This window comes from Cryobacterium sp. Sr8, assembly GCF_004403225.1.
Classification (GTDB): Bacteria; Actinomycetota; Actinomycetes; order Actinomycetales; family Microbacteriaceae; genus Cryobacterium; species Cryobacterium psychrotolerans.
Map to the genome: position 1 here is coordinate 167,396 of NZ_SOHO01000043.1, position 55,944 is coordinate 223,339.

General features: G+C 70.1%; 52 protein-coding genes and 1 pseudogene (2 of these 53 only partly in view). 27 read left to right on the plus strand and 26 right to left on the minus strand.

Going from position 1 to position 55,944, the window contains the following annotated elements:
- The 5 genes from E3T54_RS09280 to E3T54_RS09300 all read right to left on the minus strand — a co-directional run.
- Window positions 1–527 carry the 5' portion of a glycosyltransferase family 2 protein gene (locus tag E3T54_RS09280; RefSeq protein ID WP_134475428.1) on the minus strand. Its footprint begins 211 nt before the window's first position, so 527 of the gene's 738 nt are visible here — the first part of the coding sequence; its start codon is at window positions 525–527; the stop codon falls past the left edge of the window.
- Window positions 524–1,930, minus strand: a complete 1,407-nt coding sequence (locus E3T54_RS09285; RefSeq protein WP_134475429.1) for a PIG-L family deacetylase — start codon at window positions 1,928–1,930, stop codon at window positions 524–526. The genes E3T54_RS09280 and E3T54_RS09285 overlap by 4 nt, the downstream gene beginning before the upstream one ends.
- Complete coding sequence (locus E3T54_RS09290; protein WP_134475430.1) at window positions 1,924–3,036, minus strand: acyl-CoA dehydrogenase family protein; 1,113 nt, start codon at window positions 3,034–3,036, stop codon at window positions 1,924–1,926. The genes E3T54_RS09285 and E3T54_RS09290 overlap by 7 nt, the downstream gene beginning before the upstream one ends.
- Before the next feature lie 47 nt (window positions 3,037–3,083).
- On the minus strand, window positions 3,084–3,578 hold the full coding sequence (locus E3T54_RS09295) for a Dps family protein (RefSeq protein WP_134475431.1): 495 nt from the start codon (window positions 3,576–3,578) through the stop codon (window positions 3,084–3,086).
- 105 nt (window positions 3,579–3,683) lie between these two features.
- Entirely contained in the window at window positions 3,684–6,890 is a 3,207-nt protein-coding gene (locus E3T54_RS09300; RefSeq protein ID WP_134475432.1) for an efflux RND transporter permease subunit, read from the minus strand.
- Window positions 6,891–7,020: 130 nt separating this feature from the next.
- On the opposite strand from E3T54_RS09300, the gene E3T54_RS09305 reads away from it, so the two are divergent.
- Window positions 7,021–7,224 (plus strand): dodecin family protein, encoded by a 204-nt coding sequence (locus E3T54_RS09305; RefSeq protein WP_092323549.1) that lies wholly within the window; start codon window positions 7,021–7,023, stop codon window positions 7,222–7,224.
- 90 nt (window positions 7,225–7,314) lie between these two features.
- On the opposite strand, the gene E3T54_RS09310 is transcribed toward E3T54_RS09305, so the two are convergent.
- On the minus strand, window positions 7,315–8,775 hold the full coding sequence (locus E3T54_RS09310; RefSeq protein ID WP_134475433.1) for a PLP-dependent aminotransferase family protein: 1,461 nt from the start codon (window positions 8,773–8,775) through the stop codon (window positions 7,315–7,317).
- Between the two features lie 63 nt (window positions 8,776–8,838).
- Between E3T54_RS09310 and E3T54_RS09315 the strand changes: the two genes are divergently transcribed.
- From E3T54_RS09315 to E3T54_RS09340, 6 genes are all read left to right on the plus strand, one after another.
- Window positions 8,839–9,468 carry a YitT family protein gene (locus E3T54_RS09315; protein ID WP_134475434.1) on the plus strand — a complete coding sequence of 210 codons (630 nt, stop codon included), beginning with the start codon at window positions 8,839–8,841 and terminating at the stop codon, window positions 9,466–9,468.
- 90 nt (window positions 9,469–9,558) lie between these two features.
- The gene (locus E3T54_RS09320) at window positions 9,559–10,317 is read left to right on the plus strand and encodes a LamB/YcsF family protein (RefSeq protein ID WP_092323578.1); all 759 of its coding nucleotides are present in this window, start codon (window positions 9,559–9,561) and stop codon (window positions 10,315–10,317) included.
- A gap of 1 nt (window position 10,318) precedes the next feature.
- The gene (locus E3T54_RS09325) at window positions 10,319–11,944 is read left to right on the plus strand and encodes a 5-oxoprolinase/urea amidolyase family protein (RefSeq protein WP_134475435.1); all 1,626 of its coding nucleotides are present in this window, start codon (window positions 10,319–10,321) and stop codon (window positions 11,942–11,944) included.
- Complete coding sequence (locus E3T54_RS09330) at window positions 11,929–13,686, plus strand: biotin carboxylase N-terminal domain-containing protein (protein WP_134475436.1); 1,758 nt, start codon at window positions 11,929–11,931, stop codon at window positions 13,684–13,686. The genes E3T54_RS09325 and E3T54_RS09330 overlap by 16 nt, the downstream gene beginning before the upstream one ends.
- 35 nt (window positions 13,687–13,721) lie before the next feature.
- Window positions 13,722–14,420, plus strand: coding sequence for a GntR family transcriptional regulator (locus E3T54_RS09335; RefSeq protein ID WP_092323556.1), 699 nt, complete (start codon window positions 13,722–13,724; stop codon window positions 14,418–14,420).
- A 70-nt stretch (window positions 14,421–14,490) separates the two neighbouring features.
- Window positions 14,491–14,643 (plus strand): LPXTG cell wall anchor domain-containing protein, encoded by a 153-nt coding sequence (locus E3T54_RS09340; RefSeq protein ID WP_134475482.1) that lies wholly within the window; start codon window positions 14,491–14,493, stop codon window positions 14,641–14,643.
- 24 nt (window positions 14,644–14,667) lie between these two features.
- Here E3T54_RS09340 and E3T54_RS09345 read toward each other — a convergent pair.
- From E3T54_RS09345 to E3T54_RS09355, 3 genes and pseudogenes are all read right to left on the minus strand, one after another.
- A pseudogene (locus E3T54_RS09345) lies at window positions 14,668–15,405 on the minus strand (putative hydro-lyase); the annotation flags it as partial.
- A 72-nt stretch (window positions 15,406–15,477) separates the two neighbouring features.
- Window positions 15,478–16,629 (minus strand): NRAMP family divalent metal transporter, encoded by a 1,152-nt coding sequence (locus E3T54_RS09350; RefSeq protein WP_092323580.1) that lies wholly within the window; start codon window positions 16,627–16,629, stop codon window positions 15,478–15,480.
- A 275-nt stretch (window positions 16,630–16,904) separates the two neighbouring features.
- Window positions 16,905–18,065, minus strand: a complete 1,161-nt coding sequence (locus tag E3T54_RS09355) for a M20/M25/M40 family metallo-hydrolase (protein WP_134475437.1) — start codon at window positions 18,063–18,065, stop codon at window positions 16,905–16,907.
- Window positions 18,066–18,122: 57 nt separating this feature from the next.
- Between E3T54_RS09355 and E3T54_RS09360 the strand changes: the two genes are divergently transcribed.
- Window positions 18,123–18,962 (plus strand): CPBP family intramembrane glutamic endopeptidase, encoded by an 840-nt coding sequence (locus E3T54_RS09360; RefSeq protein ID WP_241977147.1) that lies wholly within the window; start codon window positions 18,123–18,125, stop codon window positions 18,960–18,962.
- 49 nt (window positions 18,963–19,011) lie between these two features.
- On the opposite strand, the gene E3T54_RS09365 is transcribed toward E3T54_RS09360, so the two are convergent.
- The gene (locus tag E3T54_RS09365) at window positions 19,012–20,382 is read right to left on the minus strand and encodes an HNH endonuclease signature motif containing protein (protein WP_166804874.1); all 1,371 of its coding nucleotides are present in this window, start codon (window positions 20,380–20,382) and stop codon (window positions 19,012–19,014) included.
- Between the two features lie 230 nt (window positions 20,383–20,612).
- On the opposite strand from E3T54_RS09365, the gene E3T54_RS09370 reads away from it, so the two are divergent.
- On the plus strand, window positions 20,613–21,470 hold the full coding sequence (locus E3T54_RS09370) for a DUF4097 family beta strand repeat-containing protein (RefSeq protein WP_241977148.1): 858 nt from the start codon (window positions 20,613–20,615) through the stop codon (window positions 21,468–21,470).
- Entirely contained in the window at window positions 21,467–22,081 is a 615-nt protein-coding gene (locus tag E3T54_RS09375) for a PadR family transcriptional regulator (RefSeq protein ID WP_134475439.1), read from the plus strand. Before E3T54_RS09370 ends, E3T54_RS09375 begins: the two co-directional genes overlap by 4 nt.
- A 98-nt stretch (window positions 22,082–22,179) precedes the next feature.
- Here the strand turns inward: E3T54_RS09375 and E3T54_RS09380 are convergent, their stop codons facing one another.
- Window positions 22,180–22,434 carry a hypothetical protein gene (locus tag E3T54_RS09380; protein ID WP_134475440.1) on the minus strand — a complete coding sequence of 85 codons (255 nt, stop codon included), beginning with the start codon at window positions 22,432–22,434 and terminating at the stop codon, window positions 22,180–22,182.
- 57 nt (window positions 22,435–22,491) lie between these two features.
- On the opposite strand from E3T54_RS09380, the gene E3T54_RS09385 reads away from it, so the two are divergent.
- The 4 genes from E3T54_RS09385 (at window position 22,492) to crcB (ending at window position 25,946) form a co-directional block, all read left to right on the plus strand.
- Entirely contained in the window at window positions 22,492–22,935 is a 444-nt protein-coding gene (locus tag E3T54_RS09385) for a MarR family winged helix-turn-helix transcriptional regulator (protein ID WP_092321525.1), read from the plus strand.
- Window positions 22,936–23,017: 82 nt separating this feature from the next.
- Complete coding sequence (locus tag E3T54_RS09390; protein WP_134475441.1) at window positions 23,018–25,156, plus strand: APC family permease; 2,139 nt, start codon at window positions 23,018–23,020, stop codon at window positions 25,154–25,156.
- A 5-nt stretch (window positions 25,157–25,161) separates the two neighbouring features.
- On the plus strand, window positions 25,162–25,581 hold the full coding sequence (locus E3T54_RS09395; RefSeq protein ID WP_134475442.1) for a CrcB family protein: 420 nt from the start codon (window positions 25,162–25,164) through the stop codon (window positions 25,579–25,581).
- On the plus strand, window positions 25,578–25,946 hold the full coding sequence (gene crcB / locus E3T54_RS09400) for a fluoride efflux transporter CrcB (RefSeq protein WP_166804876.1): 369 nt from the start codon (window positions 25,578–25,580) through the stop codon (window positions 25,944–25,946). Before E3T54_RS09395 ends, crcB begins: the two co-directional genes overlap by 4 nt.
- A gap of 90 nt (window positions 25,947–26,036) precedes the next feature.
- Here crcB and E3T54_RS09405 read toward each other — a convergent pair whose 3' ends face one another.
- Window positions 26,037–27,122, minus strand: a complete 1,086-nt coding sequence (locus E3T54_RS09405) for an NAD(P)-binding domain-containing protein (protein ID WP_134475444.1) — start codon at window positions 27,120–27,122, stop codon at window positions 26,037–26,039.
- A gap of 150 nt (window positions 27,123–27,272) precedes the next feature.
- On the opposite strand from E3T54_RS09405, the gene E3T54_RS09410 reads away from it, so the two are divergent.
- Window positions 27,273–27,506 (plus strand): DUF3073 domain-containing protein, encoded by a 234-nt coding sequence (locus E3T54_RS09410; protein ID WP_092321521.1) that lies wholly within the window; start codon window positions 27,273–27,275, stop codon window positions 27,504–27,506.
- 199 nt (window positions 27,507–27,705) lie between these two features.
- Here the strand turns inward: E3T54_RS09410 and purM are convergent, their stop codons facing one another.
- Genes purM through E3T54_RS09425 form a run of 3 tightly spaced genes read right to left on the minus strand, consistent with a single transcriptional unit; the run spans window position 27,706 to window position 30,737 of the window.
- Window positions 27,706–28,809 carry a phosphoribosylformylglycinamidine cyclo-ligase gene (gene purM / locus E3T54_RS09415; protein WP_134475445.1) on the minus strand — a complete coding sequence of 368 codons (1,104 nt, stop codon included), beginning with the start codon at window positions 28,807–28,809 and terminating at the stop codon, window positions 27,706–27,708.
- On the minus strand, window positions 28,806–30,395 hold the full coding sequence (purF, locus tag E3T54_RS09420) for an amidophosphoribosyltransferase (protein ID WP_241977149.1): 1,590 nt from the start codon (window positions 30,393–30,395) through the stop codon (window positions 28,806–28,808). The genes purM and purF overlap by 4 nt, the downstream gene beginning before the upstream one ends.
- Window positions 30,396–30,419: 24 nt before the next feature.
- Window positions 30,420–30,737 (minus strand): hypothetical protein, encoded by a 318-nt coding sequence (locus E3T54_RS09425; protein WP_174775359.1) that lies wholly within the window; start codon window positions 30,735–30,737, stop codon window positions 30,420–30,422.
- Between the two features lie 117 nt (window positions 30,738–30,854).
- Between E3T54_RS09425 and E3T54_RS09430 the strand changes: the two genes are divergently transcribed.
- Window positions 30,855–31,847, plus strand: coding sequence for a ribokinase (locus tag E3T54_RS09430; RefSeq protein ID WP_198414456.1), 993 nt, complete (start codon window positions 30,855–30,857; stop codon window positions 31,845–31,847).
- Between the two features lie 316 nt (window positions 31,848–32,163).
- Here the strand turns inward: E3T54_RS09430 and E3T54_RS09435 are convergent, their stop codons facing one another.
- Window positions 32,164–32,523: a sterol carrier family protein gene (locus E3T54_RS09435; RefSeq protein WP_134475446.1), complete on the minus strand. Its 360-nt coding sequence runs from the start codon at window positions 32,521–32,523 to the stop codon at window positions 32,164–32,166.
- A 141-nt stretch (window positions 32,524–32,664) separates the two neighbouring features.
- On the opposite strand from E3T54_RS09435, the gene purD reads away from it, so the two are divergent.
- Window positions 32,665–33,933, plus strand: coding sequence for a phosphoribosylamine--glycine ligase (purD, locus tag E3T54_RS09440; protein WP_134475447.1), 1,269 nt, complete (start codon window positions 32,665–32,667; stop codon window positions 33,931–33,933).
- An 88-nt stretch (window positions 33,934–34,021) separates the two neighbouring features.
- On the opposite strand, the gene E3T54_RS09445 is transcribed toward purD, so the two are convergent.
- Window positions 34,022–35,524: a DHA2 family efflux MFS transporter permease subunit gene (locus tag E3T54_RS09445; protein ID WP_134475448.1), complete on the minus strand. Its 1,503-nt coding sequence runs from the start codon at window positions 35,522–35,524 to the stop codon at window positions 34,022–34,024.
- Window positions 35,525–35,612: 88 nt separating this feature from the next.
- Here E3T54_RS09445 and E3T54_RS09450 point away from each other — a divergent pair, with 88 nt between their 5' ends.
- From E3T54_RS09450 to E3T54_RS09460, 3 genes are all read left to right on the plus strand, one after another.
- Window positions 35,613–36,536: a phosphoribosylaminoimidazolesuccinocarboxamide synthase gene (locus E3T54_RS09450; RefSeq protein WP_134475449.1), complete on the plus strand. Its 924-nt coding sequence runs from the start codon at window positions 35,613–35,615 to the stop codon at window positions 36,534–36,536.
- Between the two features lie 92 nt (window positions 36,537–36,628).
- On the plus strand, window positions 36,629–37,006 hold the full coding sequence (locus E3T54_RS09455; RefSeq protein ID WP_134475450.1) for a VOC family protein: 378 nt from the start codon (window positions 36,629–36,631) through the stop codon (window positions 37,004–37,006).
- A 128-nt stretch (window positions 37,007–37,134) separates the two neighbouring features.
- Entirely contained in the window at window positions 37,135–37,962 is an 828-nt protein-coding gene (locus E3T54_RS09460) for a VOC family protein (protein WP_134475484.1), read from the plus strand.
- A 235-nt stretch (window positions 37,963–38,197) separates the two neighbouring features.
- Here the strand turns inward: E3T54_RS09460 and E3T54_RS09465 are convergent, their stop codons facing one another.
- The 8 genes from E3T54_RS09465 to E3T54_RS09500 all read right to left on the minus strand — a co-directional run bounded on the left by E3T54_RS09465 (window position 38,198) and on the right by E3T54_RS09500 (window position 47,842).
- Window positions 38,198–39,412 (minus strand): glycoside hydrolase family 1 protein, encoded by a 1,215-nt coding sequence (locus E3T54_RS09465; protein ID WP_134475451.1) that lies wholly within the window; start codon window positions 39,410–39,412, stop codon window positions 38,198–38,200.
- Between the two features lie 11 nt (window positions 39,413–39,423).
- Complete coding sequence (locus E3T54_RS09470) at window positions 39,424–40,344, minus strand: alpha/beta fold hydrolase (protein ID WP_134475452.1); 921 nt, start codon at window positions 40,342–40,344, stop codon at window positions 39,424–39,426.
- Window positions 40,341–42,104 (minus strand): ABC transporter ATP-binding protein, encoded by a 1,764-nt coding sequence (locus tag E3T54_RS09475; RefSeq protein WP_134475453.1) that lies wholly within the window; start codon window positions 42,102–42,104, stop codon window positions 40,341–40,343. Before E3T54_RS09475 ends, E3T54_RS09470 begins: the two co-directional genes overlap by 4 nt.
- Window positions 42,101–43,033, minus strand: a complete 933-nt coding sequence (locus E3T54_RS09480) for an ABC transporter permease (RefSeq protein ID WP_134475454.1) — start codon at window positions 43,031–43,033, stop codon at window positions 42,101–42,103. The genes E3T54_RS09475 and E3T54_RS09480 overlap by 4 nt, the downstream gene beginning before the upstream one ends.
- Window positions 43,030–44,010, minus strand: coding sequence for an ABC transporter permease (locus tag E3T54_RS09485; protein ID WP_092321508.1), 981 nt, complete (start codon window positions 44,008–44,010; stop codon window positions 43,030–43,032). Before E3T54_RS09485 ends, E3T54_RS09480 begins: the two co-directional genes overlap by 4 nt.
- A 116-nt stretch (window positions 44,011–44,126) precedes the next feature.
- A complete protein-coding gene (locus tag E3T54_RS09490) occupies window positions 44,127–45,788 on the minus strand; it encodes an ABC transporter substrate-binding protein (RefSeq protein ID WP_134475455.1) in 1,662 nt (553 codons plus the stop codon).
- Window positions 45,789–46,034: 246 nt separating this feature from the next.
- Window positions 46,035–47,126, minus strand: a complete 1,092-nt coding sequence (locus E3T54_RS09495) for a LacI family DNA-binding transcriptional regulator (RefSeq protein ID WP_134475456.1) — start codon at window positions 47,124–47,126, stop codon at window positions 46,035–46,037.
- The gene (locus E3T54_RS09500; protein ID WP_092321505.1) at window positions 47,123–47,842 is read right to left on the minus strand and encodes a TetR/AcrR family transcriptional regulator; all 720 of its coding nucleotides are present in this window, start codon (window positions 47,840–47,842) and stop codon (window positions 47,123–47,125) included. The genes E3T54_RS09495 and E3T54_RS09500 overlap by 4 nt, the downstream gene beginning before the upstream one ends.
- 164 nt (window positions 47,843–48,006) lie before the next feature.
- Between E3T54_RS09500 and kynA the strand changes: the two genes are divergently transcribed.
- The 5 genes from kynA (at window position 48,007) to purQ (ending at window position 52,123) form a co-directional block, all read left to right on the plus strand.
- Window positions 48,007–48,861 carry a tryptophan 2,3-dioxygenase gene (kynA, locus tag E3T54_RS09505; protein WP_092321707.1) on the plus strand — a complete coding sequence of 285 codons (855 nt, stop codon included), beginning with the start codon at window positions 48,007–48,009 and terminating at the stop codon, window positions 48,859–48,861.
- On the plus strand, window positions 48,858–49,766 hold the full coding sequence (locus E3T54_RS09510) for an amidohydrolase (protein ID WP_134475457.1): 909 nt from the start codon (window positions 48,858–48,860) through the stop codon (window positions 49,764–49,766). The genes kynA and E3T54_RS09510 overlap by 4 nt, the downstream gene beginning before the upstream one ends.
- Window positions 49,763–51,079, plus strand: coding sequence for a kynureninase (locus tag E3T54_RS09515; protein ID WP_134475458.1), 1,317 nt, complete (start codon window positions 49,763–49,765; stop codon window positions 51,077–51,079). The genes E3T54_RS09510 and E3T54_RS09515 overlap by 4 nt, the downstream gene beginning before the upstream one ends.
- 76 nt (window positions 51,080–51,155) lie before the next feature.
- Window positions 51,156–51,425, plus strand: a complete 270-nt coding sequence (gene purS, locus E3T54_RS09520; RefSeq protein ID WP_092321502.1) for a phosphoribosylformylglycinamidine synthase subunit PurS — start codon at window positions 51,156–51,158, stop codon at window positions 51,423–51,425.
- Complete coding sequence (gene purQ / locus E3T54_RS09525; RefSeq protein WP_092321501.1) at window positions 51,425–52,123, plus strand: phosphoribosylformylglycinamidine synthase subunit PurQ; 699 nt, start codon at window positions 51,425–51,427, stop codon at window positions 52,121–52,123. Before purS ends, purQ begins: the two co-directional genes overlap by 1 nt.
- Window positions 52,124–52,307: 184 nt before the next feature.
- Here the strand turns inward: purQ and mgrA are convergent, their stop codons facing one another.
- Entirely contained in the window at window positions 52,308–53,333 is a 1,026-nt protein-coding gene (gene mgrA, locus E3T54_RS09530; protein ID WP_134475459.1) for an L-glyceraldehyde 3-phosphate reductase, read from the minus strand.
- Between the two features lie 152 nt (window positions 53,334–53,485).
- Here mgrA and E3T54_RS09535 point away from each other — a divergent pair, with 152 nt between their 5' ends.
- Window positions 53,486–53,956 carry a DUF3817 domain-containing protein gene (locus tag E3T54_RS09535; RefSeq protein WP_134475460.1) on the plus strand — a complete coding sequence of 157 codons (471 nt, stop codon included), beginning with the start codon at window positions 53,486–53,488 and terminating at the stop codon, window positions 53,954–53,956.
- 73 nt (window positions 53,957–54,029) lie between these two features.
- Window positions 54,030–55,944, plus strand: the 5' portion of a protein-coding gene (purL, locus tag E3T54_RS09540; protein ID WP_134475461.1) for a phosphoribosylformylglycinamidine synthase subunit PurL. The gene runs 392 nt beyond the window's last position; only the first 1,915 of its 2,307 coding nucleotides appear in the window; its start codon is at window positions 54,030–54,032; the stop codon falls past the right edge of the window.

The window sequence follows — 55,944 nt, forward strand, 5'->3', positions numbered from 1 at the left end:
TATCGATCGGCGCGCACGCCGAGGTTGGCACCGTGAATGTGCGGATGCCCCTCCGAAAGCCGGTGCTGCGCGGCCCACCGGTCCCGGGCCGCCTCCGGCAGGCAGTCGTCGGGCTCCACCGTTCCGAGCACGAGGTCCACGTCGTTGCGGGCGAACGCCAGCTGGGCCGTCAGCCAGTTGGGCGGCACCGCTGAGTCGGCATCCGTCGTCGCTATCCAGGTGCTGCCGGTGAAGTGAGCGGGCGTCGGCAGAAGATGCCGCACCCCGGCCCGGCGGGCGGCGCCGACGATCCCGCGGTCGGTGTGGAGGCGGGCGAAGTCGGGCCAGCCCGCGGCGACCCTGGCGGTCTGGTCAGTGCAGCGATCCAGCACGATGACGACGGACACCATCGGTGGGGTCAGATCACGCACGGCGTGCACCTCGGCGATCGCCGCGGTCATCGCGTCGAGGCAGCGCGGCAGGAGCTCCTCCTCGTTCCGGGCGGGAATCACGACGACCAGCTCGTCGATCGGTCCCCGGCCGGTCATGGGGCGAGTCCTTCCCGCTGGGCGACGGAGCGCGCCGGCGCAGGTTCGAACACCTCGAGCAGGAAGTCCCGTTCCCGGTGCGCCACGGTGCGTTCCAGCCCCTCCAGTCGCCCCAGCTCCTCGTGCACCCGGTCGCCGGTCAGCGGATATTCCCCCACCGGATGCCGCCAGTGGCAGGCGAGGAGCACGCCGTCGGGCGCGAGTCCGGCGCGGCACCGCTCGAGCAGGTCCCGCAGCTCGGCCGGTGAGAAGTAGTAACCGACCTCGGACAGCACGATCAGGTCGAAGCTCCCCTCCGGCCACTCGCCCGGGAGCGTGCGCCTCGTGAACGTGACGCCGGGGCGACCGGCAAGCCGGGCGCGGGCGGTCCGGAGCGGTTGTTCGGCGATGTCCACGGCGTCCACGGTGGTGCAGCGGTCGGCGAGCTCGGCGGTGAGAACTCCGATCGAGCAGCCCAGTTCGAGCGCCGCGGTGAAGCGTTCGCGGGGCAGCGCCGCCAGGGTGAGTGCCCGCTTGCGCTTCTCGTACCACCGCGTTTCGAAGCCCCACGGATCGGTTTCGCCGGCATAGAACTCGTCGAAGAACGGTTCGGCCAGGCTCTCGGCCGGCCGCGCCTCGGGCTCCGCGGTCTCGGGCTCCGTGGCCTCGAGGAACGTCTCGTAGCCCCTGCTGAAGTGCTGGCCGAAGGCCGGCTGGATGATCGCCTCGTCGCCGGCCCGCTCCGACAGGGGTTCCACCTGGCTGCGGTGCAGCTGCATGGCCCGGGACTTCCGCTCCCGATCTTGCGGCTCCAGCTCGAGGGTGCGGAGCGCCGTCACCGGCCACACCGGGTCGCCGGGCGTGGACCAGTGCCACGCCCAGATCGGGTACTCGAACACTCGTGCGGGAGCACCCAGGGCGGCAGCGAGGCGGTTTGCGGCATGGGCGGCCGCGCCGGCGGCGGCGTGATCCGGATGCCCGTCCGCCTGCCACGGGGCCACGATCCAGGCGCCGGGTCCTCCCGGTCCGAGTTCCGCCGCCACCGCGCGCGCCGCCTCTTCGCCGTGCTCGGCGAGAGCGCCGTCGGGCAGGTCGAGCAGGCACAGGCGGGCCCTGGGGGCGAGCGCCGCCACCGCGGACGCGACCTCGCGTCGGCGCAGGGCGGAGAGGCGTTTCCTGGAGTGGGTCGTCGAGCCGGGATGGGAGGCCTCCCCGTTGCTGAGCACGACCACGGTGATCGGCACTCCGGCCCGTGCGGCCCGCGCGATCAGGCCGCCCGCACCGAGGGTCTCGTCATCGGGGTGCGCGGCCACGACCACGAGCCTCTGGAGGTCGTCTATCGGGAGGTCCTCGGCCGAAGCACCGCGGCCCGCAGCCCAGACGGCCTCGGCGGTGCCGACATCCTGATGGCCAAAGGTCACCATGGCGCAGGGGCGTTCGTCAGGAGCATCCGTCCGAGCGCAGCGTCGTCGCGTTCGGCGTGGTGCTGGCGAACGTACAGCTGCAGGTCGGCGACGCGCTGCGCGTGCCGGGCGTCGAGGGCGAGGGGCGCCGGCCCGAGCGCGTGGCCCGTGCGGGCGATCACCTCGTCGACCGTGCGGGCCACGAGGCCGCGCACCCGGGCGGCGAGGATGGCGCCGTCCACGCCGGCGGCCGTTCCGGCGTCGATCGCTGTCGCCGCGGCGGCCAGCGAGCCGCCGGCGGCGCTCAGGAGCACATCGAGCGCGCCCAGGTGCGCGAGCGCGATCTGGTCGGGTTCGCGTTCGCGGGCCGCCGCGAAGACACGGCGCGCGACCCCGACCGCGCCGCCCCACCAGCAGGCCGCGACCCCGATTCCGCCCCAGGCGAATCCGGGCCGGCGCAGGTACCACTCGTCGTCCCCGACCGGGACGGCCGGCAGATCCCGGAAATCGACCGGACCGCTCGGCACGGCCGGGAGCCCGCGGGCCACCCAGGTGCCCTCGTGCACGACGACCCCAGGGTGGGCGAGGTCGACCGCGAACAGCCGCCGGCTCGTCTCGGAGGTGTGGGCCGTCACCAGCGCGTGGCTGAGCGACCCGGCGAGGGAGCACCACGGTTTCGTGCCGTCGATCAGCCAGCGGCCGCCGTCGGCCTGGCGAGCCGTGAGCCGGGCTCCGCGGGCCTCGGCGGCGAAGACTCCCCAGGTGCCCCCTCCCGCCGGCGCCCCCGGGAGGCCGGCGGGGTCGACGCCCGCCTGGCCCAGGATGGACAGCGCGTCCAGGTGCGCCTCGGCCACCCGAGCCGCCGTGAGGTCCGCGGCCGCGAGGGTGGCGAGGGCTTCGAAGAGCTGCCGCGTGTTGCCGTCACCCGGGCCGGCAACGGATGCGCCCAGGCGCCGAGCGAGGGCCAGCGCCCGCCCGGCGTCACCGTCCACGGAGGAGGCGGCCGCGGCCAGCTCTCCCAGGCGTGCGTGCTCCGTGCTGTCTCGGCGCTTCGTGCGGTCTCCCGACCCGGATCGGTCTCCCGTCCCGGTCAGCCACACCGGCGCGCGATCCTGCTCGTCAGTCATCCCTGCCCTCTGTCAGTTTCGGCCTCGGGCTTCCGGTGTGCGCCCGCTCAGGCCTTGCCGGCCGGCCGGGTTGGGGCCTTCGCGGTGGACTTCCGCGGCGAACGGTTCTCGGCGCTGACCATCCAGGCGTACTGCTCGAGCTTCTCGATGATGCCGTGCAGGATGTCGGCGCTGGTGGGGTCTTCCTCGTCGATCGCGTCGTGCACGGCACGGATGTTGTCGACCGTCGCGTCCAGGCGCTCGGTGATCAGGCCGACGGCGTCGGCCGTGTCGACTTCGCCGGCGGGGAACTTCGGCAGGTGTGTGTCTTTTGTGACCGTCTCGCTGCGTCCGTCGGGCAGGGCGTCGAGGGCGCGCATCCGCTCGGCCAGCTCGTCGGAGAAGATCCGCGCGTCGGCGATGATCTCATCGAGCTGCAGGTGCAGGTCACGGAAGTTCTTTCCCACGATGCTCCAGTGGGCCTGCTTGCCCTGGACGTGCAGTTCGATCAGATCGACCAGGACAGATTGCATGTTGGAACCGAGTTCTGCGGATGCCTTCATTGGTGGTGCCCCTCTCGCTCGTTGGAACGGGGTAGACCGTACGCCGGCCATTGCCCCCGCCTGCTGTTCTGAGAAAAACCATAGCAGGGGGCAATGCTCGCTCGCCTAGACGGTTGGCACGGCCTCAACGCCGGCAACGCGGCGGGCCAGGCGCTCGGCCCGGCGCTCGCGTCGACCCTCGACGACGTAGTACAACACCGGCAGAACCACGAGGGTGAGCAGCGTCGACGAGACGAGTCCGCCGATCACGACGACCGCGAGAGGCTGCGAAATGAAGCCGCCCTGCCCGGTGAGTCCGGCCGCCATCGGCAGCAGCGCGAAGATCGTGGCGAGCGCCGTCATCAGGATCGGGCGAAGACGCCGTGAGGCGCCGTAGATGAGCGCCTCGCGCACCGAGAGCCCCCTCCGGCGGTACTGGTTCACGAGGTCGATCAGCACGATCGCGTTCGTGACCACGATTCCGATCAACATCAGCACGCCGATCAGCGACGGAACGCCGAGCGGGATGCCGGTGATGACCTGCAGGGCGATCGCTCCGGTCGCCGCGAACGGCACCGAGACGAGCAGCAGCAGCGGCTGCAACAGCGACCGGAAGGTGGCCACCATGACGACGTAGACGATCAGGATGGCCGCGAGCATGGCCAGGCCCAGCTGCTGGAAGGCCTCGGTCTGGTCGGCGGTCACGCCGCCGAGCGTCGCGGTGGCGCCGGTCGGCAGCTCGGTGTCCTCGAGCACGGTGGCCATCCGGGCGTTGGCCGTGCCGAGGTCGTCGCTGTCCGGCGTGGCCGAAACCGTCGCCGTGCGGAGGCCCTTCGTGGTTGTGATCGTCGACGGCCCGTCGACCTGTTCGACTGTCGCGAGCGTGTCGAGCGCCACCGGGCCGAACGCCGTGGGGATCGGCAGGGCGGCGAGCTCGGCCGTTGTTGCGGGCGAGGCCGCCGCCTGGAGGTAGACCGACAGGTTCGATTCGTCGATCACGATCGACCCGATCGCGCTCGGCTGCATCGCCTGTCCGACGAGGGTGCCCAGGGCGAGCTCGCTCAGCCCGGCGCGGGCGGCGGCATCCCGGTCCACGGTGACGGCGATGTACGGGCGCGAGGCGGCGAGGTTGCTGGTGCTCTGCTTGATCGCGTCGAGGTCCTGCACTCCGGCCAGGATCGCATCCGTCGCCGTCTTCAGGTCAGCGCCGGTGGCGGCCGTGACCTGCACGTCGATGTCGGATGATCCGCCGAAGCCGCCCGCGGACGCCACCGAGATCTCGCCGATGTCGTCCAGCTTCGCCAGCTCCTGCCGGACCTCGTCCTGCACCTCGTCGGGGTCGGCCGTGTCATCGGTCGTGATCGAGTAGGTCACCGCATTCGAGGTGGAGCCGCCGCGGAAGGCCGCCTCGGCACTGCTGCCGCCGATCGAGAGCTGCACGATTTCAATGCCCTCGACCTCCTGGAGCGTGCCTTCGACGACGGCGGCGGCCTCGTCCTGAGCGGCAAGGCTCGTGCCGACGGGCAGGGTCTGGATGACCCGGAAGGTGGTCTGCCCGGTCGAGCCGAGGAAGTTCACCTTCATCAGCGGGAGCAGGGCGACCGTGCCGCCGAGCACGAGCACCGCGAGGAGGAGGGTGGCGACGGCATGCTTGAGGGTCCAGCGGATGACCGGCAGGTAGCTCTTCTGCAGTCGGCTCGGGTGCTCGAGCGACTCGATGGCCGTGGCTGCGGCCTCGGCCCTGGTCGCCGTCGCTGTCGCTGTCGCTGTCGCGGTGATCGAGCTTGGCGCGATCCCGGTCTCGACGGGCTCTACCACCGTCTGCTCGACCTCCGGCGCCGCCGCGGCCGCCGGCTTGGGCGGCTTGAGGAACCAGAACGCAAGCACCGGCACGATCGTCAGTGACACGAGCAGCGAGGCGAGCAGGGCGAGGGACACCGTGAGGGCGAACGGCCGGAACAGCTCCCCGGTCGAGCCGCCGACGAACGCGATCGGCAGGAAAACCGTGACCGTAGTTACGGTCGACGCGGTGATGGCGCCCGCGACCTCCTTCACCGCCCGCACGATTGTCGCCGCGCGATCCGGGCCTGCGACGAGGTTGCGCATGATGTTCTCGATCACGACGATCGAGTCGTCGACCACGCGACCGATGGCAATCGTGAGCGCGCCGAGCGTGAGGATGTTGAGCGAGTAGCCCACCGCCTGCAGCCCGATGAAGGTGATGAGCACCGAGGTCGGGATGGAGATCGCCGTGACCAGGGTGGCCCGCACCGAGAGCAGGAAGACCAGGATCACGAGCACGGCGAAGAGGAGGCCGAGCATTCCCTCCTGGGTCAGCGAGTCGATCGACTCCTGGATGAACGGGGCCTGGTCGAACACGACCGTGAAGGTTGTGCCGGCGACGGCCGCCTCCAGGGTGGGGAGCAGGGCGCGCACGGCCTCCGAAACATCGACGGTGTTCGCGGCCGGCACCTTGGTCACCGAGATCGTCAGCGCCGGTTCGCCGTTCACCCGGGAGATGCTCGTCTCCGGGTTCGCGGCCAGCTCGACCGTGGCCACGTCGCCGATCGTCCTGCGTAAGGCGTCGCCCTTCAGGCCGGACAGGATCGGCAGCGCCGCAATGTCTTCGGCGGAGCCGAGTTTCGTGCCGGTCTGCACGGAGAGGGTCTTGTCGCCCTCGGTGATCGCTCCGGCAGGCAGGAGCGATCCGTTCTGGGCAAGTGCCTGCGTGATCGCCTGGCTGGTGAGTCCCCGGGCGGCGAGGGCCGCGTCATCCGGCGTGATGTTCACGCGCTGGCCGACGTCGCCCACCAGCGCCGCGTCGCGCACGCCCTCCACGTCGCGGATGTCGCCCAGCACGCTGCGCCGGAGATCGTCGGCCAGCGTCTCGGCATCGCCGCCCGAAACGGCCACGGACAGGACCGGGAAGTCGTCGATGCTGCCGCTGAGCACCTGCGGGTCGATGTTCTCCGGGAGGGTGGACTTGATCCGGTTGATGGCCTGGCTGATCTTCGATTCGGCCTTGACCAGGTCGGTGCCGTAGGTGAAGGTCGCGCTGATCAGGGACGAGTTCGTGCTGCTCGTCGTCGAGGTGGATTCGAGACCGGCAATGCCCTGGATGGCGGTCTCGATCGGTGTCGACACGTCGTCGTTGACGACCTCGGGCGAGGCGCCGGGGTAGCTCGTCGTGATGAGCAGCTGCGGAAGCTGCAGGGACGGGATCAGCTCTTGCTTGAGGCTGGTCAGGGCGAGGCTGCCGAAAACAGCAGCGACGATCGTGACCAGCGCAATGAGCGCCCGATTTTTCATACTCAATACGGCGAGAATATGCACCCGCCCAGTATCTCATTGCAGTCCGTGCAGAATCTCGAATCCCGCGTCCTCTCCCGCGCCGGCGGACTGTTGCGGCCGGTCGCGCGGGCGTAGTGTCGACCGAACAAGCCCGCATCTACGAGGAGGAACCATGACTGTCGCCCGCGTGACCACCCTGAGTGTCCGGTCTGACACGTCGTTCGAGGACGCCGTTTCGGAGGGGATCTCCCGCGCCCACAAGACCCTGCGCGGCATCTCCGGCGCCTGGGTCAAGGAGCAGAAGGTCGTCGTCGAGGGCGGCGCGATCACGGCGTGGGACGTCGTGATCGAAGTGACGTTCGTGCTGGACGACTAGCCGGGCCGGCCCCTGAGGGGTCGCAAATCGACCTTCAACCGGCCCGGGAAGGTCGATTTGCGACCCCTCAGGGCGGGCGCGGCCGAAACGCTAGACGACATCGGCGAGGTAGCCGGTGTCGGTCACCGGATGCCGCAGCAGCGAATCCCACGCGAGCCCGAGCGCGTCGACGGCGCGGTCCATCTCCTCGGGGCTGTAGCAGAACGGGAGCCGCAGGAACCGCTCGAAGGCTCCGTCGATGCCGAACTGCGGACCGGCGGGCACGAGGAGGCCGTAGGTGCGCGCGGCGAGCGCGAGCTGGGAGCTGACCGGGATGCCCAGGTTCACCCACGCGGTGATCCCGCCGTCGACGTGCGGTACGTGCCAGTCCGGGAACCGGTCGGCCACCAGCCCCTCCAGGTGGTCCCGGCCGCTGCGGAGTTCGTCGGACCGCAAGGCGAGGATGGCGGGCAGGTCGGACAGGATGCGCGCCACGATGAGCTGCTCGAGAATCGGGGTGCCGAGGTCGTTCGCGGCCCGGGCCGAGACGAGTTTGCGGATGAGAGAGCGGTCCGCGCGGATCCAGCCGATCCGCAGGCCACCCCAGACGGTCTTGCCGACCGAGCCGACCGACACGGCGGTCCCCGACCGCACGGACTCGGCGTAGGCGGCGAACGGCAGGAAATCGCCCACCCGGTCGATGTTGAGTTCGGCGATCGTCTCGTCGGCGATGAGCACGGTACCCGCCCGAGCCGCGGCGGCGAGCACCCGCTCCCGCTGGTCGACGGGCATGCTCCGCCCGGTCGGGTTGTGGAAGTCGGGCATCAGGTAGCCGAGCACGGGGTTGCTGCGCTGCAGGGTCTGCAGGAGCGCGGTTTCGTCCCAGCCGCCGGCCGCGGCATCCTCGCCCGGCCCGGCTGCCGAGACGCCGACCGGCACCAGGCGCGCCCCCGCCCCTCGCAGCGCCTCGTAGGCGTGCGGGTAGCTCGGCATCTCAATCAGCGCGCGATCGCCCCGGCCGATCAACACGCGGGCCAGCAGGGCGATCGCGTGCTGCGCGCCCAGGGTGACCATGATCTGCTCGGGGTCGGTCGGCAGCCCGCGGGCCGCATAGCGGTCGGCGATCGCGGCGCGCAGCTCGGGGATCCCCACCGGGTCGAAGCCCGAGTCACCGAGGTGGCCCGCCAGCTCGGGGGCGGCGAGCGCGGCGATGTCCGCGAGGCCGGGCAGGGCCGGCATCGTGGCCTTGCTGAAGTCGAGGATGCCGCCCAGGGGGTCGTCCGCCCGCGCCGGCGCCGCGCCGGGCAGCCGCACCCTGCTACCCGAGCCGCGCACGCTGACCAGGGCGCCGGCGTCGCGCAGCTCCCGGTATGCGGCGGTCACGGTCGTACGGCTGAGCCCGAGTCGTGCGCTGAGGTCGCGCTCGGCAGGCAGGCGGGTGTCGGTCGGGATGCGCCCGTCGAGGGTGAGCAGGCGGATGCGGTCGGCCAGGGCGAGGTAGGCGCTCGCCCCGCTGCGCCACTCGCCGAGGAGCGCCTCGAGCGACCGGGCACTCACCTGGTTCACCGCCATGGGGCCACTGTAGTGAGATTGGCTACTTGATAACAGACCAATAGTGCAATTGGATTGGTTTTCATGACCCGGCGCATCGCGCAACTCCTTATTGGCCTTTTCCTCTACGGGATCGGCATCGCGCTCATCGTGCGCGGGGCGATCGGCGTCGCCCCGTGGGACGTACTCACCCAGGGCATCGACCGGCACACCCACCTCGGCTTTGGCCTGATCACGATCCTCACCAGCGGCATCGTGCTGCTGTTCTGGATCCCGCTTCGGCAGAAGCCGGGCATCGGCACCGTGCTGAACGCTCTCCTGGTCGGCCCCGCCGCGGATCTCGGCCTCCGGCTGATCCCCGAGGGCCTGGACCTCTGGGCCCGGATCCTGCTCTTCGCGGCCGGCCTGCTCGTGCTCGCCGCGGCGACCGGACTCTACATCGGCGCCCACTTCGGCCCCGGCCCGCGCGACGGCCTGATGACCGGCCTGCACAAGCGCACCGGCTGGAAGATCTGGATCGGGCGCACCGGGATCGAGGTGGTCGTGCTCGGGATCGGCTGGGCGCTCGGCGGGAACGTGGGCATCGGCACCGTGCTCTTCGCCGTGCTGATCGGGCCGCTCTGCCACTGGACCATCCCGTTCTTCGCGATCCGGCGCCCGGCGGAGGCCGCCCTGCCGGCCTCGCCGGTTCCGGTGGCCGTGCCCGCCCGGTGATCGAGCCCGCCGGCGATTTGCCCCAGATTGTTGAACAATCACCGGAAATGGTGCATCCTTAGGAAAACTTCTTGAGGAAGGCGGATGACGGTGTCCACCATTGATTTGAACAGCGACGTCGGAGAATCCTTCGGCAACTGGACCTTCGGCGATGACGAGGCGATCATCGCCTCGGTGTCCAGCGTCAACGTCGCCTGCGCCTTCCACGCCGGGGATCCGAGCACAATCCGCGCCACCTGCGCGGCCGCCGCCCTGGCCGGCGTCACGGTCGGCGCGCATCCGGGCTACCGCGACCTGGCCGGTTTCGGCCGCCGGTTCATCGACATGGCCCCCGACCACCTCACCGACGAAATCATCTACCAGATCGGCGCCCTCGAGTCGCTGGCCCGGGTCGCCGGAACCACGGTCAGCTACGTCAAGCCGCACGGCGCCCTCTACAACACGATCGTGCACCACCCCGAGCAGGCCAGGGCCGTCGTGGATGCCATCGTGTCGGTCGATCCGAGCCTGCCGGTGATGGTGCTCCCGAACTCCGAGATCGAGCGTGCGGCCCGGGCCGCCGGGCTCCGCACCGTCTCCGAGGCGTTCGCCGACCGCGCCTACAACGCCGACGGGACCCTCGTCGCCCGGACCCGGCCGGGGGCGGTGCTGCGCGACATCGGCGAGGTCACCGACCACGTGCTCCGCCTGGCCGTCGACCGCCAGATCCGCGCCATCGACGGCACGATCATCGACGTCCGGGCCGAGAGCATCTGCCTGCACGGCGACACCCCCGGCGCCGTCGCGATGGCCGCCGCCGTCCGCGCCGCCCTGCTGGGCTCCGGCATCGAAATCCAAAGTTTCGTCTGACATGGCCGGGCAGATCCGCGGCATCCGCCCCGTCGGCGACCGCGCGGTGTTGGTCGAACTGGACAGCCTCGCCCAGGTCCTCAGTCTGCAGGCTCAGCTGCAGGAGCACCCGCTCGACGGGCAGCTGGACGTGATCGCCGCCGCCGAGACCGTACTCGTCTCGGCCGTCTCCCCTGCCGCGGCCCGCGATTTCGTCGCCCGGCTGCGCCGGCTGGACGTCGGCACGGTCACGGCTGCCGACGCCACGCTCGTGATCATCGACACCGTCTACGACGGTGAGGACCTCGCCCGCGTCGCCGAGCTCACCGGGCTCGGCGCCGACGGCGTCATCGCCTCCCATTCGGAACAAACCTGGACCGCTGCCTTCGGCGGATTCGCTCCAGGCTTCGCCTACCTCGCCGGCGAGACGACGTCGCTCACGGTTCCCCGGCGAGCCACGCCCCGAAGCGCGGTGCCCGCCGGATCCGTGGCCCTTGCAGACACCTACTCCGCCGTCTACCCGCGGGCATCCCCGGGCGGGTGGCAGCTGATCGGCCGCACGACCGCGCCGATGTGGGACCTGGGCCGCGAGCAGCCCGCCCTGGTGCAGCCCGGAAACCGGGTGCGGTTCCGGCCCGTGCGCGAGCTCGTGCTCGCGGCGGGCGGCCTCGCCTCAGACCTCGCAGCGGCGCGCGTGATCGACGGCGCCGAGCCGCCGGCGGACGGCGTCATCGTGCGTTCCCCCGGCCTGCAGACCACCGTGCAGGACCTCGGCCGCGAGGGCCATGCCGCGCTCGGCGTAGCCGGCAGCGGCGCCCTCGACCGAGGTGCCCTGCGGAGGGCCAACCGGCTCGCGGGCAATCCCGTCGACGCCGCCGGGCTCGAGAACGCCCTCGGCGGGCTCGCGCTCGAGGCCGTCGCCGACCAGGTCCTGGCCGTGACCGGCGCGCGCGTCCCGCTCGCCATCGACGGTCCGACGGGCGCACGGGCGGTCCCCACCGAGACCCCGTTCGCGCTGCTGGCCGGCGAAACCCTCACCCTCGGACCCCCCGTCGCCGGGGTGCGCAGCTACCTCGCCTTCCGCGGTGGGCTCGACGTTCTCCCCGTGCTCGGCAGCCGCTCCACCGACACCCTCTCCGGAATCGGACCGCAGCCGCTCGGTTCCGGCACCCGGCTCCGCGTGCTGCCCGCCCCGCCCTCGAGCGTCGTCGGCGCCCCGGGCATCGAATCCGAGCCGCCGGCCGAGCTGACGGAATTGCGCTTCGTTCCGGGACCGCGTTCCGACTGGTTCGATCCGGAAACCATCGAACGCTTTGCCGGCGCCACCTGGACCGTCACGGCCCGGTCGAACCGGATCGGCCTGCGGCTGGACGGCGAGCCGCTGGAGAGGTCGCGGCCGGGCGAGTTGCCCAGCGAGGGCACCGTCACCGGCGCCATCCAGCTGCCGTCGTCCGGCCGGCCCGTGCTGTTCCTCGCCGACCACCCGGTCACCGGCGGCTACCCCGTGATCGGCGTCGTGCTTCCGGCCGACCTCGACCTGGCCGCCCAGCTCCCCACCGGCGCACGGATCCGGTTCACGCCGGCTCCCGGCGCCGACCCGCTCCCGCCAGACCACAACCGACAGGTGACACCATGCAGAAAGTCCTGATCGCCAACCGCGGCGAAATCGCCGTCCGCGTCATCCGCGGCTGCGACGACGCCGGCCTCGAGTCCGTCGCCGTCTACGCGGATGTCGACGCCGACGCCCTGCACGTGGGCCTCGCCACCGAGGCGTACTCCCTGGACGGGAACAGCCCGGCGGACACCTACCTCGACCAGGCCAGGCTGCTCGACATCGCCCGCCGCTCCGGCGCGGACGCCGTGCACCCCGGCTACGGTTTCCTCTCCGAGAACGCCGACTTCGCGCAGGCCGTGTTGGATGCCGGGCTGACCTGGATCGGGCCCAGCCCAGAGGCGATCCGCACCCTGGGCAACAAGGTGTCCGCCCGCGAGATCGCCATCCGGGTCGGCGCGCCCCTCGTCGCCGGGTCGGAAGGCACGGTCGAAACCGGCGCCGAGGTGCGGGCCTTCGCGGTGGCGCACGGCCTCCCGGTGGCCATCAAAGCGGCCTTCGGCGGCGGCGGGCGCGGGCTCAAGGTGGTCTGGGAGCTGGATGCCATCGAGCAGGCCTTCGACTCGGCCGTGCGGGAGTCCCAGGCCGCGTTCGGCCGCGGCGAGTGCTTCGTGGAGCGCTTCCTCAGCCGGCCCCGGCACGTCGAGGCGCAGATCCTCGCGGACGGACGCGGCAACGTGATCGTCGTCGGCACCCGCGACTGCTCGCTGCAGCGCCGCAACCAGAAGCTGGTCGAGGAGGCGCCCGCGCCGTTCCTCACCCCGGCCCAGCGCGAGCAGATCCACTCCTCGGCCAAGGCGATCTGCCGCGAGGCCGGCTACGCGGGCGCCGGCACGGTCGAGTATCTGCTCGCCGAAGACGGGACGGTCTCGTTCCTGGAGGTGAACACCCGGCTCCAGGTGGAGCATCCGGTCACCGAGGAGACCTCGGGGATCGACCTCGTGCTGGCGCAGCTGGCCATCGCCGCCGGCGGGGACCTGCCCGTCGATGACGACCCCGAGCCGCGCGGGCACTCGATCGAGTTCCGGATCAATGCGGAGGACGTCGGGCGCGGATTCCTGCCCTCCCCCGGCACCGTCACGGGGTTCACCCCGCCGACCGGGCCCGGCATCCGGGTCGATACCGGCGTGCGCGCGGGCGACGCCGTTTCCCCCCAGTTCGACTCGCTGCTCGCCAAGCTCATCGTCACCGGCGCCGACCGGCAGCAGGCCCTGCGCCGGGCCCGCCGGGCGCTGGCCGAGTTCGAGATCGCCGGGCTGCCCACCGTGCTGCCCTTCCACCGCGCGGTGGTGCAGACGCCCGCGTTCTCCTCGCCCGACCGCCTCGGCGTACACACGGGCTGGATCGAATCCGAATTCGCCGAGCAGCTCGCGGGCGACCCCCGGTTCGCCCCGGCGGAGCCCGAGGCCGTCCGCCGCACGATCACGATCGAACTCGACGGGCGACGGATGGCGCTCGGCCTGCCGGCCGGGCTCCTCGACGGCCTGGCCCGCTCCGGGGCTGCCGGCGGCGGACCTGGCACCGGCGCCGCGGCATCCGACGGCGTCGGCAACCTCGTCGACTCGGCCACCCTGCGCTCCGCGATGGGCGGTTCGGTCGTGAAGTGGCTGGTCGCTGCCGGAACCGAGGTCGCGGAGGGAGATCCGGTGCTCGTCGTGGAGGCCATGAAGATGGAGACCACCGTCGCCGCCCACCGGAGCGGGACCCTTGCCGCGCACCTCGTCGGACCGGGCGACATCGTGACGCTCGACACCGCCGTCGCGTCCATCCGCGCGTGAGCCGCCGGGCAGCCGACGCCCGATAGCGTGGGCACATGACTCTCGAGGACATCCTGGCCGACCTGCGCCTGCACCGCGAAGGGGCCAGGCACGCCGAGACCGGGATGTGGGTGGCGTCCGTGCTGCGGGAGCGGATCGCCGCCGGGCAGCTCGCCCCCGGGTCGAAGCTCTCCGAGGAGGCGCTGGGCGAGGCGCTCGGCGTCTCCCGCAATACCCTGCGCGAGGCCTTCTCCGCCCTCGCCGCCGAACACGTCGTGACCAGGATCCCGAACCGGGGCGTCTCCGTGGCCCGCCCCTCCGCGGACGACATCCGCGAGATCTATCGGGTGCGCCGGTACCTGGAACCGGCGGCGCTGGCCTGGTCGCCGGCGACCGACAACACGCCCCTGCGGCACGCGGTCGAGCGCGCGCGGGAGGCGCGCGACGCCGGCTCGGTGTCGGGCATGGCGGATGCGAACCAGGCTTTCCACGCCGCGGTCGTTGCCCTGGCCGGCAGCGACCGGCTCGACCTCCTGATGACGCAGGTTCTCGCCGAGATGCGGCTCGTTTTCCACTCCATGGTCGCCGATACCGCCTTCCACGCGCCGTACGTGGAGGACAACGCACGGATCGTGGAGCTGCTCGAGGCCGGTGAGCGCGCGGAGGCCGCCGCGCTTCTCACCGGCTACCTGGGCCGCGCCCAGGATCAGCTGCTGGCCGCGATCGCCGAGGAATCGAGCGTCCGGCGGAGCTGACTGCCGCGCCGAGCCGGCGGCTGTTGATTACCGGTGCGCGCCGGATCGGCATAGTAGCGTGGCATCCATGATGAACCTGATCGTGTTCCTGCTCGTTGTCTGGCTTGTGTTATCGGTGCTCGGTTTCGTGATCGAGGGCCTGTTCTGGCTCGCCGTCATCGGAATCGTCCTGTTCCTGGCGACCGCCGCGTACGGCTGGGTGAAGCGCAAGACGGCGAAATAGCGGCGCGCGGCGCCGTACATCCGACTACGGGACGAGGTAGTCCGAGTCTCGGGCATCGGTGATCAGCATGAAGCCGGGCGCGTGGCCGATCGCCAGCGACGGCCTGGACTCCATCACGGCGGCCTGCGGGGTGACCCCGCACGCCCAGAAGACCGGGACCACGCCGCGCTGGATCTCGACGGCGTCACCGAAGTCCGGCGCTGCCAGGTCGGCGATACCGAGCACCGTCGGGTCCCCCGCGTGCACGGGCGCCCCGTGCACGGCCGGGTAGCGGGCGGTGATCCGCACTGCGTCCTCCACCTGCGCGGCCGGGATCGGCCGCATCGAGACGACCATCGGCCCGGACAGGGCTCCGGCGGATGCCGAGCGCACGTCGGTGCGGTACATCGGCACGTTGACGCCCTGCTCGATGTGGGCGATCGGGATGCCGGCATCCTGCAGCGCCGCCTCGAAGGTGAAGCTGCAGCCGATGATGAAGGTCACGAGGTCGTCCTGCCACCAGTCGGTGATGTCTCCGGGTTCGGCCACGAGCACGCCGTCCTCGTAGACGGTGTACCGGGGCAGGTCGGTGCGGATGTCGCCGCCGGGCAGCAGCGGACCGCTCGTCTCACCGGCGCCCTGCACCCCGAGGATGGGGCAGGACTTCGGGTTGCGCTGCGCGAACAGCAGCACGTCGAAGGCCTGGGCCCGCGGGACGATGATCAGGTTCGCCTGGGTGAACCCCCGCGACCAGCCGGCCGTGGGCGAGGCGAGGCCGGGTCGCCCGGGAGCGAGGCCGGGCCGCCCGGGACCGCGGCCGTGCCGGGCCGCCTGCGCGGAGGCATCCGGTGTCGCCTAGACCCACAGCAGCGCGAGGCCGCTGAGTGACTTGTAGCCGAGGAAGAGCGTGAGCAACCAGGCTGCGAGGCCGATGAAGAGCAACACCTTGGGGTAGACGTACCCGCCGAGCAGGTCGCGGCGGCGCCAGGCCACCCAGAGGATGACGGCGAAGCCGACCGGGAGGATCAGCCCGTTGATCGCGCCGGCCATGATCAGCAGGGTGGCCGGGGCCTGGCCGAGCAGGGTGAACACGACTGTCGAGACCGCGATGAAGACGACCGTGGCGATGCTGCGGGTGCGCGGCCTGGTTTTCGCGGTCGTCACGAAGGAAATCGAGGTGTACGCGGCCCCGATGACGGAGGTGATCGATGCCGCCCAGAGCACGATTCCGAACAGCTTGAGGCCGACCTCGCCGGCGGCCGCCTGGAAGGCCTCGGCCGGCATGTTGTCGCCGGTCAGGGCGACTCCGCCGGCAACCACGCCGAGGATGGCCAGGAACAGAAGCACGCGGATCACGCCGGTGATGATGATGCCGAGCACCGAGCTGCGGGTGATCTCCCGAACGTTCTCACGTCCGGAGACGCCGGCGTCGATCATCCGGTGCGCGCCGGCGTAGGTGATGTAGCCGCCGATGGTGCCGCCGATCAGGGTGGTGATGATCAGGAAGTCGACGTTGTCGGGGATGACGGCGTTCTTGAGCGCGAGTCCGAGCGGCGGCTGCGAGACGATCGCGACGTAGGCGATCAGCAGGATCATCACGGCGCCGAGGATGACGACGATCTTGTCGAGCGCGAGCCCGGCCCGCTTGCTCAGGAAGATGGCGATGGCGATGACGGCGGAGATGATGCCGCCGATCTTCGCGTCGACGCCGAAGAGCACGTTGGTGGCCAGGCCGGTGCCGGCGATGTTGCCGATGTTGAAGACGAGTCCGCCGAGGAAGATCAGTGCGGCGAGGAACCAGCCGGCGCCGGGGAGCACGGTGTTGGCGAGCTCCTGGGCGCGCTTGCCGCTCACGCCGATGACTCGCCAGACGTTCAGCTGCACGGCGATGTCGACGAGGATCGAGACCAGGATCGCGAAGGCGAAGGCCGCACCGAGTTGCACCGTGAAGGTGGTGGTCTGGATGATGAAGCCGGGGCCGACGGCGCTCGTGGCCATCAGGAACATCGCGCCGAGCAGGGCGCTCCTGTGCTTGTTCTTCGGACGCGTCTTCTTCGGACGCTGAAGCTTTGGTACGGCGGTCGTGGCCATGGGTGCGCTCACTTCATTGTGGGGAAATGCGTCAGCACCGGAGGTCACTGATTTCGTGAAAGCCTACGATTGTTCAACAATCACCGCAACCTCAGCGCCAAAGTCGCTGATCAGCCGGGGCGGAACGTGGCGGACTGGAGGTGCCTGCCGGCACAGGCCGTCCTCGGGATTGACCAGTCCACGTCCCCGGCTCAGCCGCAGAAGTCGGCGATCGTGCCGGTGAGGATCTCGGTGAGCCGATGCACCGACGCCACCTCCGCCCATTCCTTGTCGGCGTGCGCGCCGCCGCCGCGAACCCCGAGCAGCAGGCACGGGATGCCCGCCTCGTGGATGAGGCCAGCGTCGGTCCAGAAGGGCTCGCCACGGCGGGCGGGCGGGACGCCCAGCACGCGCTCGGCCTGGCCGCTGAGCGCACGTACGATCGGCCAGTCCGGGTCGGCCTCGAATGCACCGCGCGCCACGAGCCGGGTGAGGCGGAAGGAGAATTCGGGCGTGGCTGCGGCCAACCGCTCGAGCAGCAGGGCCAGCTCGGCCTCCACAGCATCCGGAGCCTCTCCGGGCAGGGTGCGCCGCTCGACCGTGAGCGTGCAGGATGGCGCGACCGTCGCGGCGTCCTCCCCGCCCCTGATCATCGACACGCGCACGGTGCCCTGGCCGAGCAGCGGGTGTGCCGGGGCCGATTCGAGGCGGTCCCGCAGTCCGTCGAGGGCCCGGAGCACGAGCCCGGCGTGGGCGATAGCGTCGACGCCCTGCTCCGGCATCGACCCGTGCGCCGCCCGGCCGGTCAGCTCGACCTCGAACCAGGCGAAGCCGCGGTGGGCGACGGTGAGGCAGAGCTCGCTGGGTTCGGTCACGATGGCGGCATCCGCCCGGAAGTGGCGCAGCACCTCCTCGGTGCCGAGGCTGCCGAACTCCTCGTCGGCGACAAGGGTGACGATCACGTCGCCGGCCAGGCCCGCGGCGGATGCGCGCGCCGCGGCCACCAGGATGGCCGCCAGCCCGCCCTTCATGTCGAAGGCGCCGCGGCCGAAGAGCATCCCGCCCCGCACCTCGCCGTAGAGCGGGTCGCCGTCGTAGCCGGCGACACCGACGGTGTCGAGGTGGCCGTTCAGCATGAGCGAGCGCCCACCCCCGCTTCCGCGCGCGATGCCGACGACGGACGGACGGCCGGGACGGTCCTCGAGCCGGTGCACCTCGAACCCCTGCCGGGCGAACCAGTCGGAGCACCAGGCCGCGATCGCGTGCTCGCCCGCGGCGCCGGGCACGAGGTCGGGGTTGACCGAATCGATCGCGATGAGCTGCTGGGCGACCGCTATGGGGTCAAGGTCACGGGGAAGTTCTCGCTGGGGCACGCGTCGAATCTACCTGCCCGACGGGAGTGAACCGGGCGCACTCGGTAGGGTTTTGCCATGGGTGTCGACAAGAGTCCGATTGGCAGCGGGACGGCCACGCGGATGCCGCCGCGCGCGTCGTGGGGGCTGGTGCCGGCCGGCCTGGTGTCGGCATCCGCCGTGCTGCTGTTCGGCCTGCAGTTCCAGCTCGCCGGCTACGTCGTGCTGGGCGCCGCCCTGCTGCTCGCGTTCGTGATCAATCGCGCCCTGTTCAGGGACCTGTTGTTGATCGCGCTCGGCCTGGCCATCGTCAGCACGATCTCGGTCGAGGCTGACATCAGCTACCCGAACATGGCGCTGATGGGCATCGTGCTCGGCCTGGCCGTGCTCGGGCCGTACCTGATCGCGCGTTACGTCTACCGCACGCACGCGATCCGGTTTCCGATCCGGACCGGACAGCGGTGGAGCGTGCTCGAGCGCTGGTACCTGGTGATCGTGGTCATCCTGGGCTGGCTCATCCTGCCGACGTACTTCATCCGCTCGGGCTCCTACGAGAACTGGCCGGCCGTGACCGCGCCCGACGAGATCGGCCGCCTCTTCGTCGGAGTGGGCTTCGTGGGCATCTGGGACGAGTTGTTCTTCATCTGCACGGTGTTCGCTCTGCTCCGGCGGCACTTCCCGGACTGGCAGGCGAACCTGCTGCAGGCGGTGATCTTCACCTCGTTCCTCTGGGAGCTCGGCTACCAAAGCTGGGGACCCCTGATGACGTTCCCGTTCGCCCTGCTGCAGGGCTACATCTTCAAGGTCACCAAGTCCCTGACCTATGTCGTCTGCGTGCATCTCCTCTTCGACCTGGTGGTCTTCCTGGTGATCGTGCACGCCCACACCCGCGAGTGGCTGCCCATTTTCCTCTACTGAACCGCCAGGCCTGCGCCCGGAAATCACCCGTTCTTGCCCGGGGTCCCCTTCACCTCTCGCGGGCCGGGCCAGCGGATGCGTCGGTTCGCGTGGCCTTCTGTCGGAGTTCGGCGCTGATGGCGGTGCCGATTATGGTCTCCGATTCGGTCACGTAGGTGTGGCCGGTCGGGGTGGTCCAGATGAGGGTGCCGGTGCCATCGGCGGCCTGGCTGACCTTCCAGCCGGCCTCGTGTTTGAGGGCGTGGCTGGCGGGGCAGAGGTGGGCGAGGTTGTTGTGGTCGGTTCGTCCGCCGAATGCCCAGTCGAGGCCGTGGTCGATGTCCGAGCGGCTGGCCGCCCGGCTGCACCCGGGGTGCCGGCAGGTTCCGTCACGCACCTGAAGCATCGTGCGGAGCGAAGCGGGGATCGTGTACCGGTCCCGGCCCACCGAGAGCACCGCGCCGGTCTCCGGGTGGGTCAGGATCCGCACCGCGCTCGGACACTTCGCCGCCAACGCCCTGGCCGTATCCGGATCGATCGGCCCGTACCCATCGAGGCTGCCCGGCTCCTCGGTGACACCGAGGAGAGTGAGCATCGGGACCGTCACGATCAGGTTCGGCCGCAGCCCGCCCAGGCTGCCGGCAGCCCCGGCCGTCTCCGTGCAGCCAGTCTCCGCGCAGCCGGCCTGGAGGAGCAGGTCGCGGAACACGTCCGCCCGCAGCTGGGTGAGCGTGCGCGGCTCGTCCGGCCTCTGCAGGGCGATCGCCCGGTCCGTCACCTGGCCGTAGATGCCGAGAGCATCTCCGGCCGGCAGGTAGGCGCTCAGCCAGCCCATCCCGTCGCGGGCCGGGTCGAACCTGAGTGACCGGTCGGCCACGCTCCGCACATGCCGGGCCGTGATCGACTCCGGATCGATCCGCTCCCGCAGCTTCCTGGTCTTCCTCTCGAACTGCGACGCCGTCAACCGGCCGGCCGACGGCAACGCCTCCTGCTCCAGCTGCCGGGCCGCCGCCTCCGGAAGTCCCGCGGTTTCGTTGACGAGGACGATCGCCTGCCGGTAGCCGATCCGCCCCGCGGCCAGGACCGAAAGGGTGTCGGGCAGGTCGTGGACCAGGCTGCGGCTGCTCTCCAGCAGGCCCAAAGCGGTCGACTCCGGGATCCGCAACGCGCAGGCCAACTCGGCCACCAGCGACCGGCGGGTCAACGCCGGACTGAACGCACTGCCGCCGAGCTCCCGCTCGCTGCAGACCCGGGCCGCGTCGATCGCGACCACCCGCGCCGCGGCCTGCACCGCCATCGCCTTGTCGATGGCGGTGACGTCGTCGATGAGGGCGCCGAGTTCCTCCAGGTGGACCGCTGTTGGTGTCAGCGGGCCCGGGCCAGCGCCCGGGTTAGGGCCGGCCGGGAGTGCCCGACCGGGTGGTCCTGTGATGGTTTCCATACGCCAACGGTACGGCGAACCACCGACATTCCTGCGCCCCGAAAGCGCCCCTGACCGGCCCTTGTGCATAACTTCCGGCACGTCCGACCTGTGGAGGACAAGCGCAGGAACCGCACCCCTCGCGCCGCGGCCCGGCGCACCCCTTGCGCAACACCAACACGCGATATATCGTGTTCAGATGAGACGCGATATATCGCGTGCAGATGTGTTGTAAGAATGAAGGAGCAGAAGTGGAAAAGTGGTTAGTCACCCCCGGGCAGACCAAGGTCATCGACGTCGAACTGGTGCGGAATCTCAAGGTCGGCATGATCGCCGGCAAGGTTGACGTGATCGGACACGACGAGCAAGGCGCCCGCGTCGAGGTGCACAGCGTGACCGGCAAGGACCTCAAGATCTCGATGGACGGCGACACCCTCGAGATCGACCACCCGCAGTTGCGCTGGGACAACTTCATCGACGTGTTCGCGTCGTTCCGCGGCACGGCCAGGGCGGACGTCAGCATCATGGTGCCGCGCGACGTGGCGTTGAAATTCGGTGTCATCTCGGCCAGCGCACTCGTCTCCGGGCTCCGCAACGGCGCCCGGCTGAGCACCGTCTCCGGCGACATCGTCGTGGATGATGTGGTCGGCGACCTGGAACTCAACGGCGTGAACGGCGAGATGTCGGTTCAGGGTCATGCGGGCAACATCACGGCGCACACGGTCTCGGGCGAGATCACCGCGAGCGGGAGCATCCGCCGCTTCTCCCTTGACGGGGTCAGCAGCGACGTCTTCCTCGACATCGAAGGCACGCCGGACGAGATCAACACCAACACCGTCAGCGGCAACCTCACCGTGCGCCTCGGCGCCGACGTGGCCACCCGCTACCGCCTCAACACGGTGTCGGGCACCCTGCAACTCGACGACCAGACCATCAAGGGCACGCTCGGCAAGGGCTACGAGGCCAGCAGCGGCGCGCTCGACGGCGCCTGGCTGGAGCTCCGGGCGAACTCCGTCTCCGGCAATATCTCGGTCGTGCGCCGTGCCAATGGCAGCCAGTCTCCCGCCGGCGAGGGGTCGACGGATGCCTCCGGGCAGGCCCGGGCATGACCCCCGTCTTCGCGCACGGCAGCCTCCGCCTGTACCTGCTCAGCCTTTTGGCCGAGCAGCCGCGACACGGCTATGAGCTGATCCAGGCGCTCAGCGAGCGGTTCGGCGGCACCTACAGCCCGAGCGCCGGCACGATCTACCCGCGGCTGTCCAAGCTCGAGGAGGATGGGCTCGTCACCAAGTCGACCGACGGACGGAAGACGGTCTACGTGATCACGGATGCCGGCCGCACCGAGCTCGCCGCTCGCGCCGGTGAGCTCGACGCGATCGAGAGCGAGGTGACGGATTCGGTCCGACGCCTTGCGGACGAGGTGCGGATGGGCGTCAACGCGGCGATGAAGAGCCTGCGGGCCGACCTCGCCTCGGCCGCCCGGCAGGCCAGGGACGAGTCGGCCGGCCAGGCCGGGCACGGCGCCACCTCGAACCAGCACACCGAGTCGAACCTGGCGCTGCACGAGGCCGACATGGTGCTGAATGAGTTCCGTCAGAAATTGCGCGCGGACCTGCGCACTCAGGCCTCCCGTGGGCGCGTCCCGGCGGAAGCCGTTCCGGAACTCCGCCGGCGCCTCGCCGAGGTGCGCGCCGACATCCTCGCCTCGCTCACCCGGTAAGCCCCGTGAGGGGTCGCATATCGACCTTCGTTTGCCCGCTGAAGGTCGATTTGCGACCCCTCAGGGGGGAAGGTCAGAGGGGGTGAGGTCAGGGGGCCTCAGGGGGTTACGTCGGGGGCCACGCCGGGCGTCGGGTGGTAGATCATCGTTCGCTCGCCGGAGCGGTCCACCTCGTGCAGAGACATGAGTTCACCGCAGATCGGGCAGACGGACTGCGCCTTCTCGGCCCGCACCTCGGCATCCGGCACGTCGGTGTACGGCCCGAGCGGCGGCGGCCCGATCCAGGGCAGCAGGGTCCGGTTGAGCCAGGCGGTCAGGCTTTCACGCTCTCGTGCAGGTTTGCTTAGTGCCATAACCGTTAGTCTACTAACCAATGGGACGGCGAACGCCGCCCGCGATTGGAGACGTCGATGGCCACCGATGAGTCGAACCTGCTCCGCCTCGAAAACCAGGTCTGTTTCGCCCTCGCGATCGCCTCCCGCAGCGTGATCTCGGTGTACCGGCCGATCCTCGAGCCCTATGGCCTGACGCATCCGCAGTACCTGGCGCTGCTGGCGCTCTGGGAGCGGAGCCCCCGGTCGGTGAAAGACCTCGGCGCCGAGCTTCGTCTCGATCCGGCAACGCTTTCACCACTTCTCAAGCGGCTGGAGGCGGCCGGCCTGGTCACCCGAAACCGCAGCGTGGTCGACGAACGCCTGCTCGAGGTCGCGCTGACCGAGGCCGGTGCGGACCTCCGCAGTGAGGCCGAGACGATCCCCCCGCGCGTGATCGACAGGCTAGGGATGACCATGGACGAACTCGAGGCCCTGCGGGTCTCCCTGTGGCGAGTGATCGACGCCGCCGGGACTCCGTAACGGATCGCGTGGGACTCCCCGCTGTGGCGCGCCGGTCCTGCAGCATTTGACAGGGGGGTGCAACAGAGTAGTGTCGTCCCTCGTGGCACCAGAGGGAACCCCCAAAATACCGGAAACGCGTTCACCGAAACGGTGGATCATCGGCGATCCGCTGCCGAGCGAGCACCTCGAGGGCCAACTGCTCCCCAAGCACCTCGCCCTGCCGATCTTTGCGAGCGACCCGCTGTCGAGCGTCGCGTACGCCCCGCAGGAACTTTTGATGATCCTCACCCTCGGCGGGCTCGCCTTCCTGAGCTTCGCGCCGTGGGTCGCCGGCGTCGTCGTGCTGCTCCTGATCACCGTCGTCGCGTCCTACCGGCAGCTGATCAAGGCCTACCCCTCCGGCGGCGGTGACTACGAGGTCGCGCACAAGAACCTCGGCGAGAAGGCCGGCCTCGTCGTCGCATCCGCCCTGCTCGTCGACTACGTGATGACGGTCGTCGTCTCGGTCGCCAGCGGCGTGGACAACATCATCTCCGCGATCCCCGAACTCAATCCGTTCCGGGTCGAGATGGCCGTCGTGTTCGTGATCCTGCTCGCCGCGGTCAACCTGCGCGGGGTGCGGGAGTCGAGCAAGGCCTTCGCCCTCCCGACCTACCTCTTCATCGCCAGCGTCGTCGTCATGGTCGTCGTCGGCCTCACCAGGACGATGCTCGGCGATGCCCCGGTGGCCGAATCGGCCGGATTCGACGTGGAGGGCGAGAACCTGGCCCAGACCGCGTTCATCCTGTTGCTGCTGCGCTCCTTCGCCAGCGGATGCAGCGCGCTCACCGGCGTCGAGGCAATCGCCAACGGGGTGCCGGCATTCAAGCACCCGAAGGTCAAGAACGCGCAGTCGACGCTCGCCCTGATGGGCGGCATCGCCATCGTGCTGTTCATCGGGCTCACCACCCTCGCGCTGATTGCGCAGGTGCATTACGCGGAGAACCCCTGCGACCTGATCGGCTGGGACGAGTGCGCGACGAATCCGCAGCGCAGCCTGATCGCCCAGATCGCCGCCGCCACCTTCGGCAACAACTCGATCATGTTCTTCGTGTTGCAGGCCACAACCGCGGCCATCCTGCTGCTGGCGGCCAACACCGCCTTCAACGGTTTCCCGCTGCTCGGATCGGTGCTGGCGAAGGACTCGTACGCGCCGAAGTCGCTGAGCACCCGCGGCGACCGCCTGATCTACTCCAACGGCGTGCTGATCCTGGCCCTGGCGGCCATCATCATCATCATCGTCTACCGGGCGAACCTGACGCTGCTGATCCAGCTCTACATCATCGGCGTCTTCGTCTCCTTCACCCTGGGCCAGACCGGCATGGTCAAGCACTGGATCGCCCTGCTCCGGAAGAATCCGCCGAACCGCGGGGAGATCATCCGGAGCATGTCGATCAACGCGTTCGGCGCGCTGCTCACCGGGGTCGTGCTCATTGTCGTGACCGTGACGAAGTTCACGCACGGCGCCTGGCTCGTGTTCCTGCTGATGCCGGTGCTCTTCGTGCTCATGCTCGGCGTCAACCGCTATTACCGGGATGTCGCCAAGGAGATCGAAGTCGACCCGGTGACCACCTTCGGATCCAAGGGCGACCACGCGATCGTGCTCGTGGGCAAGATGCAGAAGCCCGTGCTCAAGGCCCTCGACTACGCCATCGCCGCGCGGCACGAGAGTCTCGAGGCCGTGCACATCTCGATCGACGACCAGGAGACCAAACAGCTCAAGCGAGACTGGGTGAAGCAGAACATCCAGGTGCCGCTGCGCATCGTCTCATCGCCGTATCGCGACATCAGCTGGCCGCTGATCAGCTACATCAAGGATCGCCGCGAGGAGCACGGCTCCGAGGTCGTCACGGTGTACACGCCGATTTACATCGTCGGGCACTGGTGGGAGAACCTGCTGCACAACCACAAGGCCAGGCGCCTGCGCCAGAAACTCATGCTCGTGCATGGGGTGACCATCGCACTCGTGCCGTGGCTGCTGGACTCCTCTGAACTCATCTACGGGCGCCGATCCCGGCCGATCCCCGGCCAGGACCGTCGCGGCGAGCCGGTGCGTCCGCGCCCGGTGCCGCGCAAGCCGCTGACACCGGCCGCGGTGGAAGCGGCGAATCGGGCTGCCTCGACGGCGAAGCCCCCGGTCGTCGGCTCGACCCCGCCGCAGTCCCGGCCGTCGGCGTCGCGCCGTCGGAAGCGCAAGTAAACCAGATGCCGCTCGCGCTGGCAGCTTTCCTCGGCGGCGTGCTCGGCACCGGCCTGCGCCTGGCCACCGACCTCGTTTTCCCGCATACGGATGCCGGCTTCCCGGCCGGCACGCTCGGCGTCAACGTGCTCGGGGCGCTCATGCTCGGCTGGCTGGTCGGCGGGCTGTGGACGCGCCCGGGCATTCCCCGCTGGTTGAAGGTCGCGCTCGGTCCCGGCCTGCTGGGATCGTTCACGACGTTCTCGGCCGTGACGGTGTCGCTTGTGGAGCAGTCCTCCGCCGGGCTGTGGGGACTCGCGGGCCTCTACCTCCTGGCCACCCTCGCCCTCGGCTTCGGCGCCGCGGCGTTCGGCCTCTGGGCGGGCAGCCGGCTCGCCCACCGGCCGATCCCGGTCGAGATCCCCGACGACGGGAGCACGCTGTGAGCGGCTGGGTTGCCCTGAGCGTGCTGGCCTGCGGGGGCGGGGCAGCGGTCATCCGTTACCTCGTGTCCCGGGCGCTGCCGGTGCGGCCCGGCCACATCCCCGGCGGCGTGCTGCTCGTGAACGTGACGGGCGCGATGATCGGCGGCGCGGCGCTCGGGCTCGCCGAGCGGGCGGCCATCTCCGAGGACCTCCGGCTGATCATCCTGACCGGGGTATGCGGCGGCCTGACCACCTTCAGCACCTGGAGCGTCGAAACCCTCGAGCTCGTCGACAACGGACGCTGGCGGGCCGGCCTGGTCAACGTCGGCGTCACCCTGCTGCTCGGCGTCGCCGCCTGCGCCGTCGCCTACCTCCTCGTCCGCTAGGTTTCCCCCGCACCTCCCCCGCGAAACCGCAGTTGTGCGCGTTATTCGTGCGTTTTAGCGCGCACAACTGCGGTTTCGCGGGGGCTGAGGTCAGAGCAGGGCCATGACCTGGCGGGCGATCACGCGACCCGCCCTGGCCGCACCGATCGTGCTCGCCTGCGGTCCATAGCCGGCGAAGAATATACGCGGGTCGGTCCAGGATGCCCCGGCGCCCACCGTCACGCCGCCGGCCTTCTCCCGTAGCCGGAGCGGTGCCAGGTGGCGGAGCTCGGGGCGGAACCCGGTGGCCCAGACGATGGCGTCTGCCTCGGTGAACCGGCCGTCCGCCCAGCGCACGCCGTGCGGTTCGATCGCCTGGAACATGGGCTCGGCAACGAGCAGGCCGCGCTCGATTCCGGCCGCGATGCGCCGGCTGACCGGGACGCCGGTACCGCTGACGATGCTGGGCAGGGCGCGGCCCGAGCGGGCCGCCTCGTCCTGGGCGGCGACCGCTGCCGAGGCTCCCTCGAGGTCGAGCTCCCCGGTGTGCACCCAGTCGATGGGTCGACGCGCCGCCCAGGTCAGCTCCGCGGCGACACCCTCCAGCTCGAGCAGGAAACCGATGGCCGAGGTGCCGCCGCCGACCACGACGACCTTCCGGCCGGCGAAATCCTCGGCGGAGGTGAAGGTCGCGGTGTGCACCTGCTGCCCGGCGAAGGACTCCGCCCCGGGGTAGTGCGGCAGGAAAGGAGCCCCCCAGGTTCCGCTGGCATTGACGAGGACGTGGGCGCTGATCTCCTGGTCGCCGTATGCCGCGGACCGGGTGGAGACGACGAGGTCCGCCCCCCGGTTGGCCACGGAGGTGACGCTCACCGGCCGCACCACCCGAAAATCGAAGTGCGCCTCGTAGCGGTGGTAGTACTCCGCGACGACCTCGCGCGCGGGCCGGGACCGGTCCGCGGTGTCGAAACTGATCCCCAGCGCGCTCATGCCGGGCAGGTCGTTGACCCGGTGGGCGGTTCCGAGGCGGAGGGCCGGCCAGCGATGCTGCCAGGCTCCGCCGGCATCCGGGCCCCGATCGAGGACGACAAAGTCCGTTCCGGCGACGAGATCGAATTTGCGCAAGTAGTGGGCGACGGACAGTCCGGCCTGCCCCGCGCCGATGATGACGACGGGCACGGTCAACTGGCTCGCCATCACACCTCATTCCAGCATCCGCGCCTGTGAACGGCGTCGGCGAGCGCTTGCGCCCATCATGCTAAACTAGCGCCTAGATTTCACCATTCCGTTCGGCAACTCCCGAGTGACTCATTCCTCACTTGGCCTGGCATCGTTAGGGGGTCACGCATGGGGCGCGGCCGTCAAAAAGCAAAGCACACCAAGGTTGCCCGCGAGCTGAAGTATTTCAGCCCGGACACCAACTACAACGCGCTCGAACGCGAGCTCACGGGGCATCCGGTCACTGATCCGCGCCTCGATGAGGACCTGGCCAAGTGGCCTGAGTACGACGCGCCCAAGCCGGATACCGACGACGAGTACGTCGACACCTACGCGACCGAAGACGAGCAGAAGCGCGCCTAGGCGGCAGTTACCGGCATGACGCGCGGCGACTCAGCCGCCGGATGCGCCGAGTGTCCCCGTTTACGCCGAGTGTCGCCGTTGGAACGGCGACTCTCGGCGCTTTCTGCGACTCTCGGCGACGGGGGTGCGCGGGGTGAGAGCCAAGCGGGATGCAGACGGGATGCGGCCGAGCGGGCACGCTGGCCGCGGGCGCACGGATCTAGTGGGCGAACGACCCGACGAGGCGCACGGCGCCGCCGTTGACGCCCTTGGCGCCCTGCTCGAAACCGGCGAAGTCGCGCGGGGCGGTCGACACCCGGCCGGCGACCCAGGACGGGATGCCGTCGGCCGCGAGGCGTGCAATCACGGCGGAGGCGGAATCCGCGGCCACGACCGCGAACATGCCCACGCCGAGGTTCCAGGTGCCCTCCGAGCTTTCCAGGGACGCCCCGGCCATGTCGCTGAGCACCCGGAACACGGCTGAAGGCGACCAGGTGGCGCGGTCGACCTCGACCCAGGACCCGACGGGGAGCACGCGCGCGAGGTTCGCGGCGATGCCGCCGCCCGTGACATGGCTGAGCGAGTGCACGGCTCCGGCCAGGTCGGGGTCGGCCAGCACGCCGAGCAGCGGGCCGGTGTACAGGCGCGTCGGCTCGAGCAGGACCTCGCCGACGACGCCGCCGAGGTCATCCGACGTGTCGGTGTAGCCGATGCCGCGCTGGGCCAGGATGTGGCGGACGAGGGAGTAGCCGTTGGAGTGCAGGCCCGAGGATGCCATCGCGACGACGATGTCGCCGTGACGCACGTTCTCGGCGCCGAGCACCTGGTCGGCCTCGACTACGCCCGTCGCTGCGCCGGCGACGTCGTAGTCATCCGGACCGAGCAGTCCGGGATGCTCCGCGGTCTCGCCGCCGACGAGGGCCGTGCCGGTCTCGGTGCAGGCCCGGGCTATGCCCGCGACGATGGACGCGATCCGCTCAGGGACGACCTTGCCGCAGGCGATGTAGTCGGTCATGAACAGCGGGCGCGCGCCGACGACGACGATGTCATCGACGACCATGCCGACGAGGTCCTGGCCGATGGTGTCGTGCTTGTCGATCGCCTGGGCGATGGCCACCTTGGTGCCGACGCCGTCGGTCGAGGTCGCCAGCAGCGGTCGGCGGTAGTCGGTCAGGAACGACACGTCATAGAGTCCGGCGAAGCCGCCGAAGCCGCCCATCACCTCGGGGCCGTGCGTGCGGGAGACGGCGGCCTTCATCAGTGAGACGGCCAGGTCGCCGGCAGCGGTGTCCACTCCGGCTGCCGCGTAAGAAGCGTTGCTCATTCCTGTCTTCCTGGGTCGCCGAACGGGATTTGCCCTTGTCGGGCCAGCGCACCCTCGCGCAGGGTGGCCGGGTCGAGCACTGCTTCGAACTCCGCGTCCGGCCCCGGGTCGCATCCGTTGGATGCGACGGGGCGCTCGAGCAGATTCTTGCCGAGGAGCGCGGAGTCGGGCAGCGGGATCGGGTACTTGCCCGTGAAGCAGGCGGTGCACAGGCGCTCGCGCGGCTGCTCGGTGGAGGCGATCATGCCGTCCTCGGAGAGGTAACCGAGTGAATCCGCGCCGATGACCTGGCGCACCTCGTCGACGCCGAGTCCGGTCGCGATCAGCTCCGCCCGGGAGGCGAAGTCGATTCCGTAGAAGCAGGGCCAGGTGATGGGCGGGCTGGAGATGCGCACGTGCACCTCGGCGGCGCCGGCCTCGCGGAGCATGGCCACGAGGGCGCGCTGCGTGTTGCCGCGCACGATCGAGTCGTCGACGACGATCAGTCGCTTGCCCTTGATGACCTCTTTGAGCGGATTGAGCTTGAGCTTGATGCCGCGCTGGCGGATCGTCTGCGACGGCTGGATAAAGGTGCGGCCCACGTAGGCGTTCTTCACCAGCCCCTGGCCGAAGGGGATGCCGGACGCCTGCGCGTAACCGATCGCGGCCGGGGTTCCGGATTCCGGGGTCGGGATGACGAGGTCGGCTTCGACCGGGTGCTCGGCGGCCAGGCGGCGCCCCATTTCGACCCGGGCCTCGTGCACTCCGCGACCGGCGATGGTCGTGTCGGGCCTGGCCAGGTAGACGTACTCGAATACGCAGCCGGCGGGCTTCGACTCGGCGAAGCGCTGGGAACGCAGCCCGTTCTCGTCGATGGTGATCAGCTCACCGGGTTCGACCTCGCGCACGAAGGTGGCCCCGACGATGTCGAGGGCGGCGGTCTCGGACGCGACGACCCACCCTCGCTCGAGGCGGCCGAGCACCAGCGGGCGCACGCCCTGCGGGTCGCGGGCGGCGTAGAGAGTGGTCTCGTCCATGAAGACGAGGCAGTACGCGCCGCGCAGGTGCGGCAGAACCTCGAGCGCCGTGGACTCGAGGGTGTGGTCGAGGTCGCCGGTGAGCAGCGCGGTGACGACGGCGGTGTCGGTCGTATTGCCGCGGGCCAGTTCGCCATCCGTCTGCGGATAGCGCTCGTGCACGAGCTGGAGGAGTTCGGCCGTGTTCGTCAGGTTGCCGTTGTGGCCGAGCGCGATGGTGCCGGCGGCCGTGCGGCCCAGGGTCGGCTGGGCGTTCTGCCAGCTGGATGCCCCGGTGGTCGAGTAGCGGGTGTGCCCGACCGCGATGTGGCCGAGGAGGGTGCTGAGGGATGCCTCGTTGAAGACCTGGGCGACGAGGCCCATGTCCTTGTAGACGAGGATCTTCTTGCCGTCGCTGGTCGCGATGCCGGCCGATTCCTGGCCGCGGTGCTGCAGCGCGTAGAGGCCGAAGTAACTGAGCTTGGCCACCTCTTCGCCGGGAGCCCAGACGCCGAAGACGCCGCAGGCATCCTGCGGGCCCTTCTCACCAGGAAGAAGATCGTGACCTAATAGTCCGTCGCCACCGGCCAAGCCGCAGCCCCTTACTTGAGTGTGTTACTCGGTTTTTTCGGTATTTTCGGTGGTGCTCAGTCTATCCGAGACGGCCTGTGCGGTCGTTCGCCGGAGCAGTCGGTCAAGGATGAGCGCGACCAGGCTGCCGAGCGCAACGCCGAGCGCAACGCCCGCGAGGAGCAGGAAGCCGAAGACCTGGGATCGGTCGAAGTCCTCATTCTCCGGGAAGGTGACGGTGAACACGAGGGCGAGGATCGCCCCGAGCGCGGCGCCGACGATCATGAAGCTGAAGTAGCGCGGCGAACGGTGCACCGTCACGGTGGTTGCCGCGTCGGAGTCGGTCGGCCCGGGGGAAGTCACCTGTTCATTCTCGCACGTCCCTCGCCTCTGTACTCCGGCGCAGGTGCGGGCGCCGGCAGGTGCGGGCACTGGCAGGGTGCAGGCGCCGTCAGGGGCGGGCACTGGCAGACTGTCCCGGTGAACAGAATTGCGGTACTCGGCAGCGCGAACATGGACCTCGTCGTGCGGCAGGAGCGGCTCCCCCGGCCGGGCGAGACGATCTTCGGATCGGGCTTCACCACCGTGCCGGGCGGCAAGGGCCTCAACCAGGCCGTCGCCGCCGCCCGGCTCGGCGGCTCGGTCGACTTCCTCGGCGCCGTGGGAGCCGACGCCTACGGGACCGAGCTTCGTGCGCTGCTCGCGGCCGAAGGCATCCGGGCCGACGGGCTCGCCTCGTCGCCCGCGCCGACCGGCACCGCGCACATCTCCGTGGTCGATTCGGGGGAGAATTCGATCGTCGTGGTGTCGGGCGCGAACAGCACGGTGACGGCCCTGACCGCCCAGCAGCGGGCGACCATCGAAGCGTCGGCGTTCCTCGTGATGCAGTGCGAGCTGCCGGTGCCGGTGCTCGTGGAAGCCTTCGCTGCAGCCAGGGCCGCGGGCGTCTTCACGGTGCTCACGCCCGCGCCGGTCGTTCCGCTGCCCAGCGGATTCCTCGCCTCGGTCGACCTCGTCGTGCCCAACCGGATCGAGGCCGCCGAGCTCACCGGGGAGCCGGACCCGGTTCGCGCGGCGGAGCTGCTCAGCGCCGGCAAGACCTGGGCGATCGTCACGCTCGGCGCCGAGGGATCCGTCGTCGCGTATGACGGCGCCGTGCTGGGGCTGGCCCCGGCCCGCCCGGTGCGCGCGGTCGATACGACGGCGGCCGGGGACACCTTCGTCGGTGCGCTCGTGGCGCGGCTGGCGGTTTCGACTGCGGGGTCAGGCGCGGCTGCAAGTGCAGGCGCGGGGCCGGCGGCCTCGGGGCCGGCTGCCTCGGGTGCGGCTGCAGCCGCCGGGTCGGCTCCGAGCGAGGCCGCGATGGTCGAGGCGGTGCGCTGGGCGACCGTCGCCTCGTCGGTGTCGGTCACCCGGCATGGAGCAACCAGCTCGATGCCGACCGAGGCCGAGGTCGCCGCGATCCTGGGCTGAGCTCGCGCGCATCCTGGGGGATGTCCCCGGCTGAGATGCGGAGAAAGTACCTTCGTTGGCCCGGGGAAGGGTGTTTGTCCGCAAGTCAGATCCGATGCGAGGGCAGATGCAACCAGAGTCGCCACTGCTGCTGCTGCTGCTGCTGTTGCTGTTGCTGTTGCGCCCACGCCCGCGCCCAGCCCCACAGGCGAGCGTCGCGAACCCACCCCAGGGGTTGAACTGCGGAGAAAGTACCTTCGTTGGCCCGGGGAAGGGTGTTTGTCCGCAAGTCACGTCGGGCCGAGCATGACTGGCGCGTGAGCTCCTCCCGGCGGCGTCAGAGCAGGGGCAGCTCGCCGGCGAGATCCGCCCGCTGGCCGGACGCGTGGATGCGTCCTGTCTCCACCCCGTCGGACCAGCCGAGCGACCCGGTGGCGAGGGCGAGCCAGGTTGCGACATCCGTTTCGACGACGTTCGGCGGCGTGCCCCTGGTGTGACGCGGGCCGGCAATGCACTGCACGGCGCCGAACGGCGGCACCCGCACCTCCACGGTGTTGCCGCTCGCCTTCTCTGCGAGCAGCTGCAGCGTGTAGCGAACCGCCAGCGCACGGATGTCCCGGCTCGCGCCCCCGGCATCCGCCCCGCACTCCCGCACGGCGGCCGTGCCCGCCGCATCGTCGATCCTCGCCCTGGCCATGGGTCCAGTCTGCCCGGTCCGGCCGGGAAGTCGGACAGCGCGCCGATCACGGCCGGCCGTCACCGGGCCGGCACCCGGCCGGCCGCGTCGGGCCGTGACGCGGGAGGGGACGCGCGCGGCCGGATCGGCTAGCCTGAACGCGTGAGAATTCTGGTCCTCGGTTCCGGTGCCCGCGAGCACGCCATCATCACCGCGCTGCTCCGCGAGGAGCCGCGCCACCACGTCGTGGCCGCGCCGGGCAACGCCGGCATCGCCGCGGACGTCCCGGTCGTGCCGCTCGATGCGACCGACGCATCCACGGTCACCAACTACGCGATCGAGAACAACATCGACCTCGTGGTGATCGGCCCGGAGGCGCCCCTCGTCGCCGGCGTCGCAGACGCGCTGCGCACGCGCGGCATCCCGGTCTTCGGTCCCGGTAAGGCCGCCGCCGCCCTCGAAGGCAGTAAAACGTTCGCCAAGCACATCATGGAGGAGGCCGGCGTGCCGACCGGTCGCGCCGTGCGCGCCGGAACACTCGCCGAGGCCAGGGCCGCCCTCGACGAGTTCGGGGCGCCGTACGTCGTCAAGGCCGACGGCCTCGCCGCCGGCAAGGGCGTGCTGGTCACGAGCGAGCGCCCCGCCGCCGTCGCCCACGCCACGCAGTGGCTGCAGCACGGCAGCGTGCTGATCGAGGAGTTCCTCGACGGAGCGGAGGTCTCGCTGTTCCTGCTCAGCGACGGCCACACCGTGCTGCCGCTCTCCCCCGCCCAGGACTACAAGCGGCTCGGCGACAACGACGCCGGCCCGAACACCGGCGGCATGGGCGCCTACTCGCCGCTGCCCTGGCTCGACGCCGAATTCGGCAGCGAGCAGGCCTTCGTCGACGAGGTCATCGACACCATCGCGTTACCCACGGTGCGCCGCCTCGCCCACGAGGACACCCCGTTCATCGGGCTGCTCTATTGCGGGCTCATTCTGACGGATGCCGGCATCCGGGTGATCGAATTCAACGCCCGCTTCGGCGACCCCGAGACCCAGGTCGTGCTGCCGCGCCTGCTCACCCCGCTGTCCGGCCTGCTGCTGGCGGCGGCGACCGGATCGCTCGGCGGGCTGGCCCGACCGGAGTTCTCTGACGAGGCCTGCGTGACCGTGGTGCTCGCCAGCGAGAACTATCCGGAGGCGCCGGTCACCGGGCGCGTGATTTCGGGGCTGGATGCCGCATCCGCCGTGCCGGGGGTCACGATCGCGCACGCCGCCACCGCCGCCCGCGGCGACTCGTTCGTCGCCACCGGCGGCCGGGTGCTCAGCGTCGTCGCCACCGGCTCGGGCTTCGCCGAGGCCCGCGCGCGCGCCTACCAGGCGCTGGGCGAGATCACGCTGGCCGGCTCGCAGTTCCGCACCGACATCGCCGCCCGCGTCGCCGGCTGAGCGGCGGGGCTACCCGCGCCCTGGGCTGGCTGTTGCCCTACCGGACGGCTGTGGCCGGCACACCGGCGACAGGTGTCCGATTCGGCACCTATTCCGCTTGAACGTCGGCGGCAGCGGGCGCGGCGGCCCGCGGCCCCCAGGTCGGCGCCTTCGGCCGGGCGAAGAAGGCCACGGCGAGCGCGCCGAGCAGGGCCACGGCCGCCGGCAGGAACAACGCCTGGCCCATGGCCGCGCTGAACCCGGCCTGCAGCGCCTCCGGGAGGCCTCCGGCTCCGGCCGTGCCGCCCTGCGCCGCCGCTCCCGCACCCGCGGGCAGCTCGGCCGAGAGGCGCGCCTGCATGATGGCCGCGATGCCGGCGCTGCCGAGCACGGCGCCCACCTGGCGGGTCGTGTTGTAGACGCCGGATCCGGCGCCCGCGTCCCGGGGCGGCAGGTTGCGCGTCGCGGTGGTCGCCAGCGGCGCCCAGATGCCCGCGCTCGCGAACCCGAGCAGGGACAACGGCAGGAGGAGGTGCCAGATCGGGACATCCTCGGTCAGGATCGAACCGAGCCAGAACAGCGAGCCGGACAGGAAGACCAGGCCGACGAGCGCAATGTACTTGGGGTTCATCCGGTCAACGAGCTTGCCGGCGACTGGGGCGAGTGCGCCGGTGATCACGGCCATCGGAACGAAGAGCAGGGCCGACTGGGTGGGGGTGAGCCCGCGCACCGTCTGCGCGTAGATCATCAGCGGGATCGCCATCCCGGTGAAGGCGAAGCCCACCGTGGTGATGGCGAGGTTGGAGAGCGAGAAGTTGCGTTCGGCGAACAGGCCGAGCGGCAGCAGCGGTTCGCCCTTCTGCACCGCCTGCCAGATCACGAAGCCGGCCAGCACGAAGATGCCCGCGAAGATGAGTCCGAGCACGGTGAACGGGCCGGAGATGAGGCCCCAGTCGTAGCGCGGGCCCTCCTGGATTCCGAAGACGATGAGGAACATGCCGACGGCGCTGAGCACGACGCCGAGCAGGTCGAAGCGGTGCTGGTGGGTGGTGAGGGTCGGCACGAGCCGCCAGGCCAGGATGAACGCGACCACGCCGACAGGCGCGTTGATGAAGAAGATCCACTCCCAGCCGGCCGCGTCGACGAGCACGCCGCCGAGGATCGGCCCGGCGAGCGTGGCGACGCCGGCGACGGCGCCCCACAGGCCCATGGCCTGGCCGCGGCGATCCGGGGGGAAGATGCGCGTGATCACGGCCATGGTCTGCGGCGTCATCAGCGCCGCGCCGAGCCCCTGCACCACGCGGGCCACGATGAGCATGGTGATGTCCCCGGAGAGGCCGCACCAGACGGATGCCGCGGTGAAGATCACGAGGCCGCCCAGGTACATGTTCTTCGGGCCGAACCGGTCGCCGAGCCGGCCGGTGATCAGCAGCGGCACCGCGTAAGCGAGCAGGTAGGCGCTCGTCACCCAGATCACCGCGTTGATGTCCGCGTCCAGCCCGGTCATGATCGCCGGGGTGGCGACGGACACGATGGTGCTGTCGACGAGGATCATGAAGAATCCGATGACGAGCGCCCAGAGCGCCGGCCACGGTTTCGTGACGTTTTCCATGTGCTCGGATCCTTGCTGGAGTGGGGTGGAATCGAGGTCTCGCTGACCAACTTCAGTAGCGTACGCGCAGTTGCGAGAGAATGGAGCCGTGACCGCATCCAGCCAGCCGACCGCATCCGCCGCCCTCGACCTTCCGGGCTGGCGGCACGCCTACTCGGGCAAGGTACGCGACCTCTACGTTCCGGACGGAGCGCCGGACCTCGCGGCCGCCGAGCGCGTGCTCGTCGTGGCCAGCGATCGGGTGAGCGCGTTCGACCACGTGCTCGAGCCGGGCATCCCGGGCAAGGGCGAGCTGCTCACGACCCTCAGTCTCTGGTGGTTCGACCGGCTGACCGGGGTACCGAACCACCTGCTGCCCGAGCACACCCTGTCCGGGAGCCTGATCCCGGCCGCCGTCGCCGGCCGCGCCATGCTCTGCAAGACCCTCGACATGTATCCGGTCGAATGCGTCGTGCGCGGCTACCTCACCGGCTCCGGCTGGAAGGAATACCAGGCCTCGCAGACGGTGTGCGGCATCCCGCTGCCGGCCGGCCTGCACGACGGCGACCGCCTGCCGGAGCCCATCTACACGCCGGCCTGGAAGGCTCCGCTGGGCGCGCACGACGAGAATATCTCCTTCGAGCGCACGGTCGAGCTGGTCGGGACGGATGCCGCGGCCGAGCTGCGCGCCCTCTCGCTCGAGATCTTCGGCCGGGCATCCGCGATCGCGGAGGACGCCGGCCTGATCCTCGCCGACACGAAGTTCGAGTTCGGCGCCGACCGGGAGACCGGGCTGACCCGGCTCGCCGACGAGGTGCTCACGAGCGACTCGAGCCGCTACTGGGATGCCGCGGCGTGGCGCTCCGGCCGGACGCCGGCCGAGCGCATGGCCAGTTTCGACAAGCAAATCGTGCGCGACTGGCTCGCCGCACACTGGGACCAGTCCGGAGAGCCGCCGCTGCTGCCGGCCGAGATCGTGGAGCAGACCGCTTCCCGCTACCGGGAGCTGCTGGAGCGGCTGACCGGGGCGTAGCGCCGGCCCCTCGCCGTTTCCGCTGGGTGCCGGACCCCGGCGGCGCGGATGCTCGGATGCGCTCCGGGCGGGGGCCGGGTAGCCTGCTGCTCATGCGAATCAAGATGTGCAGCATCCATGTCGACGACCCGGCGGCGGCCTTCGAGTTCTACACGCGCACCCTCGGCTTCGAGGAGCTGGTCGTGATGCCCGACTACCTGCTGTACGTGGTGAAGTCGCCCGACGACCCTGACGGGGTCGGCCTGCTCCTCGAGCCGAGCGACAACCCCGTCGCGAAGGCGTACCAGCAGGGTGTGCACGCCCTCGGGCTGCCGGCGATCGTCTTCGGCACCCCCGACGTGCGGGCCGAATACGAGCGGCTGCGCGCCCTCGGCGTGCGTTTCACCGCCGAGCCGACGACGGATCCGGCCGGCACCACTGCGGTCTTCGACGACGGATGCGGCAACCTGATCCAGCTCCACCAGGACTAGCCCGAGTACCGGGCGGGGCGGGCGGGGCGGGGAATAGGGCAGGCCCGCGGAATACGGCGGGGGCGGCATCCGTTACTGGTGTCGTGACTACTCGATCTGCAAACGACCTGCTGGCCGCCGACACAGGGATGGGCGCGGTGACCCTGCGCGTCGGCAACCTCGACGCGATGATCGCCTACTACCGCGACGCCGTCACCCTCGAGTTGCAGAGCCACGACGGCCCGGTCGCCGTGCTCGGCCGTGGGACCACGCCGATCGTGATCCTGCAGCACGCACCCGAGCTGGCCGCGCCGGAGCCTCGCTCGGCCGGACTGTTCCACACTGCCATCCTGTTCGACACCCAGGCGCAGCTCGCCGCGGCGGTCTACTCGGTCGGCACGAGGCATCCGGGCAGCTTCACCGGCAGCGCGGACCACCTGGTCAGCCAGGCCTTCTACTTCACCGACCCCGAGGGCAACGGCATCGAGCTCTACTGGGACCGCGACCGGTCCGCCTGGAGCTGGACCCACGGACAGGTCGAGATGGACACCCTCCACCTCGACCCGAACGCGTTCATCTCGGAGCACCTCACCGCAGAGGGACAGGCCCACCCGTCGTTCGGCAACGCCATCGTCGGGCACGTGCACCTGTCCGTCGGCGATGTCGGAAGCGCCCGGGCGTTCTACGTGGACAAGCTCGGCTTCGAGGCCACCGCCACGTTGGGCCCGTCCGCGCTGTTCGTGTCGGCCGGCGGCTACCACCACCACATGGCGATGAACACCTGGAACAGCGCGGGCTCGGGCAAGCGGCGCCTGGCGCTCGGCCTCGGCGAGGTCGACATCATCGTGCCCACCGGCGACGACCTCGGCGCGCTCGGCGAACGGATGTCCCACTTCGGCGTGCAGACCCGCCGCGACGGCCAGACCCTCAGCTTCGACGACCCCTGGGCGAACCAGATCACCGTCCGCACGGCGTAGGCGCGAGTCGCCCCGCGCCGAGTTGGCCCGTTCCGGTCGAGTTTGATCGGCACACCAGGCAAACTCGACCGGAAGTGGCAAGGTCGGCGAACCGATGCCGCGGCGTCGCGGCGTTCCCAGGCCGCCGAGAGTCGCCGTTTACGCCGAGGTGACCCGGTAGAACAGCGACACTCGGCGTAAACGGCGACTTTTGGGCGAACGCGGGGCGGGGCGGGGCGCGGCGCGGAGCGGCGCGCTAGGCGGCGGGGACCGCGACCGGCGCCTCAACGGGCACGTCGGGCAGCGCGTTGGCCTTCGCGACCTCGCCGAGCCAGGCGAGGCTCGGCTTGGGGGTGCGCACGAACGTCTCCCGGTCGACCGCGATGAGCCCGAACGTCGGGCGGAATCCGCTCGCCCACTCGTAGTTGTCCAGGGCGCTCCAGTGCAGGTAGCCGAGCACGTCGATGCCGTCGTCCATGGCCGCCTTCAGCCCGCGCAGGGCGCCGTCGGTGTAGGCGATCCGGCGGGTGTCGTCGGCCGTGGCGATGCCGTTCTCGGTGACCATGACCGGCACGTGCCCGCTCAGCTCCCAGGCGGCGCGCACGCCGAGTTCGAGCGCCGGCGGGAAGAACTCCCAGCCGGTCAGCGTGGTCTCGACGTCGCCCCGAACCGGGATGGGGCCGTCCGGGCCGATGAACGTGCGCGTGTATGCCTGCACGCCGATGAAGTCGTCGCCGCGGGCGTTCTCGAGGTACCAGTCGTCGCTCGGGTAGGCGTATTCGCGCAGCTTCTCGTCCGCGCCGGGCTCGCCCGTGGAGTGGAAGGCCTGGGTTGCGACGGTCCAGCCGGACTTGAGCCCGCTCACCGAGGAGAGCACCTCGCGCGAGCGCCTGTGCGACTCGAGCAGGGCATCCGCCACCTGCAGATCGGGCCGCGGCAGGCCGAACGCGACCAGGTTCGCGGCGGTCTCCCCGCCGGCGAGCATGGCCGCGATGTTCGGCTCGTTGATCGTGCAGACATAGTCGACGCCCTCGGCGACGATCGGCAGCGCGGCCTCGGTGAAGCGGGCGAACAGGTCGGGCGCGTCGGGGTTGCGCCAGAAACCGCGCGCGAACATCCACTGCGGCACGGTGAAGTGCATCAGGGTCACGACGGGGTTCAGGCCGAACTCGTGGGCCGTGTCGACCATGCGCCGGTAGTGGTCGATCTCCGCGCGGGAAACCTCGCCGGGCGCCGGCTCGATCCGGCTCCACTCGATGCTGAAGCGGTAGGAGTTCAGGCCGGCATCCGCGAGCAGCTTCATGTCCTCGCGGTAGCGGTGGTAGCTGTCCATCGCGTCGCCGCTGGGCTCGACGATCTGCGTGCCGGCGGCGTGCTCCTTGACCCACCAGTCGTTGTTGACGTTGTTGCCCTCGACCTGGTGCGCGGCGGTCGCGGCGCCCCAGAGGAATCCGTCGGGAAAGTTCTGCATGGTGCTCCTTGTCATCTGGGCTGCCCGGGTTCCGGGCGTGCCCTGCTGTCGGTGGGGTCGGGCGCTGCGGGCGCCTGGCGCCCCCAGAAGTCGTGGAGCACGGCGGCGGTCGCGCCGGGGTTCTCGCGCTGCGGCGAGTGTGCGGCTCCGGGGATGACCAGGTAGGGCGCGTCCAGCCGGGCGGCCATGGCGCGTTGCCAGTCCTGCGGCCAGGCGGCGTCGTCGACGCCGTGGGCGACCAGCACCGGGAGCGCGGTTGCCGCCAGGTCGGCGGTCGTGTCGGTCTCGTCGGCGAGAATGCGGATGGCGCCGAGGAGGTTCTCGTCGCTGGTGCGCGCCAGGCGCAGCCGCCTGAACGCCTGGTCGGCGGTGAGCTCGTCGTCGGGCCGGCCGACGAGGAGCGGGTTGTCCCGGTCCCACCAGGCGGCCGATCCTTTCGCCCGCACCAGGGCCGCGTTCTTCGCGTTGCGTCGCGGCCAGCCGTGCGGGCCGGAGCAGAGCAGCGTGATGTCGGCGAAGAGTGCCGGCGAGGCGATCGCGGCGGCGCGCGCCACGATTCCGCCGAAGCTGTGCCCGACGAGGTGCACCGGCCGGCCCTGGCCCACCTGACGCGCGACGGCGAGCAGGTCACCGGCGAACGCGTCCAGGCTGTACTCGTCGACGCCGACCGGGGCGACGGAGTCCGCCTGGCCGCGCTGGCTGTACGCCCAGGCCTCCCAGCCCTCGGCCGCGACGAGCGGCAGGAAATCGAGGAAGTCCTCCTTCGACCCGGTGAAGCCGGGCACGAAGAGCACCACGCCCCGAGGAGCGCCGACCGGCCGCGCGTGCAGCGCGGTCAGGAGCCCGACCGGAAGGGACAGCGCCACGACCTCCACACCGCTCGGCACGGGCATCCGCCCGAAGGGGTCGGTCGGGGCGTACTCGGGCGTCATGCCGAGCCGCCTGGGGTTCTCCGGCCGGGGTTGGGGATCGCGTCGAGCAACCGGACCGTGTAGTCGTGCTGGGGGTTCTGCAGCACGGATGCCGTATTGCCGGATTCGACGACCGCGCCCTTGTTGAGCACCATGATCTGGTCGGTGACCAGCCGCGCACTCAGCAGGTCGTGGGTGATGTAGAGCATGCTCACGCCCCAGGTTTCGCGCAGGCCCTCGAGCAGGGCGAGCAGTCCGGCGCGCAAGGACACGTCGAGCATCGACACGGGCTCGTCGGCGATGATCACCTGCGGGTCGCTGGCGAGCGCCCTGGCGATCACGACGCGCTGGCGCTGGCCGCCGGAGAGCTGGTGCGGCAAACGGGCCGCGAACTGCTCGACCGGGGTCAGGCCGACGGTCTCGAGCAGTTCGAGCACGCGGCGCCTGGCGTCGCGGCCGCGCAGCCTCGAGTAGTTCACGACCGGTCGGGTGAGCGTGTACTCGACGGTGTGCAGCGGGTTCAGCGCCGCGTACGGGTCCTGGAACACCATCTGCACCTCGCGGTGCAGGCTCTTGAGCCCCCGGCGCTTGACCTTGTCGATCTGGAGGTCGCCGAAGGTGATGGTGCCAGAGGTCGGATGCTCGATCCCGGTGATCATCTTCGCGATCGTGCTCTTGCCGCTGCCGCTCGCCCCGACGAGCGCCATCGACGCTCCCGGTTCGAGGGTGAACGACACGTCGTCGACGGCCAGCACCGGCTGGTCGGCGCGGCTCGGCCGCGGGTACAGCTTGGAGACGCCGGACACGACGATCGCCTGGTGCGCGGCGCGGCCCTCCCGGGTGCGCGCGGGCGCGTGGGTTGGTGCAGGAGTCGGGGCAAGCTCGATGGTCTCGACCGGCTCGACCGGCTCGACCACCGGGGCGAGTGTCTCGACAGGCTCGACCACCGAGGCGCGGAGCGAGCCGCGCGACGCGAGCCCCGGCACCTCGACGACCTCCGCGCGCGGGTCGCCGTAGTGGCTGAGCAGCATTCGGGTGTACTCGTGCTGCGGAGCGTTCAGGATGTCCGCCGAGGACGCATCCTCGACGATCTGGCCCTCGTGCATGACCATGACCCGCTCGGTGACCTCGAGCACGATGCCGAGGTCGTGGCTGATCAACACGGCGGTGAAGCCCATGGACTTCTGCAGCTCGCGAATGGTGTCCATCACGGCGTGCTGCACGAGCACGTCGAGGGCCGTGGTCGGCTCATCGAACACCATCAGCCGCGGTTCGAGCGAGAGCGCCAGCGCGATCGAGACGCGCTGCCGCATCCCGCCGGAGAGCTCCCCCGGGAACCGGTCGAGCACGCTGCCCGGCAGCTCCACCTTGCCGGCGAGCTCCTGCGCACGGGCCTCGCGGTCGCGTTTGGCAACGTGGCCGTGCGCCTCGAAGATGTCGAAGAAGTGGTTCCGGATGCTGCGCACGGGGTTCAGCGCGTTCATCCCGGACTGCAGCACCATGGCGAAGCCGCCCTGGCGCTGCACGCGCACGGCTTTGGGGTCCATCTCGGCGATGTCGACGCCGTCGAAGAGGATGCTGCCGCCGCCGATCATCGCCGGCGGCTTGGACAGCCGGGTCAGCGCGAAGCCGAGGGTGGACTTGCCCGAGCCGGACTCGCCGACGAGGCCGACGAACTCGCCCGGCTGCAGGTCGAAGGAGACGTCCTTGACCGCGTAGACGGGTTCGGCGCCCTTCGACGCGTAGACGACGGACAGGTCACGAACGCTCATGAGGCTCATCGTGAGGCTCCTTCCCGGAGGCGCGGATTGCTCAGCCCGTCGACGCCGAAGTTGATCAGGCTCAGCGAGGTGGCGAGCAGGGAGATGCAGAGGCCGGGGGCGAAGAGCACGATCCACTGGCCGGTCAGCAGGGCGTTGCTATTCTGCGCCCAGAAGAGCATGGTGCCCCAGCTGACGATGGTCGTGTCGCCGAGGCCGAGGAACTCCAGCCCGGCCTCGGCGAGGATCGCGGCGGTCGCCGCGGCGAAGAAGTTCGTCACGATCAGCGAGGTCATGTTCGGCAGGATCTCCCGGAACACGACCGGGCCGGGGCTCTCGCCGCTGAACACGGCGGCGGTGACGAAGTCCCGCGAGCGCAGCGACTGCGTCTGCGACCGGAGCACCCGGGCGCCGGACGCCCAGCCGGTGATCACGACGACGAGGATGATCATCCCGATGCCGCCGTTCTGCAGGTACGCGGCGATCACGATCATCAGCGGCAGCGCCGGGATCACGAGGAAGAGGTTGACCACGAAGTTGATCACGTCTCCGGCGACCGTGCGGATGTAGCCCCAGCTCAGGCCGACCAGCACGGCGATGAGCGTGGCGAAGATCCCGGCGGCGAAACCGACGAAGACGGAGACCCGCGCGCCCCAGATGATCTGGGACAGGACATCCTGCCCGGCGGCGGTCGTGCCCAGCCAGTGGGCTGCGCTCATGTCTTCGCTGCGGCCGAAGCTGTTGTCGGTGGCGCTGTACGGCGCGATCAGCGGGGCGAAGACGGCCAGGGCGATGAAGGCGCCGAGGAGCACGACGCCGATCCGCGCCTTGGGGACGCTCCAGATCGTCGCGATGGCCCGCCAGACGACGCGAAGCGGATTGGCCGGACCGTCGATCTCGGCCGGGACGCCCCGGTTCGCCAGGACGGTGGACGTGTTCGTGGATGTCATCGCCGTGTCCTCGGGTCCAGGATGCCGTACAGGATGTCGACAATGAAGTTGGCCAGCAGCACGCTGATCGTGATGATCAGGAACAGAGCCTGCATGAGTGGGTAGTCCTGGTTGGTCACCGCCGTGTAGAGCAGGTAACCGACGCCCGGGTAGGCGAAGACCCGCTCGACGAGCAGCGAACCGCCGACGACGGCGCCGAGCGCGAGCCCGAAGGACGTGAGGTTCGGCAGAATGGCGTTCCGGGCCGCGTAGCGCAGCGCGACGGTGCGCGGGCGCAGGCCGTTCGCCTCGGCGAAGGTGACATAGTCCTCGCCGAGCGTGTTGATCATGGTGCTGCGCATCCCGAGGATCCAGCCGCCGAGGGAGGTGATCAGGATCGTCGTGGCCGGCAGGATCGCGTGGTACAGCGCGTCGCCCACGAAGGCGAGCGAGAACTCGGGCGTCGCCGATCGGCTGAAAGCGCCGGAGGTGGGGAACCACCCGCCGACGTAGCCGAGGAAGAAGACCAGCAGCAGTGCGGTCCAGAAGTACGGGAAGGCGCTGGCGAAGGTGCCGCCGACGGTGGGCAGCGTGTCGAGCCAGGTGCCCCGCTTCCAGGCGGCGAGCACGCCCAGCAGCGTGCCGAAGATGAAGGCGATGATCGTGACGAGCCCGACCAGGATGATGGTCCACGGCAGGGCGGCGGTGACGAGTCCGGCGACGCTCTGCGGGAAGAAGGTATAGGAGACGCCGAAGTCGAAGCGGGCGACACTGCCCAGGTAACTCAGGTACTGCTCCCACATGCTGCCGGTCGGCACGCCCAGCTGGGCCTCGACGGCGGCCTTGGTGGCGGGGCTGACCGGGCCGTTCTGCGCGAGCTTGGCGAGCGCGGCGTCGGCGGGCGATCCGGGCATGAGCCTGGGGAGCAGGAAGTTCAGCGTGATCGCTGCCCACAGCGTGAGCGCGAGCAGCCCGACCTTGTTGAGCACAAAGCGCACGGCGATCTCCTTTCGTTCTGGAGTCTGGCGGTGAGGCCGGTGAATCGTGGAAACGGGAGGCCGGCAGCGCGGGCGGGACAGGGCAACCGCCCCGCCCGCGCGTCAGGCCGAAAGGGCTAGGAAGCCTTTTTCAGGTTGGTCAGGATGAGCAACGGCGTCGAGTTCCACGTGTTCGGCGGCGCGTATGCGTTGTCCTCGGTGGGCCAGCCGGTGAAGTTCTTGTCGCTGTAGAGACCCCAGAGTCCGCCGTAGAACATGCTGATCACGGGGAGCTGCTCGTACACGACGCCCTGGAGCTCCGCGGCGATCTGCTTCTGCTCTTCCTCGCCGGTGGCTGCCTTGAGGTCGGCCAGCAGGGCGTCGACCTTCGGGTCAGTGAAGCGCTGGAAGTTCGCGGTGGTCGAGGTTCCGACCGGGGTCGCGAACTCGCTGTTCAGCAGGCGGTTGAAGTCCTCGAAGACGCTGCCGGTGCCACCGAAGCCGGTGATCGCGATGTCGAAGTCACCGTTGTTGAGGGCCTTGTAGTACGCGGCCGGCTGCGGCTGGCTGAGCTTGACGTCGATCCCGAGCTTGCCGAGCTGCGACTGGACCGTCTGCAGTCCCTGCAGCCAGTCGGTGTACCCGTTGGCGGTCGTGATCGTGATCTTGAGCTGCTTGCCGGCCTTGTCGACGAGCTTGTCGCCCTTCTTCGTGTAGCCCGCCTTCTCGAAGGCGGCAAGCGCCTTCTCGGTGTCCTGGCCGATGGCCCCGCTGTTCGGCAGGTCCTCGCTCAGCCATTCCTCCTGGTTGGGCAGCAGCAGACCGGACTGGCCGGCCGCCTCCACGTAACCCTGCTCGGCATCCACGGCGATCTTGTCGCGGTCGAGGGCGAAGCTCAGTCCCTCACGGAAGTCGAGGTCGTTGTACGGCGCCTTGGTCAGGTTCGGGAGCAGGGCGATCGTGCCGCCCGGGGGGAACCAGTAGCTGTTGTGCTGCTTGTCGGCGTTGACCCAGGTGCCTTCGACGTCGGTCATGAACGCGTAGGCCCAGTCGTAGCCGTTGTTGACGACGTCGAGCTGGCTGTTGGCCGCGGGCAGCACGAGCTTGTCGACGGCGACCTTGTCGGCCTGCCAGTAGTCCTTGTTCTTCTTCAGCGTGTACTCGTTCGGGCTGAACTTGTCGAGCACGTAGGGGCCGCTGGCGACGGGCTCCTCGTTGGTGAAGGTCAGCGGGTCCTTGACGTCCTTCCAGATGTGCTCCGGAACGATGAGCTGCTGGTTGATGATGGCGACGGCCGGGACATCCTCCGCCTTGAGGTGGAAGACGACCGTGTCGTCCTTGACCTCGAGGTTCTTGATGTGCTGCCAGGCGCCCTGCACGTCAAGGGCCGGGGTGGCCTTGATCAGGTTGAACGTGAAGGCCACGTCGGCGGCGGTGAACGCTGTGCCGTCTGACCACTTCACGCCGGTGCGGATGTCGTAGACGACGGTCTGCGCGTCGGGCAGGGTGTTGCCCGTGGCCAGGAACGGCGTCGCCTTGCCGTCGAGGGTGTTGATGACCTGGAGCGGCTCGTACATGTAGGTGGTGGCCACGCGCTTGCTCGGGGAGAACGGGTTGAAGTTCTTCTCGAACGTGGGGGAGCCGTTGTCGGCGGCGACGAGCAGGGAGCCGTCACTCGCCGGGGCGTCGTTGTTTGCCTTGTTCTTGACGTCGATACTGCAGGCGCTGGTTGCCAGCACTGCAGTCACCCCGATTACGGCCAGGGCCGTGTGGGTGATGCGCCCTCTCAGATGCTTCATTGCAGTGGAACTTCCTTCGTGTCGTCGTTGACTGGGGCTGCTGCGGCCGACGTCCTGCCGGGAACAGGAGCGCGCAAAGCGAGTGACATTGAGTGTAAGCGCATACATTCAGCGAGTCAAGTCATTTCTCGCGCGAGGCACCATCCCCTCGCCAGGAGCCCGCTCCCTCTGAGTCGCGGAGAAAGTACCTTCGCTGGGGCCATGAGGGTACTTTGTCCGCATCTCAACGCGAAGGCGCCTGCCAGGCTAGGCGGACCCCTCGGAGCTTTCCCTCAGCAGCACCTGCACGGGCAGGCGCAGCGAGATGGGCGGCTGGTCGCGGTTGTCGAGCCGGCTGAGCATCGCCCGGACCGCTGCCCGGCCGAGGTCGACCATCGGCTGGTGCACGGTGGTGAGCCGAGGCGTCGACTGCCGGCCGGCCTCGATCCCGTCGAAACCGGTCACGATGACATCCTCCGGCACGCGGATGCCGCGCCGTCGCAGCACGTCGAGCACACCGAGGGCCATCTGGTCGTTGGAGCACACCACGGCGCGGGGCAATTCGCCGCCGGTCACCAGATCCTCGGCGATGGAGCGCGCCTGCATCCGCGAGAAGTCTCCGCGCAGCATCGGGAGGGCTGCGGGGTCGATGTCCCGGGCGGCCAGGGCCTGGACGAATCCCTTGTACCGCTCGGCGTCATCCGGGGAATCGACCGGGCCGCCGATGAAGACGGGAGCCCGCACGCCGTGCCGGTCGATCAGGTGTTCGGTCAGGGTGCGCATGCCTTCGACGTTGCTGACGCTCACATGGTCGAAGTTGTCGCCGCGGCGGGGGCCGGCGACGAGCACGATGGGGATCCGCCGGGAGATATGGTCGAGCAGCGCGTCGGGTACGCTTCGGGCGAGCACCGCCATCCCGTCGACGCGGCCGGCGATGTCGCTGACCATCTCCTCCGGGTTCGTCCCGCGGCCGACGCCCACCAGGAGCGCGAAGCCGCGGCGCCAGGCCTCGAGCTCACTCCCCCGCAGCACCTCGTCGAAGTACAGGTTGGGCGGGCGCACCTCACCCGAGTCGGGCATGTCGACGATGACGTTCACCGGCTCCGACTGGTTGAACTCGGCCTCGTCCAGCTCCTCCATCGCGTCGAACCCGGGGAAGTACAGGCCGAGCACTCCCGTGCGCCGGGCCGCGAGGCTTCGGGCGCTGGCGCTCGGCACGTAGCCGAGCTCCCGCACCGCGGCCAGGACGTGCTCCCGTGTGGATGCGCGTACATCATCGGGACGACGAAGCACCCGGGAGACCGTCGCAATCGACACGCCCGCATGCGCGGCGACGTCGTAGACGGTGGGCGGCTTCATCGGGCCCCATTCCCTTTCGCCGAGCCGGAGCGGCGGGATGCGACCCGCCTGGCCCGGCGCGACAGGCCGTGCACGGTCGCCTGGAATTCGTTCGGGCTCAGCGGCCTGCCCGGCAGCTTCGGGCGGTCACGGGCGGGTTCGCGCAGGCCGTCGAGCACGATCCCGAGCTGGCGCCGCCACTGGCCGGCATAGCCGTCGCCGAGCGAGCCGAGTGAGCCGACCAGCGTCACGAGCAGGGCCAGGTCGACGGTCTCGACGTCGGCGCGAAGCTCCCCGTCGCGCTTGGCCTGGGCGACGAGCGACGCGATGAACTTGCCGAATTCGGCGGCGGGCTGCGCGGACGGGTCGACCGCGGCCATCCGCTTGAGGATGTGCGGCAGCGAGGGGTCGGCGACGAGCCACTCGGCGACGCGCTCCGCATAGACGACGACGCCGTCCCACGCGCTCGGCGCGGCAACGACTTCCTCGCGGACGGTCTCCAGCTGGGCGAGGGCGATGTCGTAGAGGGCACGCACGAGGTCGTCCCTGGTCGGGAAGTTACGGTACAGCGTGGCCACGCCGACGTCGGAGCGGCGGGCGATCTCCTCGAGGGACGCGTCGACGCCGTTCTGGGCGATCATCGCCCGCGCCTCGGTGATCAGCCGGTCCCGGTTTTGCCTGGCGTCGCGGCGCCTCGGCAGGGTCCCCTCCTGCGGGCCGCGTGAGGAAGAAGTCATGGCCCCGAGTCTAGGACCACTGGGACCCAATTCACGGAGGGAATCCTCCGCCCAGGCGTCTCGCGGGTGCTGAGTTGCATGGGAAGCTCGTAACACTGAGAATTCAGACAATGGAACCTGGCATCGTGGCCACAAGCTCGCCCGGTTCAGAAAGGGAAATCCCCATGCCGGTTGAGCACAATACCCGCGAGTTCGATCCGGAGATCGTGACCGATTTCCGGGACAAGATGAGCTACGGCTCCTACCTCGCCCTCGACACGCTGCTCAGCGCGCAGAAGCCCGTCAGCACTCCCGAGCACCACGACGAGCTCCTCTTCATCATCCAGCACCAGACGACCGAGCTGTGGCTGAAGCTCGTGCTGCACGAGCTCCGGGCGGCGACCGAGTTCCTCCGCACCGACCAGCTCGCCCCTGCGCTTAAGGCGATCGCCCGGGTCAAGCACATCCAGCGCACGCTGACCGAGCAGTGGTCGGTTCTGGCCACGCTCACCCCGACCGAATACGCCCAGTTCCGCGGGTTCCTCGGCAACTCCTCCGGCTTCCAGTCCTACCAGTACCGCGCGGTCGAGTTCGCGCTCGGCAACAAGAACCGCCGCATGCTCAGCGTCTTCGACAGCGACCCGGATGCGCACGCCCTGCTCAGCGAGGTGCTTGACGCCCCGAGCATCTACGACGAGTTCCTCCGCTACCTGCACCGCGCCGGCCACGACATCCCGGCCGCCGTGCTCGAGCGCGATGTCACCGAGGCCTGGGAGCTGCACCCGGAACTCGTGCAGGTCTTCCGCCGCATCTACGAGAACGCCACGGAGCACTGGGCCGCCTACGAGGCGTGCGAGGAACTCGTCGACCTCGAGGACAACTTCCAGCTCTGGCGCTTCCGCCACCTCAAGACCGTGCAGCGCATCATCGGCATGAAGTCGGGAACCGGCGGATCGAGCGGCGCGGCCTTCCTGCGGAAGGCGCTGGAACTGACCTTCTTCCCGGAGCTCTTCGCCGTGCGCACGGAGGTCGGAACGTGAGCGGCACCGTGCTCCCCTGGTTCCTCGACGCCCACGTGCACCTGGCGCTGATCGACCCCTCCGCCCTCGCCGCCGGCGGGATCGCCCGGGTCGTCGACCTGGGCGGCTGGACGCCGGAGCCCGGCGGCACCGCGGCGAGCGGGACCGGCTCTTCGCCGCTCGCAGTCGCCCACGCCGGCCAGTTCCTCGCCGCTCCCGGCGGCTACCCGGGCGCCCAGTCCTGGGCTCCGGCCGGCAGCGTCTGCGAGGTGGCGGCGGCGGAGGATGCCGCCGCGGCCGTCGACCGCCAACTGGCGGGAGGGGCATCCGTGATCAAGGTCACCCTCAACTCGGTGGCCGGCCCCGTGCTCGGCACCGACGTGCTCGCGGCGATCATCGCCCGGGCCCACGAGCGCTCCACGCCGGTCGTCGCCCACGCAGAGGGGGTCGGCCAGGCCGTGCGCGCCTTCATCGCCGGCGTCGACGTACTGGCGCACACCCCGTTCAGCGAGCGCCTCGTGGACGAACTCGTCGACGCGATGGCCGGGCAGATGACCTGGATCAGCACCCTGGACATCCACGGCTGGGGCGAGCCCACCGACGACTTCGCCCGCGCCTCCGACAACCTGCGCCGCTTCCACGCGCATGGCGGACGGGTGCTCTACGGCACCGACCTCGGCAACGGACCGCTACCGCTCGGGCTCAACCGCCGCGAAATCGACGCGCTGCTTCGCATCGGGATGTCGCCGGACGAGGTGCTCGGTGCCCTCACCTCCGCCTTCCCCGCCGCCGGCTCGGCGAGCGCGAACGCGCACGGCACCGTTAGCGTTATACCCGGCGAGCGCCCGACCGATCCGGCCGGATTCGCCGAATGGGTGTGCACCGCACGCGCGCTCAGCCGCTCCGAGCTCGAGGAATACGTATGACCCCCACCACCACCCCCGTCGTCGGCGGCGGCCTGGACGCCCACATCGCGTTCGCCCGGCGGATGGACCGCATCGACGGGCTCGCGCACTACCGGGCCAGGTTCGTCGGCACCGAGGCCGGCTCCGACCCGGACGGGCCGCAGCCTGACCCCGTGGCCTACCTGGACGGCAACTCGCTCGGCCGGCCCACACTGGCCGGCGTGGAGCGGATCACCGAGTTCCTGACCGGCGCCTGGGCCACCCGCCTGATCCGCGGCTGGGACGAGGAGTGGATGGAGCTGCCGCTCACCATCGGCGACGACCTCGGCCGCGCCGCGCTCGGCGCCGCTCCCGGGCAGGTCTTCATCGGCGATTCCACCACGGTGCTGCTCTACAAGCTCGCCCGTGCCGCCGTGGACTCGCGCCCCGGCCGCACCGAGATCGTGCTCGACAGCGACAACTTCCCCACCGACCGCTACGTGCTCGAGGGCATCGCCGCCGAGCGCGGACTCACCCTCCGCTGGCTGCGCCCCGACCCGGCCGGCGGCGTCACCGTCGAGCAGGTGCGCCGCGCCGTCGGCCCGCAGACCTCGCTCGTGCTGCTCAGCCATGTCGCCTACCGCTCCGGCTTCCTCGCCGACATGCGCGAGATCACGCAGGTCGCCCATGCCGAGGGAGCCCTGGTGCTCTGGGACCTCAGCCACTCCGTCGGGTCCGTCCCGGTCGAGCTCGACCTGTGCGACGTCGACCTGGCCGTCGGCTGCTCCTACAAGTACCTCAGCGGCGGTCCGGGCGCTCCCGCGTTCGGCTACGTGCGCAGCGACCTGCAGGACGTGCTCACCCAGCCGATCCAGGGCTGGATGGGCACGAAGGATGTCTTCACGATGGGCCCGGGGTACGTGCCGGCCACCGGCATCCGCCGTTTCATGAGCGGCACGCCGGCCGTCGTCGGCATGCTCGCGATGCAGGACACCATCGCGATGATCGAGGAAGCCGGGATGGAGCAGCTACGGGCGAAATCCGTGGCCCTGACCGAATTCGCCCTGACCCTCGTCGACGCCTGGCTGGTGCCGCTGGGCGTGACCGTGGCGTCGCCGCGCGAGCATACCCACCGCGGGGGGCACCTCACCGTGAACCACCCGGCGATGCGCCAGGTCACGAAGACGCTCTGGGAGCACGACGTGATCCCCGACTTCCGCGCGCCCGACGGCCTGCGGATCGGCCTGTCGCCGCTGAGTACGAGCTTCGTCGAAACCTACGAGGGCGTCGCGGCGATTCGGGACGTGCTGCGGGGCATCCTGCTCGGCCAGAGCGGGCTCACCGCGGAAGCGTGACCGGCCGGGACAGGCCGGCCGGGGACGGCCTGTAGAATTGGGGAGTCCGCCCCCCGACGCCTCCGGAGTGAGCCCCATGCCAACCATCGTCGTAGAAGTTATGCCCAAGGCCGAGCTGCTTGACCCCCAGGGAAAAGCCGTCGCCGGCGCCCTCGGGCGGCTTGGTAAGACCCGTTTCTCCGGCGTGCGCGTCGGCAAGCGGTTCGAGATCACCGTCGCCGGTCATGTTGATGACGCCGTGCTCGCCGAGGTGCAGGAACTCGCCGACAGCGTGCTCTCCAACTCGGTGATCGAGGACGTCGTCGGCATCCACGTGCTGGAGGCGCCCGCCGGAGAGACGCACTGATGCGCATCGGCGTCGTCACCTTCCCGGGCTCGCTCGACGACCGGGACGCGCAGCGCGCGATCCGGCTCGCCGGCGCCGAGCCGGTCGCCCTCTGGCACGGCGAGCACGACCTGCACGGCGTGGACGCGCTCGTCCTGCCGGGCGGATTCAGCTACGGCGACTACCTGCGCGCCGGCGCGATCGCGAGCCTCTCGCCGATCATGGCCGAGGTCATCGACGCCGCGAACAAGGGGATGCCGGTGCTCGGCATCTGCAACGGCTTCCAGATGCTCGCCGAGGCGCACCTGCTCGAGGGCGGGCTGATCCGCAACGACCACGGCCGGTTCATCTGCCGGGACCAGAAGCTGCGCATCGAGAACAACGCCACCGACTGGACCGGCAGCTTCGAGGCCGGCCAGGAGATCACCATCCCGCTCAAGAACGGCGAGGGCGGCTTCACGGCCTCGGCCGACGCGATCGCCCGCCTCGAGGGCGAAGGCCGCGTCGTCGCGCGCTACCTCGAGGTCAACCCGAACGGCTCGCTGAACGACATCGCCGGCGTGTCGAACGCCCGCGGGAACGTCGTGGGCCTGATGCCGCACCCCGAGCACGCCGTCGAGCCCGGCTTCGGCCCCGACACCGCCGACGCAATGCGTTCCGGCGTCGACGGGCTCACGTTCTTCGCCTCCGCGATCGAACGGGCGCTCGTCTCGCGCTAGCGGGCCTGGTTCGCCGAGCTTGCCTGTCGACTTTGGCCGGCAGACCAGGCAAGCTCGACCGCATCCGTCAAACTCGACGCCCACGGCCCCGAGGCGTCGAAGTTCGCCGATTGCGCCGAGAATCGCCGGTCTAACGGCGACTCTCGGCAGGAACGGCGACTCTCGGCGGAACGCGCCGCGGGCGCTAGACGGCGCCCGACTCGGCCCAGAGGTTGATGTCCAGGTCGACGGCGTGCTCGTCGATGGCGGCGAGCTCGTCGGCGTCGAAGGCCAGGTTCGCGAGGGCCGCGACGTTGGTCTCCAGCTGCGCCACGGATGACGCGCCGACCAGCGCGGAGGTGACCGCGCCTCCGCGCAGGGCCCAGGCCAGGGCGAGCTGCGCGAGCGACTGCCCGCGGCCCGCCGCGATCTCGGTGAGCGCGCGGATGTGGCCGAGCGTCTCCTCGTTGATCATGCTGTCGCTCATCGAACCCGCCGAAGCCGCGCGGGAGCCCTGGGGCACCCCGGTCAGGTACCGGTCGGTCAGCAGGCCCTGCGCCAGCGGCGAGAACGCGATGCAGCCGGCGCCCAGGTCGGCGAGGGTATCGAGCAGCTCGCCTTCGATCCACCGGTTGAACATCGAATACGACGGCTGGTGGATGAGCAGCGGGGTGCCGAGGTCGGCCAGGATCGCGGCCGCCTGCCGGGTGCGCTCCGGCGAGTAAGACGAGATGCCGGCGTAGAGCGCCCGGCCGCTGGTGACCGCGGTGTGCAGCGCGCCCATGGTCTCTTCCAGCGGAGTGTCGGGGTCGGCGCGGTGCGAGTAGAAGATGTCGACGTAGTCGAGGCCCATCCGGTCCAGGGACTGGTCGAGGCTGGACAGCAGGTACTTGCGTGAGCCGAAGTTGCCGTACGGCCCCGGCCACATGTCGTAGCCGGCCTTGGTGGAGATGATCAGCTCGTCGCGGTGGGCGGTGAAGTCCTCACGGAAGATCCGGCCGAAGTTCGTCTCGGCGCTGCCGTAGGGCGGGCCGTAGTTGTTGGCCAGGTCGAAGTGCGTGATTCCGAGGTCGAAGGCGCGGCGCAGGATCGCGCGCTGCGTGTCGATCGGCCTGTCATGGCCGAAGTTCTGCCACAGGCCGAGGGAAATCGCGGGGAGCTGGAGGCCGCTCCGACCGGATCGCCGGTACGGCATGGACTCGTATCTGCTGTCAGAGGGCGCATAGGTCATCCCTCAATGCTGGCAGAACACAAGCGCGGTCGCAGCCAGATGACGACGGCCCGCCGGGCGCAGGGTTCAACCTTTCGGCGGATGCCGCGACAACCGGAATCCTGCGAAGATCGAATTCCCCCCGCCGCTTTACCCTCTGGAGTGATGCCCCCGTGTCTCCGCGCCTGTTCTACCGCACCATCGCCATCGCCGAAGCGGTGACCTGGACGCTCCTGCTCACGGGCATGCTGCTCAAGTACGTGCTGCTGCCCGGCGAAGCGGGCGACCTGGCCCTGCGGGTCGGCGGCACCCTGCACGGCCTCGTCTTCATCGCCTACGGCATGACCGCGGTGCTCGTGGGTGTCAACCAGCGCTGGAGCCTGCGGCTGATGGTCGCCGCGGTCGCCACCGCGGTCATCCCGTACGCCACGATCCCGTTCGACCGCCTGCTGGAGCGTCGCGGCAAGCTCGACGGCGACTGGCGCAGCACGGCGACCAGCGACCCGCGGGACCACACCCCGCTGAGCGTGCTGCTGCGCTGGATGCTGAACCGTCCGGTGCTGCTCGGCGCGCTCTTCGTGGTCGGCCTCGTGACGATCATGGCGACCCTGCTGATCGTCGGTCCCCCCGGCGGCCGAAGCTGACCGAATCGGCACGGAGGCCGGGCAGGTAGACTTGCCGGGTCAAACATCCGTTAGCCCTGGGAGAACGCCACTCGTGACCGCTGTTTCCACCACCCCCTCCCGCGGCGTCGCCGACACCGTTTCGAACGCCCTCGCGACGCCGGAGAAGGACCAGCCGTTCGACGCGCTGGGCCTGACCCCCGGTGAGTACCAGGAGATCCGCGAGATCCTCGGCCGCCGGCCCACCAGCGGCGAACTGGCCATGTACTCGGTCATGTGGAGCGAGCACTGCTCGTACAAGAGCTCCAAGATCTACCTGCGCCAGTTCGGCGAAAAGGTCTCCCCCGCCATGAAGAAGAACCTCATGGTCGGCATGGGCGAGAACGCCGGCGTGCTGGATGTCGGCGAGGGCTGGGCGGTCACCTTCAAGATCGAATCGCACAACCACCCCTCCTACATCGAACCGTTCCAGGGCGCGGCCACCGGCGTCGGCGGCATCGTGCGCGACATCATCTCGATGGGCGCCCGACCGGTCGCCGTGATGGACGCCCTCCGCTTCGGTGACATCGACGACCCCGACACCGCCCGCGTCGTGCACGGCGTCGTCTCCGGCATCTCCTTCTACGGTAACTGCCTCGGCCTGCCCAACATCGGCGGCGAAACCTGGTTCGACAAGGTCTACCAGGGCAACCCGCTCGTCAACGCGCTCTCGGTCGGCGTGCTCCGCCACGAAGACCTGCACCTGGCCAACGCGACCGGCGCGGGCAACAAGGTCGTGCTCTTCGGGGCGCGCACCGGCGGCGACGGCATCGGCGGCGCATCCATCCTCGCCTCCGAAACGTTCAGCGAAGGCGGGCCGACGAAGCGCCCGGCCGTGCAGGTCGGCGACCCGTTCGCCGAGAAGGTGCTCATCGAGTGCTGCCTCGAGCTGTACCGCGACAAGCTGGTCGAGGGCATCCAGGACCTGGGCGCAGCGGGCATTTCCTGCGCGACCAGCGAGCTGGCGTCCAACGGCGACGGCGGCATGTATGTCGAACTCGACAAGGTGCTGCTGCGCGACCCGACCCTCACGGCCGAAGAGATCCTGATGAGCGAGAGCCAGGAACGGATGATGGCCATCGTCACGCCCGACAAGCTCGCCGGCTTCCTCGCGGTCACCGCGAAGTGGGATGTCGAAACCAGCGTTCTCGGCGAGGTCACCGACACCGGCCGGCTCATCATCGACTGGCACGGCGAAGAGATCGTCAACGTCGACCCGCGCACCGTCGCGGTCGACGGGCCGGTGTACGAGCGCCCCGTCGCCTATCCGACCTGGATCGACGCGCTCCAGGCCGACACGGCATCCGCCCTGCCGCGCCCGACCGACGCGGCCTCGCTCGAGGAGCAGTTCCTGGCCCTGCTCGGCTCGCCGAACCTGGCCGACCCGAGCTGGATCACCGACCAGTACGACCGCTACGTGATGGGCAACACCGCCCTCTCCTTCCCCGACGACGGCGGCATGATCCGCATCGACGAGGAGACCGGGCTCGGCTTCGTCATCGCGACCGACGCGAACGGCCGTTACTGCCAGCTCGACCCGTACCGCGGCGCCCAGCTCGCCCTGGCCGAGGCCTACCGCAACGTGGCCGTGACCGGCGCGGTTCCGGCCGGCATCAGCGACTGCCTCAACTTCGGCTCCCCGGAGAACCCCGAGGTGATGTGGCAGTTCAAGCGGGCCGTCGAAGGCCTCGCCGACGGATGCCTGGAGCTCGAGATCCCCGTCACCGGCGGCAACGTGTCGTTCTACAACCAGACCGGCGACCAGCCGATCCACCCCACCCCCGTCGTCGCCGTGCTCGGCGTGATCGACGACGTCGCCCGCCGCGTGCCGAGCGGCTGGCAGGACGACGGACACAACATCTACCTCCTCGGCATCACCCGCGAGGAGCTCGACGGGTCCGCCTGGGCCGGCGTCATCCACGACCACCTGGGCGGGCTCCCGCCCGAGGTGGACCTCGGCCGCGAGGCCG

Excerpts from the sequence above, each read along its gene's own strand:
- E3T54_RS09285 (WP_134475429.1), bottom strand. The coding sequence starts at position 1,930 with ATGGTGACCTTTGGCCATCAGGATGTCGGCACCGCCGAGGCCGTCTGG.
- E3T54_RS09290 (WP_134475430.1), bottom strand. The coding sequence starts at position 3,036 with ATGACTGACGAGCAGGATCGCGCGCCGGTGTGGCTGACCGGGACGGGA.
- E3T54_RS09295 (WP_134475431.1), bottom strand. The coding sequence starts at position 3,578 with ATGAAGGCATCCGCAGAACTCGGTTCCAACATGCAATCTGTCCTGGTC.
- E3T54_RS09305 (WP_092323549.1), top strand. The coding sequence starts at position 7,021 with ATGACTGTCGCCCGCGTGACCACCCTGAGTGTCCGGTCTGACACGTCG.
- E3T54_RS09310 (WP_134475433.1), bottom strand. The coding sequence starts at position 8,775 with ATGGCGGTGAACCAGGTGAGTGCCCGGTCGCTCGAGGCGCTCCTCGGC.
- E3T54_RS09315 (WP_134475434.1), top strand. The coding sequence starts at position 8,839 with ATGACCCGGCGCATCGCGCAACTCCTTATTGGCCTTTTCCTCTACGGG.
- E3T54_RS09325 (WP_134475435.1), top strand. The coding sequence starts at position 10,319 with ATGGCCGGGCAGATCCGCGGCATCCGCCCCGTCGGCGACCGCGCGGTG.
- E3T54_RS09330 (WP_134475436.1), top strand. The coding sequence starts at position 11,929 with ATGCAGAAAGTCCTGATCGCCAACCGCGGCGAAATCGCCGTCCGCGTC.
- E3T54_RS09335 (WP_092323556.1), top strand. The coding sequence starts at position 13,722 with ATGACTCTCGAGGACATCCTGGCCGACCTGCGCCTGCACCGCGAAGGG.
- E3T54_RS09340 (WP_134475482.1), top strand. The coding sequence starts at position 14,491 with ATGAACCTGATCGTGTTCCTGCTCGTTGTCTGGCTTGTGTTATCGGTG.
- E3T54_RS09350 (WP_092323580.1), bottom strand. The coding sequence starts at position 16,629 with ATGTTCCTGATGGCCACGAGCGCCGTCGGCCCCGGCTTCATCATCCAG.
- E3T54_RS09360 (WP_241977147.1), top strand. The coding sequence starts at position 18,123 with ATGGGTGTCGACAAGAGTCCGATTGGCAGCGGGACGGCCACGCGGATG.
- E3T54_RS09365 (WP_166804874.1), bottom strand. The coding sequence starts at position 20,382 with ATGGAAACCATCACAGGACCACCCGGTCGGGCACTCCCGGCCGGCCCT.
- E3T54_RS09375 (WP_134475439.1), top strand. The coding sequence starts at position 21,467 with ATGACCCCCGTCTTCGCGCACGGCAGCCTCCGCCTGTACCTGCTCAGC.
- E3T54_RS09380 (WP_134475440.1), bottom strand. The coding sequence starts at position 22,434 with ATGGCACTAAGCAAACCTGCACGAGAGCGTGAAAGCCTGACCGCCTGG.
- E3T54_RS09385 (WP_092321525.1), top strand. The coding sequence starts at position 22,492 with ATGGCCACCGATGAGTCGAACCTGCTCCGCCTCGAAAACCAGGTCTGT.
- E3T54_RS09395 (WP_134475442.1), top strand. The coding sequence starts at position 25,162 with ATGCCGCTCGCGCTGGCAGCTTTCCTCGGCGGCGTGCTCGGCACCGGC.
- E3T54_RS09405 (WP_134475444.1), bottom strand. The coding sequence starts at position 27,122 with ATGGCGAGCCAGTTGACCGTGCCCGTCGTCATCATCGGCGCGGGGCAG.
- E3T54_RS09410 (WP_092321521.1), top strand. The coding sequence starts at position 27,273 with ATGGGGCGCGGCCGTCAAAAAGCAAAGCACACCAAGGTTGCCCGCGAG.
- purM (WP_134475445.1), bottom strand. The coding sequence starts at position 28,809 with ATGAGCAACGCTTCTTACGCGGCAGCCGGAGTGGACACCGCTGCCGGC.
- E3T54_RS09435 (WP_134475446.1), bottom strand. The coding sequence starts at position 32,523 with ATGGCCAGGGCGAGGATCGACGATGCGGCGGGCACGGCCGCCGTGCGG.
- E3T54_RS09445 (WP_134475448.1), bottom strand. The coding sequence starts at position 35,524 with ATGGAAAACGTCACGAAACCGTGGCCGGCGCTCTGGGCGCTCGTCATC.
- E3T54_RS09455 (WP_134475450.1), top strand. The coding sequence starts at position 36,629 with ATGCGAATCAAGATGTGCAGCATCCATGTCGACGACCCGGCGGCGGCC.
- E3T54_RS09460 (WP_134475484.1), top strand. The coding sequence starts at position 37,135 with ATGGGCGCGGTGACCCTGCGCGTCGGCAACCTCGACGCGATGATCGCC.
- E3T54_RS09465 (WP_134475451.1), bottom strand. The coding sequence starts at position 39,412 with ATGCAGAACTTTCCCGACGGATTCCTCTGGGGCGCCGCGACCGCCGCG.
- E3T54_RS09470 (WP_134475452.1), bottom strand. The coding sequence starts at position 40,344 with ATGACGCCCGAGTACGCCCCGACCGACCCCTTCGGGCGGATGCCCGTG.
- E3T54_RS09475 (WP_134475453.1), bottom strand. The coding sequence starts at position 42,104 with ATGAGCCTCATGAGCGTTCGTGACCTGTCCGTCGTCTACGCGTCGAAG.
- E3T54_RS09480 (WP_134475454.1), bottom strand. The coding sequence starts at position 43,033 with ATGACATCCACGAACACGTCCACCGTCCTGGCGAACCGGGGCGTCCCG.
- E3T54_RS09490 (WP_134475455.1), bottom strand. The coding sequence starts at position 45,788 with ATGAAGCATCTGAGAGGGCGCATCACCCACACGGCCCTGGCCGTAATC.
- E3T54_RS09495 (WP_134475456.1), bottom strand. The coding sequence starts at position 47,126 with ATGAAGCCGCCCACCGTCTACGACGTCGCCGCGCATGCGGGCGTGTCG.
- E3T54_RS09500 (WP_092321505.1), bottom strand. The coding sequence starts at position 47,842 with ATGACTTCTTCCTCACGCGGCCCGCAGGAGGGGACCCTGCCGAGGCGC.
- kynA (WP_092321707.1), top strand. The coding sequence starts at position 48,007 with ATGCCGGTTGAGCACAATACCCGCGAGTTCGATCCGGAGATCGTGACC.
- E3T54_RS09515 (WP_134475458.1), top strand. The coding sequence starts at position 49,763 with ATGACCCCCACCACCACCCCCGTCGTCGGCGGCGGCCTGGACGCCCAC.
- purS (WP_092321502.1), top strand. The coding sequence starts at position 51,156 with ATGCCAACCATCGTCGTAGAAGTTATGCCCAAGGCCGAGCTGCTTGAC.
- purQ (WP_092321501.1), top strand. The coding sequence starts at position 51,425 with ATGCGCATCGGCGTCGTCACCTTCCCGGGCTCGCTCGACGACCGGGAC.
- mgrA (WP_134475459.1), bottom strand. The coding sequence starts at position 53,333 with ATGACCTATGCGCCCTCTGACAGCAGATACGAGTCCATGCCGTACCGG.